General features: G+C 65.8%; 54 protein-coding genes (1 of these 54 running past the window's edge). 17 read left to right on the forward strand and 37 right to left on the reverse strand.

Annotated elements, in window-relative coordinates; genetic code table 11:
• Positions 1 to 106: 106 nt before the first annotated feature.
• The 12 genes from D9V29_RS03385 to D9V29_RS03435 form a co-directional block, all read right to left on the reverse strand.
• Positions 107 to 394, reverse strand: coding sequence for an HU family DNA-binding protein (locus tag D9V29_RS03385; RefSeq protein ID WP_121671915.1), 288 nt, complete (start codon positions 392 to 394; stop codon positions 107 to 109).
• Positions 395 to 699: 305 nt separating this feature from the next.
• Entirely contained in the window at positions 700 to 1005 is a 306-nt protein-coding gene (gene rpsN, locus D9V29_RS03390; RefSeq protein ID WP_090711643.1) for a 30S ribosomal protein S14, read from the reverse strand.
• Positions 1006 to 1008: 3 nt separating this feature from the next.
• A complete protein-coding gene (rpmG, locus tag D9V29_RS03395; RefSeq protein ID WP_091182394.1) occupies positions 1009 to 1176 on the reverse strand; it encodes a 50S ribosomal protein L33 in 168 nt (55 codons plus the stop codon).
• Positions 1176 to 1412, reverse strand: coding sequence for a 50S ribosomal protein L28 (gene rpmB, locus D9V29_RS03400; RefSeq protein ID WP_108392276.1), 237 nt, complete (start codon positions 1410 to 1412; stop codon positions 1176 to 1178). Before rpmB ends, rpmG begins: the two co-directional genes overlap by 1 nt.
• Positions 1413 to 1582: 170 nt before the next feature.
• Positions 1583 to 1981, reverse strand: a complete 399-nt coding sequence (locus D9V29_RS03405) for a Fur family transcriptional regulator (protein WP_121671916.1) — start codon at positions 1979 to 1981, stop codon at positions 1583 to 1585.
• Between the two features lie 21 nt (positions 1982 to 2002).
• Positions 2003 to 2884: a metal ABC transporter permease gene (locus D9V29_RS03410; protein WP_121671917.1), complete on the reverse strand. Its 882-nt coding sequence runs from the start codon at positions 2882 to 2884 to the stop codon at positions 2003 to 2005.
• Positions 2884 to 3720: a metal ABC transporter ATP-binding protein gene (locus tag D9V29_RS03415; RefSeq protein ID WP_121671918.1), complete on the reverse strand. Its 837-nt coding sequence runs from the start codon at positions 3718 to 3720 to the stop codon at positions 2884 to 2886. The genes D9V29_RS03410 and D9V29_RS03415 overlap by 1 nt, the downstream gene beginning before the upstream one ends.
• Complete coding sequence (locus D9V29_RS03420) at positions 3717 to 4700, reverse strand: metal ABC transporter solute-binding protein, Zn/Mn family (protein WP_121671919.1); 984 nt, start codon at positions 4698 to 4700, stop codon at positions 3717 to 3719. Before D9V29_RS03420 ends, D9V29_RS03415 begins: the two co-directional genes overlap by 4 nt.
• A gap of 123 nt (positions 4701 to 4823) precedes the next feature.
• Positions 4824 to 4952 (reverse strand): hypothetical protein, encoded by a 129-nt coding sequence (locus tag D9V29_RS15085; RefSeq protein WP_259462882.1) that lies wholly within the window; start codon positions 4950 to 4952, stop codon positions 4824 to 4826.
• 203 nt (positions 4953 to 5155) lie between these two features.
• Positions 5156 to 6052 carry a glycine betaine ABC transporter substrate-binding protein gene (locus D9V29_RS03425; protein ID WP_121671920.1) on the reverse strand — a complete coding sequence of 299 codons (897 nt, stop codon included), beginning with the start codon at positions 6050 to 6052 and terminating at the stop codon, positions 5156 to 5158.
• A 77-nt stretch (positions 6053 to 6129) separates the two neighbouring features.
• A complete protein-coding gene (locus D9V29_RS03430) occupies positions 6130 to 7044 on the reverse strand; it encodes an ABC transporter permease (protein ID WP_121671921.1) in 915 nt (304 codons plus the stop codon).
• Positions 7044 to 8387 (reverse strand): quaternary amine ABC transporter ATP-binding protein, encoded by a 1344-nt coding sequence (locus tag D9V29_RS03435; RefSeq protein ID WP_121671922.1) that lies wholly within the window; start codon positions 8385 to 8387, stop codon positions 7044 to 7046. Before D9V29_RS03435 ends, D9V29_RS03430 begins: the two co-directional genes overlap by 1 nt.
• Before the next feature lie 347 nt (positions 8388 to 8734).
• Here D9V29_RS03435 and D9V29_RS03440 point away from each other — a divergent pair, with 347 nt between their 5' ends.
• Positions 8735 to 9403 (forward strand): hypothetical protein, encoded by a 669-nt coding sequence (locus D9V29_RS03440; protein WP_229790431.1) that lies wholly within the window; start codon positions 8735 to 8737, stop codon positions 9401 to 9403.
• Between the two features lie 21 nt (positions 9404 to 9424).
• Here the strand turns inward: D9V29_RS03440 and D9V29_RS03445 are convergent, their stop codons facing one another.
• Genes D9V29_RS03445 through D9V29_RS03460 form a run of 4 tightly spaced genes read right to left on the reverse strand, consistent with a single transcriptional unit; the run spans position 9425 to position 14054 of the window.
• Positions 9425 to 10756 carry a dihydrolipoamide acetyltransferase family protein gene (locus D9V29_RS03445; protein ID WP_121671924.1) on the reverse strand — a complete coding sequence of 444 codons (1332 nt, stop codon included), beginning with the start codon at positions 10754 to 10756 and terminating at the stop codon, positions 9425 to 9427.
• A gap of 28 nt (positions 10757 to 10784) precedes the next feature.
• Positions 10785 to 11750: an alpha-ketoacid dehydrogenase subunit beta gene (locus D9V29_RS03450; protein ID WP_121672034.1), complete on the reverse strand. Its 966-nt coding sequence runs from the start codon at positions 11748 to 11750 to the stop codon at positions 10785 to 10787.
• A gap of 29 nt (positions 11751 to 11779) precedes the next feature.
• The gene (locus D9V29_RS03455; RefSeq protein WP_121671925.1) at positions 11780 to 12919 is read right to left on the reverse strand and encodes a thiamine pyrophosphate-dependent dehydrogenase E1 component subunit alpha; all 1140 of its coding nucleotides are present in this window, start codon (positions 12917 to 12919) and stop codon (positions 11780 to 11782) included.
• A 4-nt stretch (positions 12920 to 12923) separates the two neighbouring features.
• The gene (locus D9V29_RS03460) at positions 12924 to 14054 is read right to left on the reverse strand and encodes a histidinol-phosphate transaminase (RefSeq protein ID WP_121671926.1); all 1131 of its coding nucleotides are present in this window, start codon (positions 14052 to 14054) and stop codon (positions 12924 to 12926) included.
• Between the two features lie 117 nt (positions 14055 to 14171).
• Here D9V29_RS03460 and D9V29_RS03465 point away from each other — a divergent pair, with 117 nt between their 5' ends.
• Positions 14172 to 14582 (forward strand): phage holin family protein, encoded by a 411-nt coding sequence (locus D9V29_RS03465; protein ID WP_121671927.1) that lies wholly within the window; start codon positions 14172 to 14174, stop codon positions 14580 to 14582.
• 6 nt (positions 14583 to 14588) lie between these two features.
• On the opposite strand, the gene D9V29_RS03470 is transcribed toward D9V29_RS03465, so the two are convergent.
• Positions 14589 to 15995: a hypothetical protein gene (locus tag D9V29_RS03470; RefSeq protein WP_121671928.1), complete on the reverse strand. Its 1407-nt coding sequence runs from the start codon at positions 15993 to 15995 to the stop codon at positions 14589 to 14591.
• On the reverse strand, positions 15985 to 16356 hold the full coding sequence (locus D9V29_RS03475; protein WP_121671929.1) for a hypothetical protein: 372 nt from the start codon (positions 16354 to 16356) through the stop codon (positions 15985 to 15987). The genes D9V29_RS03470 and D9V29_RS03475 overlap by 11 nt, the downstream gene beginning before the upstream one ends.
• 188 nt (positions 16357 to 16544) lie before the next feature.
• On the opposite strand from D9V29_RS03475, the gene D9V29_RS03480 reads away from it, so the two are divergent.
• From D9V29_RS03480 to D9V29_RS03490, 3 genes are all read left to right on the forward strand, one after another.
• On the forward strand, positions 16545 to 17072 hold the full coding sequence (locus D9V29_RS03480; protein WP_121671930.1) for a low molecular weight protein-tyrosine-phosphatase: 528 nt from the start codon (positions 16545 to 16547) through the stop codon (positions 17070 to 17072).
• Complete coding sequence (purB, locus tag D9V29_RS03485) at positions 17069 to 18451, forward strand: adenylosuccinate lyase (protein ID WP_121671931.1); 1383 nt, start codon at positions 17069 to 17071, stop codon at positions 18449 to 18451. Before D9V29_RS03480 ends, purB begins: the two co-directional genes overlap by 4 nt.
• Before the next feature lie 83 nt (positions 18452 to 18534).
• A complete protein-coding gene (locus tag D9V29_RS03490) occupies positions 18535 to 18729 on the forward strand; it encodes a DUF1918 domain-containing protein (RefSeq protein WP_121671932.1) in 195 nt (64 codons plus the stop codon).
• A 12-nt stretch (positions 18730 to 18741) separates the two neighbouring features.
• Here D9V29_RS03490 and D9V29_RS03495 read toward each other — a convergent pair whose 3' ends face one another.
• From D9V29_RS03495 to rpsF, 7 genes are all read right to left on the reverse strand, one after another.
• A complete protein-coding gene (locus D9V29_RS03495) occupies positions 18742 to 18987 on the reverse strand; it encodes a hypothetical protein (protein WP_121671933.1) in 246 nt (81 codons plus the stop codon).
• Complete coding sequence (locus D9V29_RS03500; RefSeq protein WP_147436212.1) at positions 18984 to 19643, reverse strand: DUF308 domain-containing protein; 660 nt, start codon at positions 19641 to 19643, stop codon at positions 18984 to 18986. The genes D9V29_RS03495 and D9V29_RS03500 overlap by 4 nt, the downstream gene beginning before the upstream one ends.
• 107 nt (positions 19644 to 19750) lie before the next feature.
• Complete coding sequence (gene dnaB / locus D9V29_RS03505) at positions 19751 to 21133, reverse strand: replicative DNA helicase (RefSeq protein ID WP_121671935.1); 1383 nt, start codon at positions 21131 to 21133, stop codon at positions 19751 to 19753.
• Positions 21134 to 21632: 499 nt separating this feature from the next.
• Positions 21633 to 22085, reverse strand: a complete 453-nt coding sequence (rplI, locus tag D9V29_RS03510) for a 50S ribosomal protein L9 (RefSeq protein WP_121671936.1) — start codon at positions 22083 to 22085, stop codon at positions 21633 to 21635.
• 11 nt (positions 22086 to 22096) lie between these two features.
• Positions 22097 to 22360 (reverse strand): 30S ribosomal protein S18, encoded by a 264-nt coding sequence (gene rpsR / locus D9V29_RS03515; RefSeq protein WP_090711605.1) that lies wholly within the window; start codon positions 22358 to 22360, stop codon positions 22097 to 22099.
• Positions 22361 to 22422: 62 nt separating this feature from the next.
• Complete coding sequence (locus tag D9V29_RS03520) at positions 22423 to 22947, reverse strand: single-stranded DNA-binding protein (protein WP_121671937.1); 525 nt, start codon at positions 22945 to 22947, stop codon at positions 22423 to 22425.
• 5 nt (positions 22948 to 22952) lie between these two features.
• Positions 22953 to 23378 (reverse strand): 30S ribosomal protein S6, encoded by a 426-nt coding sequence (rpsF, locus tag D9V29_RS03525; RefSeq protein ID WP_373294806.1) that lies wholly within the window; start codon positions 23376 to 23378, stop codon positions 22953 to 22955.
• 534 nt (positions 23379 to 23912) lie between these two features.
• On the opposite strand from rpsF, the gene D9V29_RS03530 reads away from it, so the two are divergent.
• Positions 23913 to 24875, forward strand: coding sequence for a hypothetical protein (locus tag D9V29_RS03530; RefSeq protein ID WP_121671939.1), 963 nt, complete (start codon positions 23913 to 23915; stop codon positions 24873 to 24875).
• A gap of 242 nt (positions 24876 to 25117) precedes the next feature.
• Here D9V29_RS03530 and D9V29_RS03535 read toward each other — a convergent pair whose 3' ends face one another.
• The 7 genes from D9V29_RS03535 to D9V29_RS03565 form a co-directional block, all read right to left on the reverse strand.
• Positions 25118 to 26440: an ABC transporter substrate-binding protein gene (locus D9V29_RS03535; RefSeq protein ID WP_121671940.1), complete on the reverse strand. Its 1323-nt coding sequence runs from the start codon at positions 26438 to 26440 to the stop codon at positions 25118 to 25120.
• Between the two features lie 98 nt (positions 26441 to 26538).
• Positions 26539 to 26874, reverse strand: a complete 336-nt coding sequence (locus D9V29_RS03540) for a hypothetical protein (RefSeq protein WP_121671941.1) — start codon at positions 26872 to 26874, stop codon at positions 26539 to 26541.
• 140 nt (positions 26875 to 27014) lie between these two features.
• The gene (locus D9V29_RS03545; protein WP_121671942.1) at positions 27015 to 27332 is read right to left on the reverse strand and encodes a hypothetical protein; all 318 of its coding nucleotides are present in this window, start codon (positions 27330 to 27332) and stop codon (positions 27015 to 27017) included.
• Between the two features lie 145 nt (positions 27333 to 27477).
• Positions 27478 to 28701, reverse strand: coding sequence for a trans-sulfuration enzyme family protein (locus D9V29_RS03550; protein WP_121671943.1), 1224 nt, complete (start codon positions 28699 to 28701; stop codon positions 27478 to 27480).
• A gap of 109 nt (positions 28702 to 28810) precedes the next feature.
• Positions 28811 to 30259, reverse strand: coding sequence for a CCA tRNA nucleotidyltransferase (locus tag D9V29_RS03555; RefSeq protein ID WP_121671944.1), 1449 nt, complete (start codon positions 30257 to 30259; stop codon positions 28811 to 28813).
• A 252-nt stretch (positions 30260 to 30511) separates the two neighbouring features.
• The gene (locus D9V29_RS03560) at positions 30512 to 32989 is read right to left on the reverse strand and encodes a helix-turn-helix transcriptional regulator (protein ID WP_121671945.1); all 2478 of its coding nucleotides are present in this window, start codon (positions 32987 to 32989) and stop codon (positions 30512 to 30514) included.
• A gap of 92 nt (positions 32990 to 33081) precedes the next feature.
• Positions 33082 to 33396 (reverse strand): hypothetical protein, encoded by a 315-nt coding sequence (locus D9V29_RS03565; RefSeq protein ID WP_121671946.1) that lies wholly within the window; start codon positions 33394 to 33396, stop codon positions 33082 to 33084.
• Between the two features lie 53 nt (positions 33397 to 33449).
• Here D9V29_RS03565 and D9V29_RS03570 point away from each other — a divergent pair, with 53 nt between their 5' ends.
• Positions 33450 to 34955, forward strand: coding sequence for a SulP family inorganic anion transporter (locus tag D9V29_RS03570; RefSeq protein WP_121671947.1), 1506 nt, complete (start codon positions 33450 to 33452; stop codon positions 34953 to 34955).
• A 3-nt stretch (positions 34956 to 34958) separates the two neighbouring features.
• On the opposite strand, the gene D9V29_RS03575 is transcribed toward D9V29_RS03570, so the two are convergent.
• Positions 34959 to 35438, reverse strand: a complete 480-nt coding sequence (locus D9V29_RS03575) for a hypothetical protein (protein WP_147436213.1) — start codon at positions 35436 to 35438, stop codon at positions 34959 to 34961.
• A 139-nt stretch (positions 35439 to 35577) separates the two neighbouring features.
• Between D9V29_RS03575 and D9V29_RS03580 the strand changes: the two genes are divergently transcribed.
• Together D9V29_RS03580 and D9V29_RS03585 are read left to right on the forward strand one after the other, a co-directional pair.
• Positions 35578 to 35868: a hypothetical protein gene (locus D9V29_RS03580; RefSeq protein WP_121671949.1), complete on the forward strand. Its 291-nt coding sequence runs from the start codon at positions 35578 to 35580 to the stop codon at positions 35866 to 35868.
• A gap of 3 nt (positions 35869 to 35871) precedes the next feature.
• The gene (locus tag D9V29_RS03585; RefSeq protein ID WP_229790430.1) at positions 35872 to 36159 is read left to right on the forward strand and encodes an acylphosphatase; all 288 of its coding nucleotides are present in this window, start codon (positions 35872 to 35874) and stop codon (positions 36157 to 36159) included.
• 4 nt (positions 36160 to 36163) lie between these two features.
• On the opposite strand, the gene D9V29_RS03590 is transcribed toward D9V29_RS03585, so the two are convergent.
• Positions 36164 to 36640, reverse strand: a complete 477-nt coding sequence (locus D9V29_RS03590) for a hypothetical protein (protein WP_121671950.1) — start codon at positions 36638 to 36640, stop codon at positions 36164 to 36166.
• Between the two features lie 115 nt (positions 36641 to 36755).
• Here D9V29_RS03590 and D9V29_RS03595 point away from each other — a divergent pair, with 115 nt between their 5' ends.
• Complete coding sequence (locus tag D9V29_RS03595) at positions 36756 to 36959, forward strand: hypothetical protein (protein WP_147436214.1); 204 nt, start codon at positions 36756 to 36758, stop codon at positions 36957 to 36959.
• A 66-nt stretch (positions 36960 to 37025) separates the two neighbouring features.
• Entirely contained in the window at positions 37026 to 37505 is a 480-nt protein-coding gene (locus tag D9V29_RS03600; RefSeq protein ID WP_121671952.1) for a hypothetical protein, read from the forward strand.
• Between the two features lie 69 nt (positions 37506 to 37574).
• Here the strand turns inward: D9V29_RS03600 and D9V29_RS03605 are convergent, their stop codons facing one another.
• From D9V29_RS03605 to D9V29_RS03615, 3 genes are all read right to left on the reverse strand, one after another.
• Complete coding sequence (locus D9V29_RS03605; protein WP_121671953.1) at positions 37575 to 37757, reverse strand: PspC domain-containing protein; 183 nt, start codon at positions 37755 to 37757, stop codon at positions 37575 to 37577.
• A gap of 67 nt (positions 37758 to 37824) precedes the next feature.
• Positions 37825 to 40815, reverse strand: a complete 2991-nt coding sequence (locus tag D9V29_RS03610; RefSeq protein ID WP_121671954.1) for an AAA family ATPase — start codon at positions 40813 to 40815, stop codon at positions 37825 to 37827.
• Entirely contained in the window at positions 40812 to 42041 is a 1230-nt protein-coding gene (locus tag D9V29_RS03615; RefSeq protein WP_121671955.1) for an exonuclease SbcCD subunit D, read from the reverse strand. Before D9V29_RS03615 ends, D9V29_RS03610 begins: the two co-directional genes overlap by 4 nt.
• A 268-nt stretch (positions 42042 to 42309) precedes the next feature.
• On the opposite strand from D9V29_RS03615, the gene D9V29_RS03620 reads away from it, so the two are divergent.
• The 6 genes from D9V29_RS03620 to D9V29_RS03645 form a co-directional block, all read left to right on the forward strand.
• Positions 42310 to 45393: a DUF6603 domain-containing protein gene (locus tag D9V29_RS03620; RefSeq protein WP_121671956.1), complete on the forward strand. Its 3084-nt coding sequence runs from the start codon at positions 42310 to 42312 to the stop codon at positions 45391 to 45393.
• A 4-nt stretch (positions 45394 to 45397) separates the two neighbouring features.
• Positions 45398 to 48703, forward strand: a complete 3306-nt coding sequence (locus D9V29_RS03625; protein WP_121671957.1) for a hypothetical protein — start codon at positions 45398 to 45400, stop codon at positions 48701 to 48703.
• Positions 48704 to 48706: 3 nt separating this feature from the next.
• Positions 48707 to 53239 (forward strand): hypothetical protein, encoded by a 4533-nt coding sequence (locus tag D9V29_RS03630; protein ID WP_121671958.1) that lies wholly within the window; start codon positions 48707 to 48709, stop codon positions 53237 to 53239.
• Positions 53239 to 55068 carry a hypothetical protein gene (locus tag D9V29_RS03635; RefSeq protein ID WP_121671959.1) on the forward strand — a complete coding sequence of 610 codons (1830 nt, stop codon included), beginning with the start codon at positions 53239 to 53241 and terminating at the stop codon, positions 55066 to 55068. The genes D9V29_RS03630 and D9V29_RS03635 overlap by 1 nt, the downstream gene beginning before the upstream one ends.
• Positions 55069 to 55168: 100 nt before the next feature.
• The gene (locus D9V29_RS03640) at positions 55169 to 55909 is read left to right on the forward strand and encodes a histidine phosphatase family protein (RefSeq protein WP_121671960.1); all 741 of its coding nucleotides are present in this window, start codon (positions 55169 to 55171) and stop codon (positions 55907 to 55909) included.
• Positions 55893 to 56334 carry the 5' portion of an NAD(P)H-hydrate dehydratase gene (locus D9V29_RS03645; protein ID WP_121671961.1) on the forward strand. 428 nt of this gene lie beyond the right edge of the window, so only the first 442 of its 870 coding nucleotides appear in the window; it begins with the start codon at positions 55893 to 55895; the stop codon falls past the right edge of the window. The genes D9V29_RS03640 and D9V29_RS03645 overlap by 17 nt, the downstream gene beginning before the upstream one ends.

The following is a 56334-nucleotide window of genomic DNA, read 5'->3' on the forward strand; positions in this document are numbered from 1 at the left end:
ACGGTGCAGCATGCCCGCCAACCTCCGGGACCGCTGATGGTCGATGGAGCCGTTAACGACAGAAGGGGGATGCCACGCTATGCGCGGCATCCCCCGTCGAAGTCGACTACTTTGCGGCAGCCTTGAGCTTCGATCCAGCCGAAACCTTGACCGAGTGACCGGCAGGAATCTGGATCTCGGCGCCGGTCTGCGGGTTGCGACCGGTGCGGGCTGCGCGGGCGGTGCGCTCGACAGCGAGCCATCCCGGAATGGTGACCTTGACGTCGTTGCTGACGGAGTCAGCGAGAACGGCGAACAGCGAGTCGAGGACGCCGCCTACGGTCGCCTGGCTCTGGTTCGTCTCTGATGCGATCTTTGCAACGAGCTCGGTCTTGTTAAGCGACTTATCAGCCATTGAGTTGTCCTCCTCGGACTTTGCTTTCTACAGCCTGTTTCATTACGTGCCCGAGCCGATACTGCACACGAGCCGGTCTGTCTGACCGCCTCGAATGTACCAGAGTTCCGCATGATCTCGCGGAAATACGGGCCATGTGGCCGGTTTTTCTCCGGCGTGTCACAGCATCAGACGCTGTTTGCACCCATTTCGGGTCCAGAATCACGCCGAGAGCGAAATTCCGCGTCTTTTCGCGGAACTCGTTGTTTAACGACCAACGGGCGCCTGCCCGAAGGCAGACACCCGTTAGAACGGAGAATCTGGTGTTACCAGCTCGACTTGGTGATGCCGGGCAGTTCACCCTTGTGCGCCATGTCACGGAAGCGGACACGCGAGATGCCGAACTTCGAGAGGTGGCCGCGGGGGCGTCCGTCGACAGCGTCACGGTTGCGCAGGCGCACCGGTGATGCGTTGCGGGGAAGCTTCTGCAGGCCGAGGCGAGCGGCTTCGCGCGACTCGTCGGTGCCGTTCGGGTCCACGAGGGCCTTCTTCAGCTCGAGGCGCTTTGCCGCGTAACGCTCAACGATAACTTTGCGCTGGTTGTTCTTCGCGATCATGCTCTTCTTAGCCATGGCTTAGCGCTCCTCTCGGAATTCAACGTGCTTGCGCACTACGGGGTCGTACTTCTTGAGCACGAGACGGTCGGGGTTGTTGCGACGGTTCTTCTTGGTCACGTAGGTGTAACCGGTTCCTGCCGTCGAACGAAGCTTGATGATCGGACGTACGTCCTGTGCCTTAGCCATTAGATCTTCTCCCCACGCGCCAGGAGGTCCTTGACGACGGACTCGATTCCGCGAGCATCGATGACCTTGATGCCCTTGGCGCTCAGCGTGAGCGTGACGTTACGGCGAAGCGACGGTACGAAGTACGTCTTCTTCTGCACGTTCGGGTCGAAGCGACGCTTCGTGCGCCGGTGCGAGTGCGAAATGTTGTGTCCGAAGCCGGGAATGGCTCCGGTCACCTGGCAGGTTGCTGCCATGGTTCTCTCCTTCAGTACCGCAGGACTCTCGCCCTGCCCAAGATCTCTTGTCGGCACACGCAAACCACCCGCATTTCACTACAGGGGGGTTGTTTGTGCGATCCGAGTGGGAGGTGCCCACTCAGCCAAGGGTCTAGCGTACAGGAATATCGGCTCGCCCGCGAACGGGCTCAGGCGGATGCCGCGGTGCAGGCCGGGCAGAGACCGAAGATGTCGACGACATGACGGGCATCCGTGAAACCGTGATCGGAGGCGGTCTTCTTCGCCCAGACCTCGACTTCGGTGGCGGCGATCTCGACCGTGAGCCCGCAATTGCGGCAGATCAGGTGGTGATGGTGACCGGTCGACGCGCAGGCACGGTAGAGGCTCTCCCCCTCAGGGGACTGCAGGGAATCCGCTTCTCCGACATTCGCCAGGTCGGCGAGAGTGCGGTAGACGGTGGCAAGACCGATATGGGATCCGGCATCGCGAAGCCCCTGGTGCAGGCCCTGTGCACTGACGAAACCGTCGCGGGAATCGAGTGCCTCCCGCACAGCTTCACGCTGCCAGGTGTTTCTCTTCACTGTCATGCTCCACCGCCTCGCTCAGCTCTAGCGTAGCCCGGCACGGGGCCGGGTCCGGAGGCCGACGACTCGTGCGATGAGGTACAGCACGAACGAGATCGTCGTGATGTACGGGCTGATCGGCAAGGACCCGCCGATCGCCAGGAGGATGCCGCCGACGGCGGACACGAAACCGAAGAGCATCGCGATCACCGGCACGACGATCGGCGAGGCGGAGAGCCGGAGAGCGGCCGCAGCGGGCGTCACGACGAGGGCGAGAACGAGCAGGGCACCGATGATCTGGACGGAGACGGCAATGATCAGTCCGAGCAGCACCATGAAGGCGAGCGACACGAACCGGGTCGGAACGCCCCTGGCGGCAGCGACGTCCGCGTCGAGGCTGTCGAAGCTCAGGGGGCGCCAGATCAGCAGGAGTCCCACGAGCACGATGAGGCTGATGACACTCAGCCAGGTCAACTGGGGATCGTCGACGGAGATGATCTGGCCCGTGAGCAGGCCGAACTTGTTGGCGCTTCGACCCGGATACAGCGCGAGGAAGAGGATGCCGAGGCCGAGCCCGAACGGCATGAGCACGCCGATGATCGAATTCCGGTCCCGGGCTTTCGATCCGAGCAGGCCGATCGCTATGGACGCGGCGAGCGCTCCGGCCAAAGAGCCGGCGACGACATTGAAGCCGAAGAGGAGCGCGGCGGCGGCACCGGCGAACGACAGTTCGCTGATGCCGTGCACGGCGAACGCCATGTCCCGCTGCATGACGAAGACACCGATGAGGCCGCCGACGACACCGAGGATCGCTCCGGCGAGGATCGAGTTCTGCACGAGCCCGAGGAGTTCGCCGTAGTTCTCGAAGTTGAACAGGCGCGACCAGATTCCGTCGTCGACGGCGCTCGCGAGCTTCCAGGGCGGCATCAGTTCTCCCCGTGACCGTGGTGATGGTGGTGCGTCTCACTATCGGGGATCCCGACGACGACCACGCGACCGCCCGTGCGGAGAACATCGACGGGCGTGCCGTACAGCTCGGTGAGAACCTCGCTGCGCAACACCTCGTCCGGGGTGCCCTCCCGGAACTGGCCACCGGCGAGGTAGAGGATGCGGTCGACCATCCCGAGCACCGGGTTCACGTCGTGGGTGACGAAGACCACCGGAGTACCGTGATCGCGACGGCGGCGATCGATGAGTTCGGAGACACCGCGCTGGTGCTGAAGATCGAGACTGAGCAGCGGTTCGTCACAGAGCAGCATCCGGGGGTCGCCCGCGAGGGCCTGACCGACCCGCAACCGCTGTTGCTCACCACCGGAGAGGTTGCCGACGGGCTCGTCGGCGTAGCCGGATGCCCCGACGGATTCGAGCAGCGCGTCGACCTGGCGCCGTTCAGCGCCGCGGCTGACGGGCAGCCCGAACCGGTGCCCGTTCACGCCGAGGGCAACGAGGTCCCGACCGCGCATCGGAGTACCGCCCGGGATGAGCTTCTGCTGGGGGATGTAGCCGATCCGCCGGTCACCGCGGCGCACAGCGTGTCCGTCGAACCGGATTGAGCCGGTATCGAGGGCCTGCTGGCCGAGAATCGTCTTGAGGAGGCTTGTCTTGCCTGACCCGTTCGGGCCGAGAACGGCGAGGAATTCGCCAGCGCAGACGTCGAGTGTGAGGTTGTCCCAGAGCACGCGGTCCCCGAAGCCGAGCGCCGCATCCTTCAGGCTGAGAACGGGGTTGCTGGGGTGGCGGTGGCCGGTGGGGACCGCTGTCACGAGCGGAGGGCGTCCGCGATCGCGGCGATGTTCTTGGTCATCCAGCTCACATAGTCCTCACCGTCAGGAAGTGTCTCCGCAAAGGACACGACGGGGACGGCATCCTTCTCGGCGGCATCGCGGACCTGCTCGGTCTGCGGGCTGCTCGTCTGCTCATTGTAGGCGAGCAGGGCAATGTCACTGGCGTCGAACACCGCGAGGGCGTCGCGCAGGCTCGCCGGCGACACATCCGCCCCTTCTTCGATGGCGGAGCTGAACTCCTCGGGAATGACGTTGACCAGGCCGGATGCCTCGAGCAGGTACAGCGGGACGGGTTCGGTCACCGCGACGCTGGTTCCGTCGAACTCCGACTTGAGCTCGTCGGTTGAGGCGGTGAGGGCGGCGATCTCCTCGGAGAAGTTTGCGTAGTTCTCGGCGAACACGGTGGCGTTCTCCTCATCGAGATGCGAAAAGACGTGGGCGAGCGTGCTGGCGAGGGCGTCAGCCGCCGCGAGGTCGTACCAGACGTGCTCGTTGAGCCCGTCGATGTGCTCGTGCTCTTCGCCCTCTGCGTGTGCGTGGTCTTCGCCCTCTTCGTGTGCGTGATCCTCGTCACTGTGCGCGTCGACGGGCGCCTGGCCGGACAGGTCGACGACGTTCACCATCTCGACGTCGTCGGAGCCTGCAGCGTCGACGAGCGTGTCGATGAACGGGTCGTAACCCCCGCCGTTTTCGATCACGACATCCGCTTTCGAGACCGCGAGCTGGTCCTGCGCGCTCGCCTCGTAGCTGTGCGGATCACGGGCCCCCGAGTCGATGATGCTCGTCACGTCCACGTGTTCCCCGCCGATCGCGGAGGCGATGCTTCCGTACACGTTGGTCGAAGACACCACCCGGATGCCGGTCGGCTCGGCGGGTGCATCCGTCGCTGCGGTGGAGCATCCGCTCAAAACGAGGGCTGCGGCGGGCAGGAGCACGAGGGCGCGGAGTCGAGTGTTCACGGGTTCACGTTACCCGTAATGATAACGGTTATCAATCCGAGAGCGAGGAGGAACGCGAGTTGCACGCTCTCGCGGGTGCCGGGGCTGGATAACCCGCGAAGCCGGGCAACTCGCGAACGACGCTTAAGAGGTCAGTCCGTCGACGTAGTCCTGGTTGTCTTCGATCCACTTCTCGACGATCGGCGCGTAGTCGTCGCCGTCATAGTCGACGAAGAGCACCTTCTCGAGTGAGTACAGCGTGTCGAGGTCCATCTCGAAGTTCTCGATCCAGCCGGCGGCCGTCGGCGAGTTCTCGCTGAAGTCGTTCGCCGCGTAGGTGTGGTGCTGTTCTTGATGGTGTGCCTTTCGTCCGTCGCGGGGAAGCGACGCGGTGCGGGGCGAGTGCCCCCGGAAACAACAAACGCCGGGGTGAGAATTCTCACCCCGGCGTTCGCGGGTTCGTCGGGTTCGTCGGGTTAGGAGGTGAGTCCGTCGACGTAGTCCTGGTTGTCTTCGATCCACTGCTCGACGACGGGGGCGTAGTCGTCACCCTCGTAGTCGATGAACATCGCCTGGACGAGCGACATCAGGGTTTCACTGTCCATCTCGAAGTTTTCGAGGTAGCCGGCGGCCTTCGGGGAGGACTCGGCGAAGTCGGTGCTTCCGTAGCTGTAGAGGCTCTCGGTGGCGCCGAAGTGACCCTCGGGGTCTTCGAGGTTCTTGAGCGGGAACTGGGCGTAGGCGCGGTGCGGCTCCCAGAGGGTGACGACGACGTTCTCGCCCTTGTCCGTGGCGCTCTTGAGCTCGGTCAGCATCGCAGCGGTGGACGACGTGACGAAGTCCATGCCGTCGAGGCCGTAGCCGGGGATGACGTCGTTCTCCATCGCGGCGGTGAGGCCGGCGCCGGGCTCGATGCCGACGATCTGGTTGCCGAAGAGGTCGGCGTTGTCAGCGAGCTCCTCGATGGAGTCGATCGGTGCGTCTTCGTTCACGGCGAGCGTGAGCTTGGACTCGTCGTTCCACGCGCCGAGCTCGACGATGTCTTCGCCGTAGGTCTCGAGGTATGCCGCGTGGGTCTTGGGCATCCAGACGTCGGTGGTGAAGTCGTAGTCACCGGACTTCAGGCCTTCGAAGACGGGAGCGGGGTCGGCGTACTCGAGCTCGACCGAGTAGCCCTCGTCTTCAAGAATGGTCTTCCAGAGCCAGCTGGTGGCGACTCCTTCGTCCCAGCCGTTGAAGACGGCGAGGGTGAGGTCGGTCTTCTCTCCGCCGTCGGCAGAACCTGAGCCCGCCTCCGGGCTGGCGCAGCCGGCGAGACCGATCAGGCCTGCGGTTGCGAGTGCTGCGATTGCGATCTTGTTGTGCTTCTTCATGTGTTCCTCTCGTTGCTGTCGATTGGACTCAACGGCCGACGGGTTAGGGACCCGACGCCCGAAGTTTTTGGGGGGAATCAGGCGCTGGCGGCGACGAGCTGCTCGTCTTTCTGCGAAACGGATGTCTCGTCGGCGGCGGGCGCTGCGGCATCCGTCTTTCTGGTCCGCTTCCTGCGGACTCCGAGGGATGCGGTCAGGCGGTCGAGCACGATGGCCAGGATGACGACGGAGAGTCCGGCTTCGAAGCCGAGCCCGATGTCGAGGCGGTTGAGGCTTGCGACGACCTCGCCGCCGAGTCCGCCAGCGCCGACCATTCCGGCGATGACGACCATCGAGAGCGACAGCATGATGACCTGGTTGACACCGGCCATGATGCTCGGGAGAGCAAGGGGGAGCTGGATCTGGCGCAGAATGCGGAACGGCGATGAGCCGAAGGCGTGGCCCGCCTCGACAACTTCCTTGTCGACGCCGCGGATGCCGAGTTCGGTCAGGCGCACGCCGGGAGCCATGGCGAAGACGATCGTCGCGACGATGCCGGGGACAACGCCGACGCGGAACAGGATCAACGCGGGGATCAGGTAGACGAGAGCGGGCATCGTCTGCAAAAAGTCGAGGATCGGCTTGAGGATCCTCGAGGCCGTATCCGAGCCGGCCGCCAGAATGCCAAGGGGCACGCTGATGATGACGGCAATGAGACTGGCGACGAGAACGAGCGACAGGGTGTCCATCGCGTTCTCCCACTGGTTGACCACAAGGATCAGCGTGAACCCGAGAATGACGCCGACCGCGAGTTTCCAGCCCTTGGCGAGGAAGGCAAGGGCGGCGACCACGAGGATGATCACCCAGAACGGGGGCGACTGGAAGACGAGGTTGACGAGGTCGTACGCGCCGAGAAAGATGCTGCGAAGCACATCAAAAAAGGGCTGGGCCCAGCCGGTGAGCCAGTCGACGAAGTCCTCGACCCAGGTACCGAGCGGAATGCGGATGTCCATCAGTTGAAGCTTCCTTCTTTCGCGGTCTCGACATCGTCGGCGTACGCAGGGCGCGTCATCTCGACTTCGTCGGTCAGACCGGCGGTTTCGCGGAGGGTCTGGGTGATCACTTCGACGGCTACCGTCGCGGTGGATTCGATGATGTGGTTCTCACCGGTGGTGGTGGGAACGTTGGCGAGGGCTGCGAGGAGCGTCACGCGCGGAATGGCGCCAAGCAGGCGGCCCTTGTCGTCGACGACGGCAACGGGCAGGTGACTCTCCGCGGCGGGCTCGAACAGGTCGACGAGGTACTGCTCGGGTCCGACGGTCGCGGGGTCGTTGCGGACGACGGCCATGAGGTCGGGGTTTCCCGCTTTGACCTGTTTGAGCACGTCGACGTCGTGCACGACGCCGAGGAGCTTGCGGCCGTTTCCGACGACGAATGCCGAGGATGCCTGCGTGTCGCGCATCGTGCGGAGGGCGGCACGAGGTCCGGCAGATCCGGAGACGACGGACCGCGCCGGCTCCATCACGCCTGCTGCGGTGAGCACGCGTGCCCGGTCGACGTCCTGGACGAACTGGGCGACGTAATCGTTCGCCGGGTCGGTCAGGATCTCATCCGGAGTGCCGACCTGGACGATGCGACCGTCGCGCATGACAGCGATGCGGTCACCGAGGAACATGGCTTCGTTGAGGTCGTGGGTGATGAAGATGATGGTCTTGCCGAGCTCGTGCTGCAGGTCGACGAGCTGTTCCTGCATTTCACGGCGGATCAGGGGGTCGAGGGCGGAGAACGCCTCGTCCATCAGCAGGATGTCTGTGTCCGATGCGAGGGCGCGGGCCAGGCCGACGCGCTGCTGCATTCCGCCGGAGAGCTCGCTAGGCATCTTCTCTTCCCAGCCGGAGAGTCCGACGCGGTTGACGATGTTCTGCGCGCGCTCACGGCGCTCGGCGAGGGGAACACCCTGGACCTCGAGACCGTATGCGGCGTTGTCGAGGACCGTGCGGTGCGGGAGGAGTGCGAAATGCTGGAACACCATCGAGATCTTCTTGCGGCGCACGTCACGAAGTGCTTTCGCTGGGATGCCGCTGATCGCGGATCCTGAGATGGTCACGGTTCCTGCGGTCGGTTCCCACAGTCCGTTGAGCATGCGGATCAACGTGGATTTACCCGAGCCGCTGAGCCCCATGACGACGAAGATCTCGCCCTTTTTGACCTCGAACGAGGCGTCGATCACGGCGGCTGTTCCGAGGGCTGTGAGGTCGTTTCTGGCGGCGCCCGCCTTCAGCCGCTTGACGACGTCGCGCGGTTTCTTTCCGAATACCTTGTAGACGTTGCTTACCTCGAGGGCAGTGTCGGTCACGTTTTCTCCGTGCGCGCGCAGTGTCTCGCTGTCGTGTAAAACGACTGTCCCGGTGCAGGGGAACGATGTGCCACGCGGCATTCTCGTAGTTACGACCGGGTCAGGGACGAATGCACGAACCCGCACATCAAGCTGCGACGAAGACATCAGCAGCGAATCGGGGTTGTGCCGGCACAGCCATGGGGCCGTCTCCAACGTCACAGGACCATACGCCCGGGTGAGCGACATTGCTGTGTCACACCCGGTCGCGGACTAGTGTTTGGGCCGTCTTGGCCGTAACCGACCCTATCAGAGAGGGTTGGCGAAGCCGATTCGGGGGCTTGTTGCGGCCGGGGATCGCGTGGTCAGTGGCTGGCGCGCCGACGGCATCCGTTCGTAAACTGAACGTCCCGACCGCGCGACCTCTGGAGCAGATCATGGGCTTTTTCGACAGGCTATTCGGAACGCAGCAGCCCGAGCCTGAGCGCAGGCAGTATGTTCCGCAGCAGCAACGCAGTGACGACGAGATCGCCGTGGAACGCTACCGCTATCTGCTCCGCACGGCTCCGCCCGAAGCGATCGAGCAAGCGCACGAAGAGGCGTTCCAGCGACTGACGCCCGAGCAGCGGCGGTTGCTGTTCCAGCAGTTGAGTGCTGACGCTCCCGCCGGGGACGCACCGCGTGGCGATGACCCGCACTCGCTCGCGCAGGCCGCGACGCGGTCGGAGCTTCGTCAGCCGGGAACGATGGAGCGCACGATGGCCGGGCCGAGCTTCGGGAGCATGGTCGGCGGTTCACTGCTCGGCACCGTCGCCGGGTACTTCATCGCCACGTCACTCATGGGGGCGTTCATGCCCGGCATGTTCGGTGGCGAGACCGGCGGCGAAGCAGGAGCGGATGCCGGTGGCGACTACTCCGGCGACGCCGGGGGTTCCGATTTCGGCGGAAGCGGCGGAGACTTCGGCGGCGGCAGCGACTTCGGTGGAAGCGGCGGAGACTTCGGCGGCGGTGACTTCGGGGGCGGCTTCGACTTCTGATCGCCTGCGCCGTCGTCGCTCCTAGTCCAGGAGCAGTGCGGGCTCTTCGATGATCGACGCGACATCGGCGAGGAACCGGGACGCCACGTCACCGTCGACGACCCGGTGGTCGAACGACGCACCCAGGGTGGTGACGAAACGTGGGCGCACCTCACCGTCGACGACCCACGGCTTCTGCTTGATGGTGCCGAGTGCGACGATCGCGACCTCGCCCGGGTTGAGGATCGGGGTTCCGGTATCCATACCGAACACACCGATGTTGGTGACGGTGATCGTTCCGCCCTGCTGGTCGGCGGGTGGTGTCTTGCCGTCGCGAGCGGTGAGCGTCAGTTGCTCGAGCGATTGGGCCAGCTGGAGCAGGCTCATCGACTGCGCTTCCTTCACGTTCGGAACGATCAGTCCGCGCGGGGTTGCCGCTGCGACCCCGAAGTTGACGTAGTGCCGCACGATGATTTCGTCGTCGGTCCAGGTGGCGTTCACCGTGGGGTTGCGTCGCACCGCCCAGATCATGGCCTTGGCCATGATGAGGAGCGGCGACACCTTGACACCGGCGAAGTCCGTCGAGTTCTTGAGCCGTTTGATGAACTCCATGGTGCGGGTGGCGTCGACGTCGACGAAGAGCGACACGTGGGGCGCCTTGAAGGCAGACTCCACCATGGCGTTGGCGATCTGCTTGCGCACGCCCTTGACCGGGATCCGGTCCTCGCGGGTTTCGGCCCAGTCCGGTGTTTCGATGTTGCGGAACACGCTGGCCTGGCCGGCTTCGCGCACCACGTCGTCGCGGGTGACCTCTCCCCCGATGCCAGTGCCGGCGACGAGGCGCAGATCGACACCGAGGTCCTTCGCGAGCTTGCGGATGGGGGGTTTCGCGATGACCGGTCCGGACGGTGTCGGGGCGGATGCCGCCTGCGCGGCGGGCGGAGCGGCATCCGTTCGCGCGCGACGGCGGCGCGAGGTGACGGCTCCGGCATTGCCGTAGCCGACGAGCACTGCCCCTGACTTCTCTTCGTCGATCGAGCTGCGGGTGTCGGCGACAGCCTCAGCTGCTTCGGCGTCGACATCGCTCGGACCGACGGCAGCGGTGGCCGGAGCGCCGAGTTCAGTCTCGTCCGCTGCCGCACTGATGGTGATGATGGGAGTGCCGACGTCGACCGTCGTCCCCTCCTCGACGAGAATCGCGGAGACCGTGCCCTCGTACGGGGAGGGCAGCTCGACGAGCGACTTCGCCGTCTCGATCTCGAGGAGCACCTGGTTGAGCTCGACGGTGTCGCCTGGGGCGACGCGCCACGACACGACCTCGGCTTCGGTGAGTCCTTCACCCGCGTCCGGCATCAAAAACTGGAACTCGCTCATGGTTTCTCTCTTTCAGCGTACGGAGACGCTAGTAGGCAAGTGCCCGGTCGACCGCTTCGAGTACGCGGTCGGCGTCTGGCAGGAAGAGCTTCTCGAGTTTGGCTGGGGGGAACGGCACGTCGAACCCGGAGACCCGGAGGACAGGGGCTTCGAGCGAATAGAACGCGCGCTCGGCAACGGTCGCCGCGATTTCAGAACCGACCGAGACGTTCCCGGACGCTTCCTGCGCGACGATGAGACGGCCCGTTTTGCGGACACTTTCGAGCAGTGGCTCGTAGTCGATCGGTGAGATCGACCGGAGATCGACGACTTCGAGGCTGATGCCGTCGGCGGCGGCGAGTTCGGCGGCCTGGAGCAGAACGCTCACCATCGCTCCGTGGGCGACGAGCGTGGCATCCGTTCCCAGACGGACGATGCGGCTCGCGTGGAGGGGAGCCGCCGGCCCGGAGAGGTCGACCTCGCCCTTAGGCCAGTACCGGCTCTTCGGTTCGAAGAACATCACGGGATCGTTGGAGGCGATCGCTTCCTGGATCATCCAGTAGGCGTCGTTCGGGGTCGACGGACTCACGGACCGCAACCCGGCGGTGTGGGCGAAGTACGCTTCGGGGCTTTCCTGGTGGTGTTCGACGGCGCCGATGTGTCCGCCGTACGGCACCCGGATCACGACCGGCATCTGCAGCGAACCCTCGTTGCGGTTCGTGAGCTTCGCCAGTTGCGACGTGATCTGGTTGAAGCCGGGATAGATGAAGCCGTCGAACTGGATCTCGCACACGGGGCGGTAGCCACGCATCGCGAGGCCGACCGCCGTGCCGATGATCCCCGACTCGGCGAGAGGGGTGTCGAGCACCCGGTTCTCACCGAACTCGGCCTGGAGACCCTCGGTGATGCGGAACACCCCACCGAGTTTTCCGATGTCCTCACCCATGAGCAGGACTTTGGGATCGTTCGCCATCGCCTGGCGCATACCGGCGTTGAGAGCCTTCGCCATCGGCATGCTCTGGAGCGTCTTGTCGATGCTGTCGCTCACTCGGCACCACCGCCCAGTGCTGCTTCGTACTGCTCGAGCCACTGTTTCTGCTCGATCATGAGCGGGTGATCGTCGGAATAGACGCCGTCGAACATGAGCCCGATCTCGGGGTCTGCGATGGCGTGGGTGCGCTTGCGGACATCCGACGCGTAATCGCGGGCCTCTGCTGCGACGCTCTCGAAGAGCGCGTTAGCAGCACCCTGACCGCGCAGGAACGCTTCGAACCGGACGATCGGATCGCGCGCGATCCACGAGTCGGTCAGTTCCTGGGTGCGGTACTTGGTGGGGTCATCGCTCGTGGTGTGAGCGCCGATGCGGTAGGTGAGTGCCTCGATCAGCTGCGGGCCTCCCCCGGACCTGGCGTCGTCGAGGTGTTTGGCGGTGACCGCGTAACTGGCGAGAACATCGTTGCCGTCGATCTGAACGCTCGGGATGCCGAAGCCGCTTCCGCGCTGGAACAGCGGAGTTCGCGACTGCGTGGTGACCGGAACGCTGATCGCCCAGTGGTTGTTCTGCAGGAAGAAGACCTCGGGTGTCTGGTAGCTCGCGGCGAAGACCATCGCCTCGTTGACGTCACCCTGGCTCGTGGCACCATCGCCGAAGTAGACCATCACGGCCTGATCGGTCTCGGGGTTGCCCGTCGCCGTGTCTCCATCGAACTTCACGCCCATGGCGAAACCGGTCGCGTGCAGTGCCTGAGCTCCGATGACGAGGGTGTACGGGCGGAAATTCCCGTTCGACGGGTCGGACACGTCCCAGCCGGAGTGGGTGGTCCCACGCATGACCTCGATGATGCCCAGCAGGTCGACCCCGCGGACGAGACCGACCGCGTGCTCCCGGTAGGACGGAAAGATGTGGTCCTGGCTGCGGGCGGCGCGGCCGGATCCGACCTGGGCCCCTTCCTGCCCGTGGCACGGTGGCCACAGGGCGAGTTGGCCCTGGCGCTGGAGGTTTGCCGCTTCGGTGTCGAATGCCCGGGCGAGCACCATGTCTCGATAGAACTGCTCGTGATCGGCGTCTGTCAGACGGTTGAGGTACTCCAGGTACGGTTCAGCGGATGCCGTCGGCGCGACGGTTCCGTCTGTCGACAGTATCTGCACGGCAGTGGCCGGTGAGGTGTTCTCGGTTTCTGCCATTGCTCTAACCTAACCGCCTCGCGGGATGCCCCACTGGTAGCAGATCCACAATTCGTTGGGTGATCGGTAGGAGTTTCTCCACAGATTCTTCTTCACCGATGCTCACCCGGATCCCGGAGTTCGGGAACGCGCGGGCGACGATACCGCCGGCGAGGAGAGCGTCGTTGGCGGCATCCGTCGCGTCACCGGTGGCGAGCCAGACGAAGTTGCCCTGTGCCGCGGGGATGAACCAGCCCTGAGCGGTGAGCTCGGCGTGAAGCCGGTCGCGGCGGTCGGCGAGTTCGGCGACCCGGCGGAGGAGTTCATCCTCACGCTCGAGGGACGCCAGGGCGGCTGCCTGGGCCGGCTGGGTCACCGAGAGCGGGATGGCGGCGGCACGGGCGGCATCGAGGATCTCGACCGGCCCGATCGCCCAACCGACCCGGAGTCCTGCGAGGCCGTAGGCCTTGGAGAAGGTGCGGAGCACGACGAGGTTCGGGTACCGGCCGGTCAGCCGGAGCCCCTGGACCGCGTCAGCGTCCGTGACGAACTCGGCGTAGGCCTCGTCGAGGAGGACGAGCACGTCGGAGGGAACGCGAGCGAGGAATTCCTCGAACGCTGCGGCGCTGACGGTGGTGGACGTGGGGTTGTTCGGTGAGCACACGATCACGACACGGGTGGTGTCGTCGACAGCGGCGGCGAGTGCGTGGAGGTCGTGGGATCCGTCGGCGCGGTTCGGCACCTGCACGCTCGTCGCTCCCGCCACGGTGACGAGGCCGGGGTAAGCCTCGAAAGAGCGCCACGGGTAGACGACCGTGTCGCCAGGGCCTGCCGCTGCAGCGATGAACTGGCTGAGGAGCGCGACCGACCCGGATCCGACGTGGATGTTCTCGGGAGAGACGCCAGTGCGAGCGGCGAGGACCTCGCGCAAGGCGAGAGCCGAAGCATCCGGGTACCGGTTGAACGCGCCAGAGGCGACGACGGCGTCGATGACGCCGTCAAGCGGCGGGAACGGGTTTTCGTTGCTGGACAGCTTGAACGCATCCGCGGCCGCTGGTCTGCCCTGCCGGTAAGGCGGGCTGGCGAGAATTTCCGGGCGGAGCTTGACCGCGGGAACGACGGCGGGCTCGTCGGCACTTGCTGGGGTGAACGTCACGCACCGAGTCTAGACAGCACCGTTTTCCGGGACCGGCATGCTGGCGCAGTTGTCGGCACGCGCCGCCTGCCGGCCAGGGCCCTCGCGCCAGGCCGGAGCTGCTGCCATCATGGTGCGATGGCCAGATTCCTGCTCACCATCGTGCTCAACGCCGTCGCCATCTGGTTGACGACTCTCCTCGTCGCCGGCGTGAACGTGACCCCGTACCCACCGGGCGACATCCTCGCCGTCGTCCTGACCTACCTGCTCATCGCCTTCATCTTCGCGATCGTCAACGGGGTGATCGGAACCCTCATCCGGATCGTTGCTTTCCCGCTGTACATCCTCACCTTCGGCCTCATCTCGTTCATCGTGAACGGAATCCTCCTTCTGCTGGTGGAGTGGATCATGTCGCCGTTCGACTTCGGTCTCCAGACCGACGGGTTCTGGTGGGCCGTGCTCGGCGCTCTCGTGATCAGCATCCTCAACGCCATCCTCGCCTTGCTTCTCCGTCCGCAGCTCAAGGAGCGCCGCCGCCGCCGCCGGTGACCCGGGCTACGGGTCCCGGACACGTTCAGAGCGGTACAGGGCGGCGGTGCCACTCGCCCCGAAACCGGCGAGGGCATCTCGCAGCGGGTTGAGACGTGGGTCGGCGGAGTGATCGATGAGAACCGCTGTTTCGGCGTACCGCGCCATGTGGTGAGCACTCCCGAATGAAGCCCCGGGCGGAGGTCCGGACTCGTCGAACAGCGACCGGGTCACGACGACGCGTTCTCGGCCATCCGCCGGGGTTCCTCCGAGCGCCGGGGTGACGTCCTCCGCGTGCTCGACGGCGACATGGGCGATCGAGTCCGGCAGAGGGATCTGCCCGGTCGGTGAGCCGAACGTCACGACGCTCTCGGTGGAATACACCTCGGATGCCGCGATTCGCGCGGCCACGAGACCGCCCTGCGAGTGCCCGAAGAAGCTGACCGGGTCGCCGGGCTCGATACCCGCGTCTTCCATCGCTTCGACCGTCGCCTGCTGCGCGGCTGTGTCACCGCCGGCGATGCCCGCGAGGTTGCTCGACATGTCGAACGGTTCCTTCCCTCCGGTGGAGAAGTCGCTCGTCCCCGCGATGTACACCGCGTACGAAGGGTCGCCGTTCGAGGAGGGGTAGCGCTCCACCCTCACTTGCGGCTTGCCGGATCCGCTCACCGGAATCCGTGCGGCTGCGTCCGCGAGGGTGACCGGAGCAGCCACCGCACCCACTGTCGAGCGGCTCATCGACAGCGGAGTGTGCGTGTAGGCGTTGCGCCCGGCAAGGATCAGGAGCGATCCGGCCATCGAACTGAGACCCACGACACCGGCGCCCTCTTCGCCGAGGAACCGGGCTGTTTGCAGCGGCACCCCGGCGAGGCCGAGCGCAAAGTCGTCGGCGGACGAGACCAGTGTGCGCACGACCGCGACGAACTCGGGGGTGGCGAGCTCGTCGGCGTGTTCGGCGAGCGCCTCGACAACCGGTTGTCCCACGACGGCAGCGAGCCGCCTGACCTCCGGATGCTGCGACAGCAGCAGGGCGACAGCGACGGCCGGCGCCATCGGAAGGCTGCCCAGAATCAGGTTGCGGACATAAGCGCCCGCGAGGAAAGAACCGAGAGCGGCGAGGCCGGTCCAGGCATCCGTGAGGCGTCGCTCCCCTGCGGCGTAACGCTCAGCGATTCGTTCGATGAGGATCCCGAGCTCCTCGGACTCCGCTGCGACGTCCTGGAGGATGGCAGCGGCGCGTGCCAGGTCGGCTTCAGCGAAACCGAACGGAGCCGCCTCGACGGACCACTGGGTGACGCACCGGGCGATGGCCGCCTCATGGGACCAGGTGCGCGCATCGCCGGAGAAAGAGCCAAGCCTTACCGCCACGAGATACAGTTCGTCGGTCTCGACGCTAATCGCGGACCCGCTGCGAACGTCGATCTCATCGGACACGGTTGCGGTCCCCGGCGGGATATCCGACGTAATCCTTCTCGACACCGGCGGGCACGAGCGCGGACGAGACTGTGCGCGCATGGTCACGCGCCCGGTCGCATTCGGCAAGAGCCGCCTGAAGCGCGGCGGCCGCCTGTGCCAGTGCGCGTTGCAGGGCGGTGACGCGACGGTCGTACAGCAACCGAGACGGCGCCTTCCAGAGGAGCGAGGAGGCAGAATCCCGCAGAACGCGCTGGGCGTCTGTGGTCTGGTCGAGCAACTCGACAATGCGTCGGCGCTGCTCAGCGAGGAGCTCCAGTACCCGCGCAAGGGACACGTCACTCGACGTCACCCCGACGATCCCTCCTGTGTTCCCGTTCATCCGTACCTCCCGATGTCTGGAGCCGATTCCTGCGGCCCACATCCATGGTCCAGGCGTCCGACTTCCGCACAGTTCCGCGATTCTTTTCGGTGTGAACCCGGGTGCAGTCGATCGGGTGTGAGGGACTGGACCACAAGCGCGTTAACGGGGGGCTGCCGGGAGCGGACCCGGCAGTACAGAATGGGGGGATGATTTCCGACCCGGTCCCTACCGAGGTCCAGCCCTTCCGAGTGTGCTTCGTGTGCGCGGGCAACATCTGCAGATCCCCGATGGCAGAGGTTGTCTTCCAGACGATGGTGAGGAAGGCCGGCCTCTCGCGGTATGTGGAAACTTTGTCAGCCGGCACCGGTGACTGGCATGTCGGCGAACAGGCGGACTCCAGGACCCTCACCGCCCTCGCCCGAAGCGGATACGACGGCAGCAGGCACCGGGCGCGGCAGTTCAACCCGGACTGGTTCGACAGCCTCGACCTCGTCGTCGCCCTCGACAGCGGTCACGACCGCATCCTCCGGGCCTGGGCGCCCACCGAAACCGATCGCGGCAAGGTGACTCTCCTGCTCAGTTTCGACGATGAGCAAAGCTCCCTGGCCGACGTTCCCGACCCCTACTACTCGGACGATGAGATGTTTGACCGAGTATTGGGCATGATTGAGAGGGCGAGCCGTCAACTTTTTCGACAGCTTGAACCGGCAATTCGACAGGGAGCCATTCGATGACAGCACTACCCGCCCAGCCACTCAGTCCGCTCGACGGTCGTTACCAGTCTGCGGTCAGCGGTCTCGGCGAGTACCTCAGCGAGGCGGGCCTCAACCGGGCTCGAGTCCAGGTCGAGGTGGAATGGCTGCTGTACCTCACCTCCCACAGCATGTTCGGCTCGTCCCCGCTCACTGCCGAACAGACCCAATCGCTCCGCGGGTTGTACATCGACTTCGGCCAGGCCGACATCGACTGGCTCGCCGAGAAGGAGGCGGTGACCCGCCACGACGTCAAAGCCGTGGAGTATCTCGTGCGCGACCGGCTGGCATCCCTCGGCCTTGATGGGATCGCCGAACTCACCCACTTCGCGTGCACGAGCGAAGACATCAACAACCTCTCCTACGCGCTGACCGTCTCGGCGGCGGTTCGCGAAGTCTGGCTGCCGAAGCTGCGCGGCGTCATCGACGTTCTCGGGAACCTGGCCGTCGAGCACCGGGCGGATGCCATGCTGTCACGCACGCACGGACAGCCCGCCACCCCGACGACCATGGGCCGCGAACTCGCTGTCGTCGCCTGGCGACTCGAACGCATCCTCACCCAGGTCAAGGGCACCGAGTACCTCGGCAAGTTCTCCGGCGCCACCGGAACATTTGCCGCTCACGTCGTCGCAGACCCAACGGCCGACTGGACGAGCATCTCACGCGAATTCGTCGAATCGCTCGGACTGGTCTGGAACCCGCTGACCACCCAGATCGAGTCGCACGACTGGCAGGCGGAGCTGTACAACCGGGTGTCGCACGCGAACCGTGTGCTGCACAACCTCGCGACCGACGTCTGGACCTACATCTCGATGGGGTACTTCCGTCAGATTCCGCAGGCCGGAGCCACCGGCTCGTCGACGATGCCGCACAAGATCAACCCGATCCGGTTCGAGAATGCGGAGGCGAACCTCGAACTGTCGAGCGCCGTCCTCGATTCCCTCGCGGCCACGCTCGTCACCTCTCGTCTCCAGCGTGACCTCACCGACTCGACCACCCAGCGCAACATCGGTGTCGGTTTCGGCCACTCCCTCCTCGCCCTCGACAACCTCACCAGGGGGCTCGGCGAGATCGATCTCGACCGCGACGCCCTCGCCGCGGATCTGGACTCCAACTGGGAGATCCTCGGCGAGGCGATTCAGACCGTGATTCGTGCCGAGGTGGTGGCCGGCCGTTCGTCGATCTCCGACCCGTACGCGATGCTCAAGGAGCTCACCCGCGGCAAGCGGATCGGTCGCGACGACCTCGTCGCGTTCGTCGAGAAGCTCGACATCGGTGACGACGCGAAGAGCCGGTTGCTCGAGCTCACCCCCGCGAGCTACGTGGGTCTGTCAGACGAACTGGTGAACCGCCTGCCGTAACGTTTCGCTCTCTGCCGCGCGCGGCATCCGGGGTCTTTCTTCTCCAGGATGCCGCGCGTACCCTGTTTTTCAGGGAGGAGATCATGCGCACAACAGCAGGTGAGCGGATTGTTATCCGCGGGCAGAGCGTCGGCGCACCCGACCGTCACGGTCAGATTCTGGAGGTGCGGGGCGACGAGGGTCAACCGCCGTATCTCGTCAGGTTCGACGATGGCCACGAAAGCCTGGTCTACCCTGGACCGGATTGTGTGATCGAGCACTCGTCGACCGGCGGTTGAACCGCGCCGGTGTCAGTGCCCGTGGTCCTGTTCGTCGAGGTCTTTCTTCTCCAGGTCTCCGGGCTTCACACTGAGCGCGAACATCGCGATGCCGACGAGAGTGACGATGAACGCGATGCCGAAGAAAATCGCGGCGAGCACGATGTCGCGGGTCGACATGAGAACGATCAGACCGGTGAAGGTACCAGCGACGACCGCGAACACGAGCAGCTCGATCGGCTTCATGATGTCACGTCGGCTGGGTGGGGACTGGCTCATAACTGCGACTCCGTTTCAGGGGCCACTCGTCCACTCGAATCGGTGCCCCACTTGAGTGAGAACCCTCCGATCGCGAGCAGGACGGCGACGATGGCGGCGTAGGCGCCGAAGGTTCCGACCGAGACGATGGATGCCGTCAGGCTGCGTTCCACTCCGTCCGGGCCGGTGAAGTGCTGGTCAAGGCCCTGTGGCACGAGCAGGAAGGCAACGGCGAGGAGCACGGTGACGCCACCGATGGTCATCCAGTCGCGCGCAAGAGCGGAGCGCCCGCGCAGGTGGAACCCGCTGTACAGCTCGAGCGCACCGGTGAGCAGCGCCCAGAGCAGGACGATCGCGAAGAAGGCGGGCTGACCACCGATCGGGGCGAGAATGAGGGCGAGTACTCCGGCAGCAAGGCTCAGGATGCCCTGGGCGACGAAGCTGCGTCGTGTCACGGTGTCCGCGTCGAGCGTGCGGCTGCCGGCGAGATGCACGAGTGCCGTCAGTACGGCGAAACCACCGAAGACGGAGAGGCCGAGAGACGCCGAGTGGTCGGGCGAGAACGTGATCACCAGGCCCGCGACGGCGGCGACCAGCGCGCGGGCGACGGCAACGAGCCAGTACCGTGATCGCGACTGCGCAATGCCACCTGGCATGGCGGGGGCGGTTGTGGCCACGGGGAACGTCGCTTTCTGTGGAGGCGGTGGAACCTGTCCAGTCTACGCCGCGTAGAAGTCGCCCCGGCCCGGTGCCTCGACGTCGAGTGTCGGGGGCGTGTGATGGGTCAGGCAGGCGCCAGGTCGGCGAACCGCGAGTAGTGACCGTGGAAAGCAACGGTCACCGTGCGGGTGGGACCGTTACGGTGCTTCGCGACGATGAGGTCGGCTTCTCCCGCGCGAGGGTTGTCTTTCTCGTATGCGCTCTCACGGTGGAGCAGGATCACCATGTCGGCGTCCTGCTCGAGCGAGCCCGATTCTCGAAGGTCGCTGATCGCCGGCATCTTGTCTGCGCGCTGCTCCGGTCCACGGTTCAGCTGCGACAGCGCGATGACCGGAACCTGCAGCTCCTTCGCGAGAAGCTTGAGAGCACGGGAGAATTCCGACACTTCCTGCTGGCGGCTTTCGACGCGCTTGCCGGAGGTCATCAGCTGCAGGTAGTCGATCACGACGAGTTTGAGGCCGACGCGCTGCTTGAGCCTGCGGCACTTCGCCCGGATCTCGACGAGCGTCATGTTGGGGCTGTCGTCGATGTACAACGGTGCGTCGTTGATCCGTCCGCGTACGGCCGCGAGCTTGTTCCAGTCGCGCTGGTCGACCGTTCCCTTGCGCATGCTCTGCAGCGGGACGGATGCCTCGGCCGCGAGCAGACGCATGGCGATCTCACTTCGCCCCATCTCCAGGGAGAAGAAGATCGACGGCTGGTCATTACCGATGGATGCCGCACGAGCGAAGTCGAGCGCGAGGGTCGACTTACCGAGCGCGGGGCGGGCAGCGACGATGATGAGCTGTCCACCGTGGAATCCGTTGGTGAGGTCGTCCATCTCGGAGAAACCAGTCGGCACGCCGACCATCTTCCCGTCACTTCCGTTGGCCGCTTCGATCTCCTCGAATGCGGTTCCGACGGCTTCGTTCAGGGGAACGTAGTCTTCCGCCGTGGTCGAGCCTGTGACGCCGTAGATCTCGGCCTGTGCGGTGTTGACGAGGTCGAGAACCTCGCCCTCGCCGGCGTAGCCCATCTGCACGATGCGGGTGCCTGCTTCGACGAGACGACGCAGGAGTGCACGCTCGGCAACGATGGAGGCGTAGAAACCCGCATTCGCTGCGGTCGGCACCAGACGGGTCAGGGTGTGGAGATAATCGGCGCCCCCGGCACGGGACAGCTCGCCGGTCTTGATCAGCTCGTCTGTGACGGTGATGACGTCAGTGGGCTCACCGTGCGAGTACAGCGAGAGGATCGCGTCGAAGATGATCTCGTGTTTGGGGATGTAGAAGTCGACTCCGCGCACCGATTCGACGACGTCGGCGACAGCATCCTTTGACAGGAGCATTCCACCGAGAGCGGACTGCTCGGCGAGCATGTCGTGGGGCGGGGTGCGATCGGCCCGGTACTCGCCACGGTTTTCACCGGCGGGCGGCTGGTCTGAGAGACCAAGATGGGCGATCGACACGCGTTCCTCCTAGTGCGGCTGGGCCGGCGAATCCGGTCGGCGCATGGCCGTTGTGATGAGATCGAGCCAACACCCAACCACCGACATGGTGCCTTCGAATTTCGGCTGCGCACGCCGGTGGGAACCTGCGCTGCCCCACACTATGAGCCCGGTGCCCCATGTACAAATAGGCCTGTGGATAACTCTGTGTATAGATTGCATGAAACGCCGCACGCCGTGTGCACAACCTGTGGGAAACCCTGTGGAGAGAAAAGAATTTTCGCCGCGTTCTGGAGTCCTGACCGGCCTTTTTCTGATCCACACCCTGTGGGTATAAACCTGTTTAGACTCTGTGTTGAACGTTGCTTCACCCGCTGTTTGCCTGTGTACAAAAAACTTGACTCAGCGCTCGCAATGGGTGTACGAATCGGCCAACCGGGGCCAATGTTCGGTGGCGGCGGCGGCGCTTAACGACCTGTAGCGACGGGCCGAAGCCCGTCGCTACAGAGTGTGAAGATGCCTACTTGGCTGCAACCACCTGGAGGGTGATGACCGCGCTCAGGTCGTCACGGAGGCGAACACTCGCCTCGTGCTGACCGACCGACTTGATCGGAGTAGAGATTTCGATCTTGCGCTTGTCGATCTGTCCGAGACCGGCGGCAGCGACGGCATCCGCCACGTGCACCGTCTTGACCGAACCGAACAGGCGGCCTTCAGCACCAGCCTTGACGGCGAGCTTGACCTTGGTGCTCTCGAGAGCAGCCTTGAGCGCCTGAGCCTCTTCGAGCGTGGCAAGCTCGCGAGCTGCGCGCGCGGCCTTGATCTGCTCGACCTGCTTCTCAGCACCGCGGCTCCACGCAACGCCGAAGCCCTGCGGGATCAGGTAGTTACGTGCGTAACCGTTCTTGACCTCGATGATGTCGCCAGGTGCACCGAGACCGGTGACCTCATGGGTGAGGATGAGTTTTGACATATCGGAGTTCCTTACCTGCCGGAGCCGGCGTAGGGAAGCAGAGCCATCTCGCGTGCGTTCTTGACTGCACGTGCGATGAGGCGCTGCTCCTGAACCGAAACGCCGGTGATGCGGCGCGCGCGGATCTTTCCACGCTCGGAGATGAACTTGCGGAGGGTGGGGACATCCTTGTAGTCGATGACCCCAACGCGGATTGCCTTCGCGGGAGCGAGCGGCTTGCCGCCCTTACCACCGCGGACAGGCTTGCGGCTTGCGCCGCTAGACTTTCCAGCCATTTGAATTCCTTAGGTGTATTGCCGGGGAGGGAACCGAAGCTCCCGCCCTGGCGGAGAAGATGTTAGAAGGGAGTGTCGTCGCCGTAGGACCCGGGCGTGTTCCAGCTGTCGCCGGAACCCGATGCCATTGCGCCGCCGGCCGGAGCGGCCGTTGGAGCGCTGGCCGCCCATGGCTCGTCCTGCTGGACGGCTGCGGGGCCACGGCCGCCGCCTCCACCAGAGGACTGCGCACGGGTGACCTGTGCGGTGGCGTAACGAAGCGATGGACCGATCTCGTCAACTTCGAGTTCGATCGAGGTGCGCTTCTCGCCTTCCTTCGTTTCGTACGAACGCTGCTTCAGACGCCCGGTAGCGATGACACGGCTACCCTTGGTGAGCGATCCGGCGACATGCTCGGCGAATTCACGCCAAACGCTCGCGCGCAGGAACAGTGCTTCGCCATCTTTCCACTCACTTGTTGCGCGGTCGTAATTGCGCGGAGTGGAAGCGATGGTGAAGTTGGCAACGGCCAGTCCGTTCTGCGTGTAACGCAGTTCGGGGTCTGACGTGAGGTTGCCCACCACGGTGATGACGGTCTCGCCGGCCATGAGGACTAGGCGTCCTTTTCGGCGGCTTCGGCGGGAGCGGCGTCGGCAACTGCCTTCGTCTCAGCCGCTGCCGGCTTGGCGTCGACCTTTGCCTTGGTGGCAGCAGCCTTGCGGGCTGCCTTCTCTTCGGCGCGCTTGCCTTCGGACTCCACGAGAGCGATTGCTTCTTCGGCCCGCAGCACCTTGGTGCGCATGACGGCTTCCGACAGCTTCAGCTGGCGGTCGAGCTCGACCGTCGCTTCGCTCGTCGCGGTGAAGTCGACGACAGCGTAGATGCCTTCGGTCTTCTTGTTGATTTCGTAAGCCAGTCGACGACGGCCCCAGATGTCAACCTTGTCGATGGTTCCACCATCGTTGCGGATGACATTGAGGAACTTGTCGAGACTGGGAGCAACGGTGCGCTCGTCAATCTCGGGGTCGAGGATAACCATGAGTTCATACTGATGCGTCACTAACCCACCTCCTTCGGACTCGAACGGCCGCAGACGATCTGCGGCAGGAGGGTAATAGCATCGTTGCGTCGTGCGGGAGCAGAGTGCGCACACACGGGCAACCTGAGTAGCTTACCGGATGGTTGGCCGCGCTGGCTACCGAAGCCGGGGCATCCGTTCCTGGTGCGCCGGTGCGCCGCCGCAAATTCACTCACTGCGGACCAAAACACCCGGCGCACCGAGTGAAACGGACCGCACCGGGTGAAAACGCGACCAACAGCGAGCGGATGTCGCCCCCGCGACGATCACGGCAGCATCCGGTTCACGGATTGGACGCAGGCGCTGCACCCATCGCCCTGCACGGCGAATTCACTCATCGCGGACCAAAACACGCGGCGCACCGAGTGAACCCGACCGCACCGAGTGAAAACGCGACCGACGACGCCTCCTCCACAGAGCAGTAGCTCGCGCCGACCGCTCCCAGAAGCGGTCCTCTTCACGCACGGATGCTGCTCTCACGAAACGCTGGACACCATGAGCACCGATCTATTGCGGGATTCCGAGGCCGTGCACGTGTCCAGCGCCCGGACCCTTGTGGGCATCGACGGCCGAGCGCTGCGTCGCGGACACGCGACGGGAGAACTGATCAGCATTCGCCGCGGCGTATTCACCGACACTGCCCGCTGGGTGGGACTCACGGGAAGGGAGCGCCACCTGTTGCGGATGCGCGCTGTGCGCGATACGCGCAAAGGCGACGCTGCCTTCAGCCACCAATCGGCGGCTGCGCTCTGGGATCTGCCGATCATCGGGCCCTGGCCAGAAGCGGTGCATGTCTGCACGCCCGACGGCCGGCGGCGGAGTTCGAGCAGGGGCGTGCTGTGGCACAACACCACACTCGTCGACGGCGACATCGTCGAGGTCGACGGCGTACTGGTGACCAGCCGGCTCCGCACCCTGCTGGACCTCGCCCGGACAAACTCTTTTCTGTCAGCGGTTGCAACACTCGATGCCGCGCTGAGGCAGGAAGCACTCGCGGGCGGAGCGGATGCCGCCGCTCAAGCGCGCGAATTGCTGCAAGACCGCATCGCCGCGCTCGGCCGCGCTCCGGGATCGGGGCGTGCGCGATGTGCTCTCGACTTCGCGACCCACCTCGCCCACTCCCCCGGTGAATCGGTCAGCCGAGTGCAGATGCACGTGCTGCGTTTCCCGAAGCCCGAGCTGCAGTTCCCGGTTCTCGACCGTAACGGAACACTGTGGCACTCTGACTTCGGGTGGCCGGCATATCGTCAACTCGGCGAGTTCGACGGGTTCACGAAGTACACCCGCGCCGCCTACACAAAAGGGCAGCCGATCGAGGAGATCGTGTGGGCCGAGAAGCAACGGGAAGACCTGATGCGCGCCGTCGGCTACGGGATGTCTCGGTGGTTGTGGCCGGACGCACTCGCCGGTCGGCTACTCGCTCGGATCCTCGGCGACGCGGGCTTGCCGAACCGCTGAGGCGCGAATTCACTCGCTGCGGACCGCAACACCCGGGTATGCCGAGTGAACCCGACCGCACCGGGTGAAAACGCGACCGCCCCAGAGCGGATGCCGCCCCGCGGCGATCGCGACAGCATCCGGTTCACGGAGTGGACGCTGGCCCCGCACCCATCGCCCTGAGGCGCGAATTCACTCGCTGCGGACCAAAACACCCGGCATACCGAGTGAACCCGACCGCACCGGGTGAAAACGCGACCGCGTCAGCCGGCGATCGCCGCGTTCGCCGCGCCCTCGGCCTGTTTGAGCCCCACCGCGGGGTCGATGGTGCCGGAGAAGATGTCCTGGAAGATGGGGTCGAACTCCTCGAATGCCTTGCCGTAGTTCGCACCCTTGGGCGACGGGATAGGCTTCTCGCCATCGATGACGTCGAAGAACGGGGCGACAGAGACGCCCTCCTTCTTCCAGTAGTCGAAGTAGGACTTCTGGGCGTCGGTCACTGCGGGGACTGCCGCCCCTGACGCAGCAAGTGGCTTGACGCCCTCTTCGGAGCCGAGCCAGGTGAGCACCTTCTCGATGGCAGCCTGCTTCGTCGATTCGGCGTTTCCGGCGACCACGACACCGTTCGTGACAGAGACCCGGCCGGACGGTCCACTCGGCATGGGAGCGACGCCCCACTCGAACTCGGCGTCGTCCGCAACATTCTTGAGGTTGTACAGCCCGGACTGGAACATGGCCATCTTGCCCGCGAGGAACGCGTCGCGACTGAAGTCGCTGTTCGCGTTGGTTTCGGATGCCGCCGGTGCGACCTTCGCGGAATTGATCGCCGTCACGAGGTACTGGAATGCCTCGACCGACTTCGGATCGGTGAAGGCGAACTTCTCCCCCACCTGGAACTTCCCGCCGTTGGAGCCGATGAACGGGAGCATGATCGCCTGCGTGTCGTAGGCGAGGTTGGTTCCGAACTGCACCGGGGTTCCGTCGAAGTCGGCGGATGCCGCGGAGACGCCCGCCGCGTCCAGGGTGAGTCCCTTCGCCGCCGACAGGAACGTGTCTTTCTCGGCGTCCGGGGACCAGGTGAGGTTTTCGAGGTCCTCCGGCGCGAGCCCGGCCTTCTCGAGCAATTCGGCGTTGTAGTAGACGGCAACACCAGCGTCGTAGAGCTGAGGTACGCCCCAGAGCACATCGTCACGGGTGAACTGCCCGACGACGCTGCCCTCCCATTCGCTGGCGGCATCCTCACCGAAGACCTGGTCGATGTTCACGAGCTTGCCGGCGTCCGCGTACGCCCCGAAGTAGGAGTTGTTGAGCCAGAAAAGGTCGTCCATCGTCTTGCCGGCGACGTCGGTGCGCAATTCGGTCCAGTAGTCGCCCCACTCGACGACGTTGACCGTGACGTCGATGTCCGGGTTGTCCTTCTCGAAGGCATCGAATGACTTTTCGTACGCCTCGGCGACGGTTTCATCCCACAACCTGAACGACACGGTCGTCGGCTCCGTCGTCGTCGCCGGTTCGGGTGCGCATCCGGTGAGAACGAGGGCGGATGCCGCGACAAGCGTCGCTATTTTCGTCAGTCGCTGAGCCATTCGGGTCTTTCTGTCGCCTGGTGTACCGAGTTGGAGGCTAGCAGTTGTGACGTGAATGACCCTGATCCGACGCTGAAAAGTGGGCGGATGCCGCGAGCTCAGTCCTGGGGAATGGCGGAGTTGTTGCCGGGCGTCGCGTGCGGGATTTCCTCTTCGGCCTCGTGTTGGGGGGCAGTGATCGGGTTGCCGGGGGTGGTGTAGTCGACGTCGCCTTCGACATCGTCGGCACCGCTCAGCGGTACGCCCGTCGTGGCGTGCTGGCGGTCCTCTTCGGCGAGGTGCTGTGCGGAGTCGATCGGGTCGCCGGTGGTCGTGTAGTCGGCGTTGTTGTGGTCGTCACCACCGGTCGGGCGAACCACCGGTTCACGGGCGCCATGCTCGTCGGCGGGCAGGACGGGCTCGACGTAATCGTCGTTGTTCGTGTTGTTCGTCATGCCGCGACGCTACGCCGCGCACGCGAGGGCTTCAAGGCCTTGCGGTGGCCACCGGTTTCGGGCACGCATCACCAGCCAGGATGAGAGCCGACATGATCGGCGGATGCCGTGCCCCCGGTATCCGCCGACCATGACGTTCTTTAGGCGCGCTGCGCCAAACTCGGGTCGATGACCTCGACCGGGACCGTGTTGAGCAGGTCCCGGATGCTCTGGTCGAGGGTGAGCTTTTGCGACACCTCCACGGCACGGGCCAGGTCCGGCCCGCTGAGTGCCACATAGACCGGGTCGACGTGGTGGACGTAACCGATCTGTCGGCCGTTCACCACAACTCGTTCGACATCGTTTTTCAACTGGTCGAGTGACACCTCAACATCGGTGTCGACCTTGCCTGATTCGAAGTGCACGTGGAGGTTCCATGTCGCATCGATCTTCTTGGTGCGTCGATCTGACGTCTTCATCGGTTCCCCGCCTTCCTGCCACCGCTACGTGGCGCCCCAGACACCCAAACTAGGGTCAATAGGGACTTTGTGGCAGGGGGTTGACGGAACCCTCACCGGAAAATAGGGACGACGTCCGTCAGGTGGCTGAACGGTTCACCGAGTGTCAGGACGCGTCGAACGTGGCGTCGAGCGCAGCTTTCAGATCGGCCAGGATGTCGTCGGCATCTTCGAGCCCGATCGAGAAGCGGAGATGACCCAGGGTGCGGAACTCCTCCGGGTAGAAGGCCACGCGGGGACCGGCATCCGCTCCGCCTGCGACATGGACGATCAACGATTCGTCGTGGCCGAGGGACACGGCCGACGTGATCACGCGCAGGTGTGAAACGAACCGGTCCTGGGTCGCTGCGTCGCCGTTCACAGCGAACGCGAGCATCGCCCCGAAGCCCCGTCCGGCGAACTGGCGGGCGGCGACGGCGTGCTGCGGATGCTCCGCGAGACCCGGGTAGGCGACGAACGCGATCCTGTCGTCGCCGGCCAGGAAGTCTGCGACACGCTGGGCGGTCGCCTGGTGCTGGCGAAGGCGCAGCGGCAACGTGACCGAGCCACGCATGATCAGCCACGCGTTGAACGGGGAGATGACGCCGCCGACGTCGACCATGGCATCCGCTTTGATCCGGCGGATCAGCTCTCGGCTACCGATGACGGCACCACCCATCGCGTCGCCGTGCCCGTTGATGTACTTGGTGAGGGAGTGCACGACGAGGTCGGCGCCGTGCTCGAGCGGGCGGAACAACGGCGGGGGCGTGAACGTCGAGTCCACGCTGAGCAGCACGCCGGCTTCCTTCGTCAGGGAAGCGATGGCGGCAATGTCTGTGACCTTCGTCGTCGGGTTGCCGATGACCTCGACGTGGACAAGCGCCGTCTCCGGGCGGATCGCGGCCCGGACCGCCTCCGGGTCCGCCGCGTCGACGAAGGTGGCCGTGATGTTGTATTTCTCCGGCAGGAGCTCGGCGAACAGCCGGTAGATCGCTTCATAGGTGACATCCCCGACGACGACGTGGTCACCGGACTTCAGCACCGTGAAGAACACGGCGTGCAGGGCAGCGACCCCGCTGGCGAGAACGACGGCGTCTTCACCGTGCTCGAGCGCGGCGAGTTTGGCCTGGAGGCCTTGCTGGTTGGTGCCGGAGTTGCGGGTGTACAGCGGGACATCCGTTCCCGACCAGCTGATCGTCGAGGCGTCCTCCGGGAGCGCATACGAGTTGGCCATCACGATCGGTGTTCGGATCGGCCCGGAGCCCGCTTCGATCTCGTTGCCCGCGTGTACCGCCTGAGTGTCGAAGGACAGGGTGGCGGGATCGTGCTTGTTCGGACGGGGAGCTGTCATGCCCTCAGGCTATTGCCCTGTGAACAGCGTTCAGGGAATTGTGAACGAAACGCGCACCGCAGTGACGAGGGTCCTGCCACCGGCACACCGGGCCGAGGCAGGCGGCGGATCACGCGCCGGAGTTTCGCGCGGCCCACCAGGCGTGCAGACGGCGTTCCGCTTCGTCCTCACCGAGGGGACCTTCGTCGAGCCGCAGTTCGAGAAGCCACCGATAGGCCTCGCCGACCTCGCGACCGGGCTTGATCCCCAGCACCCGCTGGATGGCATTGCCGTCGAGGTCTGGCCGTACCGCCTCCATCTCCTCCTGCTCCCGCAGTTCGGCGATCCGCGCTTCGAGGTCGTCGTACGCGAAGCCCAGCCGGTCGGCTTTGCGCCGGTTGCGGGTCGTGACGTCGGCCCTCGTGAGCATGTGAAGCCGCTCGAGCAGGTGGCCGGCATCGCGCACGTACCGGCGGACGGCGGAATCCGTCCACGCGCCCTCGGTGTAACCGAAGAACCGCAAGTGCAGTTCGATCAGCCGGGAGACATCGCGGATGGTGTCGTTGTCGTACCGAAGCGCGGTCAGCCGCTTCTTCGCGAGCTTCGAGCCGACCATGTCGTGGTGGTAGAAGCTGACGGCCCCACCGGGTTCCAGTCGGCGGGTGGCCGGCTTGCCGATGTCGTGCAGCAGGGCAGCGAGGCGCAGGATGAGGTCGGGCGCCTCACCGGGGTGGCGGGACTTCTCGTAGCCGATCGCCTGTTCGAGCACGGTGAGCGAGTGCTGGTAGACGTCTTTGTGATGGTGGTGTTCGTCAATTTCGAGTCGCAGGGCGGGAACCTCAGGCAACACGATCTCTGCCAGGCCGGAGTCGACGAGCAGTTCGATCCCGACGCGCGGGTTGTCTGTCAGCAGAAGCTTCGAGAGCTCCCCCTGTGTGCGTTCCACGGAGACGATACGGATGCTGTCGGCCATCGCGGTCATGGCGGCTTGCGTCTCGTCGTCCACGACGAAACCGAGCTGGCTCGCGAACCGGGCCGCCCGCATCATCCGCAGCGGGTCGTCACCGAAGCTCACCGCGGGGCTGCTCGGAGTCCTGAGCGTCTGCGACAGCAGATCTTCGACCCCACCGAACGGGTCGACGAGCCGGACCTCGGGAATGCGCAACGCCATGGCATTGACGGTGAAGTCGCGTCTCTTGAGGTCGGGTTCGAGGCTGTCGCCGAACGCGACGACCGGTTTACGCGTGACGCCGTCGTAGGCATCCGCCCGATAGGTCGTGATCTCGACGGTGTCGGTGACCGTCCCCGCCCGTACCCGCGCTCCGATGGTGCCGAAGTCGCGCCCGATGTCCCACTGGGTCTCTGAGAGCGGAGTGACGATGCGCAGGATCTCATCGGGCGATGCGTTGGTGGTGAAGTCGAGGTCGCTCGTGTCCCGGCCGAGCATCGCGTCGCGCACCGGGCCGCCGACGAGCGCGAGCTCGAACCCGGCGTCGGCGAAAGCGGATGCCACCTTCGAGACGACCGGGGAGGCGGCGAGTTCCGACAGGCGCACCAACGACTCCGCCATGCTCACCATGGGGTCAATCGTAGCGGGGACCCCGCACACCGTTCGCCGCGATGGACGACGCAGCGAGTGACGAGTGGATATCCGGCACGCCGTGTCGACCGGTCGAGGAACGACGTGCCGGAAAATCCTCCTGTTGAGGGAAACAGGGTGTTGTGCGGGTCATGCGTCACCCTGCCCAAGCTGCCCCGCAAGGACAATGCGCAGCATGATCCGCACTCCAAGTTTGACTGCCGTACATCGGCAGTGCACTAGGGGTTCTCCCTAGTTCCCTTCGATCAGCCCGCGGATTCCCCGACGTGACGACAGGCCGAGCTTCGCCAGCACGTTCCCCATGTGATATTCAACGCCTTTGACTGACACGAAAAGCTTGTGCGCCACTTCTCGATTCGTGAGCCCCTGGGCAGCGAGGTGGGCGACCTCGCGTTCGCGGCTGCTCAGCACAGCAAGCGGATCCGGGGCATGTTCAGCGGCAGGGCCGAGCGCTTCCGTGAGGAGCATCTCCCACCAGGATTTCTCGATGTAACTGTGGACTCCCGAGGTGGCGAGTGCCCGTCGGGACAGGAACACTGCAGTGGCACCATGCCCTGAGGCCCTCGCGTCCACCGCCCTGACGAAGTCGGCGAGCAATCGATACCCGCTTGCGTGCTGCTTCTGCGGAACGGCATCTGCTTTGCTGAGCCACTCCTGTGCGCGGCTGTGGTCACCGCGTGCTGCGGGGACGAGACCGGCCACGGCGTACGCGGATGCTCTCGCCCACGAATGTTCGACGTCGTCGGCTATCGACGCGGCCGCTGCGGCAGCCGCCGCTGCGGCATCCCAGCGACCGTCACGGAACAACGCCAGGGACAGATTGATCCGTCCGAACGGTGACATGTCCGGGCGCGAAACATCGGCGAGCGCGATTCCGGCCTCGAGGTCGGCGATCGCCGCGGGGAGGTTTCCCTGTTGTCTCAGCATGAACCCGTGCACGAGCAGAAGAACGGTGTGTTGAGCCCTGAAACCGATCCGCCTGCCCTCCGCGATGAGTTCGGCGAGTCGCTCCTGCCCGGTGTCGGCCAGCCCCAACTGCCAGGAGGCGAGCGCTCGCCACGAGACGGCGTTGTACTCGAGTTCGTCGAGATCGACCGATACGGCCGACACCCGCGAGGCGTTGACGCGAAGGCCGGGGAGCTCCTCGAGGACCGCGGTCGCGGAATGAATCGTTGCGGGAAACTCATCGAGCAGCAGGGCGGTTGCCGCGAGTGTCTGGTGTGCCACGGCTTTCATCAGCCTCGCACGGGAGCTTCCATCCGGATCGGCCTGAGCGGCGAGAGACAGGTGTGTTCTGGCAACGTCGATATCACCGGTGGCAAGGGCGACGTTCCCGAGCAGAACGTCACGCGCCGGGCCCGAACTGAGATTCTCGAAGTCGGACCGGGCAGCCAGGAGAAGATCGTGTCGTCGGGCGGCGATCCCGTGCACACCCGCGTCGATGAGACGCTCCTCACGGACCGAAGGGTTGCTGCTGAGAAGTGCCGACCACCGGGCGTATCGGACGGCTCGGTCCGCCTGATGGGTCGCGGCGGCAAGCCGCGCTGCGACGTTCAGCTCGTCGGCGAGCGAGTCGTCATGGCCAGCGGCCGCGTTGGCGCGGTGGGCGAGTCCACGGTGACCGGCGATCACCTGGCCGGCGGCAGCGTTGATGGCCTGGCGGGTCTCGAGGGCAAGGTTCGAGACGACGACGGCCCGTACCCGTTCGTGCGGCATGACAACAGCGGACTCGTTCCCGGCGAATGTGACGAGTCCCGTTCCGACGGCGTCGTCGATGTCATTCCCGGTGATCGCGAAACCCGCGTACCTCTCGCCGACCGCTGCGATGTCCGTGATCGTGGCCGTGTCATGGAGAACAGCCACGATCTCAACGACCGCCCTGGCGACTTCCGACGCATCTCGCAGCGCGTCGAGGGTGAGCGCGCGGAACCCGGGCGCTGCCGGCGGCGTTCCCAGCAACATCCGATCGAGAGAACCGAGCGGATCACTCGACGAGACGACCTGATTGAGCAGCGTCTGCACGTGAAGGGCGTTGCCGTCCGTCGCGGCGACGAGCTTCGTCACGAGCCGGCGCGGTGCCTGGCGACCGGTCCGACGGGCGACGAGCTCGGCGATCGGATCGGCACCGAATCCGCCGACGGTCAACCGAACGCCGCGGTGTTCGTCGGCGACGAGCAATCGCACGCGCTCGAGGAATGCCGTGTCGTCCGGGCGCGCCGCGATGATGACGAGCAGCCGGTCGCGGAACGAGCGGCGCCCGGCGAACCAGAGCGCTTCGGCCGAACGCTGGTCGAGCCACTGTGCGTCGTCGATCGTGACGCACGTGGCCCCCTCACTGCTGTGGATAAGGTTCAGAAGTGCCGCCCCCGCGACGAGCGTCGGCACGTCGGGAGAGATGCCACCCTGGAGCACCGGGTCGAGGGCATCCTGCTCGTCGACCCTCCGAAGCAACTGGTTGAGCACTCCGTAGGCTAGATCGGTCTCGTTTTCGTCCGCTGTAGCTGATCGCACCGGCCAGTGCGGGACCGTGGCGACGGACGCCTCGAGCAGGGCAGTCTTGCCGAACCCCGCCTCCCCCTCGATGAGGACGAACTGCGCCCGCCCTTCGCGCACCCGGGCGACGGCGCGGGAAATGCCAGCGAGCTGCCTGTCACGGCCGAGCAGGGTCGGCGGGACGGCAGCATCCGGGGGCAGTCGGGGAGCTGTCATTTGAATACTCAGCGTAGGCAGCGGCCCCAGCAACCGCTATCCCTTTTACGGGGCTGTCCGCATGCACTATGCGTCCGTCGCGGTGGCGTCGCTTATGCCGGTGAATCCGGCCCAGGGGCGTGCACCGGGTACCACCGGCCACCGTCGCGCATCGTCACCGTCCAGGCGCCTGCGTCGGCGACCACGGCGAGCGCCTGGACAACGCTCGCGCCGACGAGCCAGCCCTGACCGACGTCGTCCGCTGTGTATCGAACGACGATGCGCGGAGCACCCCTCACGATGGCAAGGTCTGATGCCTCGACCACGGCGCTCCGTGCAGCGGCATCAGCCGCGAACGGCAAGACGGACTCCGGCGCAATACCTGGTCGCAGGGTCCCGATCGTCACCGTGACTCGAAAGGAAGGCATCCGTCAAGCGTAGGACCGGAGCGCTGGCTCCTCCCACCGTTTAGGGTTGCACGGTGTCATCTTCTCCCTCGAACCCGTCCCGCGCAGACACTCCCCTCGCCCCCACCGTGTTGCAGACGCTCCGCAACCCGAGAGCGTTCAGCGTCGAGGTGCTCGCCGGGGTCGTCACGACTCTCGCCCTGATCCCCGAGGTCATCTCGTTCTCGGTCATCGCCGGTGTGGATCCCAAGGTGAGCCTCGTCGCATCCGTCGTCCTGGCGATCTCCATGTCGATTCTGGGTGGCCGCCCCGCGATGATCACCGCAGCTGCCGGCGCGGTCGCCCTGGTTGTCGCTCCGCTCGTCAAGGAACAGGGTGTCGAGTACCTGCTGCCCGCCGTGATCCTCGCCGGGATCATCCAGGTCACCTTCGGAGTGACCGGCCTCGCCCGTCTGATGCGGTTCATTCCGCGGTCGGTGATGATCGGTTTCGTCAACGCGCTCGGAATTCTCATCTTCACCGCACAGGTGCCGCACCTCCTCGGTGTGCCGTGGCTGGTCTACCCGCTGTTCGTCCTGACGGTCCTGATCGTGCTGGTTCTGCCCCGGTTCACGACCGCGGTTCCGGCGCCGCTCGTCGCCATCGTCGTTGCGACGGCGATCACGATGATCGCCCATCTTTCCGTTCCCACCGTCGGCGACGAGGGAGACATCGCCGGTGGCCTGCCCGGAATCACTCCGCTGCTCGTCCCGCTCGACCTGGAAACGTTGCGGATCATTCTCCCGACCGCACTGAGCGTCGCGTTCGTCGGCCTGATGGAGACACTGCTCACAGCGAAGCTCGTCGATGACATCACCGACACCCGCTCGGCGAAGGGTCGCGAATCGTGGGCCCTGGGAATCGCGAACATCCTCGCCGGCTTCTACGGCGGCATCGCCGGGTGCGCCATGATCGGCCAGACCGTGGTCAACGTGAAACTCGGCAGGGCGCGCACCCGCATCTCGACGTTCGTCGCCGGCATCTTCCTTCTCCTGCTCGTCACCGTACTCAGCGACGTGATGGAGCAGATCCCGATGGTCGCCCTCGCCGCCGTCATGATGATCGTCGCGATCACAACGGTGAACTGGCACAGCGTCACCCCGTCGACGCTGAAACGGATGCCTGTGCCCGAGACGCTCGTCATGCTCACCACCGTGGCCGTGGTTGTGATCAGCCACAACCTCGCGGTCGGCGTCGCTGCCGGCGTCGTGCTCGCCATCGTCCTGTTCGCCCGCCGGGTGGCGCACGTCATCCGCGTGGATCGTATGCCCGCCGGGAACGGCTCCTCGGTCCGGTACACCGTCAGCGGCCCGCTCTTCTTCGGCTCGAGCAACGACCTCGTCGAGCAGTTCTCGTACGGTGCTGACCCGGATCGGGTGGTGGTGGACTTCAGTGCGTCACAGATCTGGGACGCGTCGACCGTGGCGGTCCTCGACTCGATCCAGTCGAAGTACGCCGCTCACGGGGCGACCGTCGAATTCGTGGGGCTCGATGAGCGCTCCACGGTTCTTCACGGTCGACTCACCGGCACGCTCGAATAGCCGCTACCCGCTGACGGTGAACGTCGCCGTGAGGCCGAACGACAGCCGAAACGGTGCAGTCGAGGCCAGCCACAGAGAACTGAGTTCCGCCGAGCCGAGGGTCTGCGCCCGCAATTGCACATTCATCGTCCTGTCGCCGATCCCGACGGTGAGCACCGGCGTCTGCTGCACCCGCGCGCGTGCCGTGCCGTAGGCGCGGTGACTGACGGCATCCGCATCCGACGTGTCGCCAGCACCCACGCTGACGAGATAGAACAGCTCAGCGATGTAGTGGTGGATGCCGGGCGGCTCGTTCCCGTCGCGATATCCAGTGAAGTCGTCTCGGTACAGGAACAGGTTCAGGGAAGGCCCCGACACATCGCTCCGTGCAGCGTCGAGCGTCCTGGCGGTCACCTGCAGGTTCGTGGGGGCAGCGGCGAGCAACTCCTGTACGGCAAGCGTGGTCGATGCGATCGCCTGCCCATATGTGTCGAGGCTGGGCATGTCGAGCTCCGTCGGTCCGTGGCGGGACAGATCCGCCTGTCGGTCGAACGCTACTCCGAACGGCGGCCCGGCGAAAGGTATCGCGGCGTTTCGGCCGGGCTGCGTATCGTCGGCAGTCAGGACGACGAAAGGGATTCGCATGGATCAGCAGCACCCCACAGAGAACGGCAACGAGACACTGCCCCCACTGCCCGACCAGGGTCAGCGCGACGGCAGCTACGAGGAGGCCAAGAACGAAGGCACGGCCGAACAGTCATCGCTCGAGGACGCGCCGGACGACGGAACAACGGCGACGTCGGGGCAGTCGAGTTCTGACGCCTCGGTCGATGGCTCAGACGACGAGGGTCGCACGGCCGCTTCCGGCCAGGCGGGAACATACAGCGACACAGGCACGGACGCCGTCGACACGACGGTTCCTGTCCAGGACTGAGCCGTGCTGGCCCACATCCGCAGGCACATTCTTGTGCGCGGTCGGGTTCAGGGAGTCGGATTCCGCTACTGGGCACGAGCTGCGGCCGAACGGGCCGGCCTCTCGGGCTGGATAAGGAATCGTTCGGACGGAAGCGTGGAGGCCGAGTTCGAGGGAACCGTCGCCGCGGTGGAGGGTATGATCGATGCCGTTCACCGCGGGCCCGCTGGCGGCGCGGTCGACTCGGTCGCGGTGTCCCACGCTGAACCGGAGGGGACCTCCGCATTCCGGGTGCTACCCGACGCCGGATGAGCCGTCAGCTGGCCGGGCTGTCGTCCGGAAACACCCGTTTGTATGAGCGCCCGTCTGCCAACTCGACCGTTTCGGCCCGGAGCTGCCCGCGAGTGATCCGCAGGTAGATCGCCTGAGAGCTGACACCGAATCGGGCGGCCGCCTCGCCCACGGAGAGTCCGGGGAGGTCAGTGGGAACATTGCTGGGCCGCGCCGCCCGCTTGCGGCCCGCCTCGTGCCGTTCAGCAATGTCAGCGTCGGTTCCTTGCCAGCGCCACTTCGCGGCCGCCGGTTTGAGACACGCCGCTTCGGCGATCGCCTCCCACCCGATGCCGTTGCCGATCGCCTCGCGGACCGCAGCCAGGGTGGCCGGGTCTTTCTGAAGCTCTTCGAGAAGCGAGCGGATGTCGCGGAGTCGCTCGAGAGCATCCGTCTCGTTTTCGGCGTCACCGGTGCGCACTCGCTCGAGGGCGGCACGCGAAGAATCCGACAGATACGGCACCGGCCCATGTTACTGCGGCCTCGTAATCGCCGGTGCGCGCTCCGCAACCCCCTGTGTCCGCACGACCAAGTGCGAAATGATGGGGTACGCCTCGACGGAAACGAAGGAGCACAAGATGGGCCGATTCCTGTTCATCGCCGCGATGGTGTCCGGCGCCTATGCGCTTGGCGCCCGCGCCCGCGACCGGCGTGAACGATACGACGAGAAAAAGAAGCGCGCGTCAGAGTTCTGGGCCGGACCACAGGTCAGAAAGGTGCGACGTCATTTCGCGCGACAGACGAGGCGAAGCGGCCGCTCCTTCCGCCGGGCGCATTCCTGAATCCGAGCACTTGCCCAACGACCGCCACGACTGTGTGGCGCACCATGAACGACCGGAAGGAACACGATGACTGATCCCAATGAGCGTGCCGATGAGAACATCTCCGCAGCGGCGGAGAACGCGCACGAAGCCGTGGACACGGCGCCCGGCGTGCCCGACGAGCTGAAGGACAAGGCGCATGACGCCATCGATGCCGGCGCCGGCGCGTCGGCGCCCCTCGCGGACAAGGCCGGTGACGTGGGTGACGCAGCCGCGAGCGTGAGCGCTCAGGTGGCCTCCCATGCGGCAGACGCGACGGAGAAACTGGAGAGCGCGACCGCCGGAGCGTCCGAGTCGGCCCGTGAATTCTCGACCCAGGCTTCCGACATCGCCGACAAGGCGTCCGCGGCGTCCCGGGACGCGATCGACGCCGCCAGGGAAGCGACAACTGCCGCGGTGTCAGACCTGCAGCACAAGTACGAAGAACGACCGGGAACGGTAATCGCGATCGCCGTTGTCGCCGTCGTCGCTGTGATCGGCCTCATCATCCGGATCGCCCGGCGCTGAGCCGCCGCGCCGATTGTCCGGCGGCGTCATCGTCCCGGGGAGCACGCTCCCCGGGACGCGTGTCGTTGATCAGCCCTTGTCACCCGGGATCAGAACCCACAGGACGATGTAGATGATGATCTGCGGCCCCGGCAGGATGCAACTGAGCACCGTCAGGACTCGGACAAGGGTCGGCGAGACGTTGAAGCGATTCGCGACGGCGAGGCAGACGCCGGCGAAGACCCTGCCGCGTCGTGGTCGGTATAGTTTCATGCCTTCACACTGACACCGGCCCGGCGCGGTCACAATCGGGGATTCCCCCCATTTCGTCTCTCGAGCGTCAGACCAGTTCGAGACTCGTGTCGACGCGACTGTGGCCGGCATCGGTCACGCTGATTCGCAGCTTTGCGGGAATCTGCTCCTTCATCGCCTCGACGTGACTGATGAGGCCGATGGTTCGTCCGCCGGAGCGCAGACCGTCGAGGGTCGCCATCGCTATATCGAGAGTCTCCCGGTCGAGTGAGCCGAAGCCTTCGTCGATGAACAGGGTGTCGAGGCTGATCCCGCCGGCCTGGTTGGTGACGACTTCGGCGAGGCCGAGGGCAAGGGCGAGCGAGGCGAGGAAGGTCTCCCCGCCGGAGAGCGAGTGCGTCGCGCGAGCCCGACCGGTGTGCTCATCGAGAATCGCGAGCCCGAGACCGGACTTGACGTTCCGGTACTGCACGCTGTCGTCATGCTGCAGCGTGTACCTCCCGCTCGTCATTGTGCGCAGACGGGCGTTCGCCGCGATCACGATCTCCTCGAGTTGCCCGGCAAGGACGTACGTTTCGAGTCGCATCCGCTTGGTGTTCGGTTCGTTTCCCTGAACCGCGTTCGCCAGCGCGCGTACCCGGTCGTATTCCTCACGCAGAAGCGCGGATGCGTCCTGCTCGGCGCGCACCCGCCGGACGATCGTCTCGAGCTGGCGTACCCGGTCACCGAGCAGACCAGACACCTGCAGTGCTGCGTCCCGTGCCGCCGCTGCGTCGGACAGAGCAGCCGAGGCAGCTTCCAAGTCAAGGAGATCGGCTGGGAGGTCAGCGAGTTCCGGTTCGGCAAGCGTCGAGCGGGCGGACGTCACGGACTGGTCATGTTCGCGGATCCGGGTATCGATCGCGGCGATCTCGGCCGAGCTTCGGCGTGACTCTTCGACCACGGTTTCGTCCTCGAACCCGTTTTCGGCCAGCTGGGTCTGGAGCACCGCACGGGCGGAGGCTAGAGCGTCATCCCGGACCCGCCGGTCGGCCATCGCCTCGTCGAGGGCTTTCGCCTTGTCGAGGCACGCCTGGATAACCGCCGCTCGGGCGCGAACCGAGTCAAATCCAGCTCGGGACTCCTCGACCCGCCGGCTGACGGCGTCGAGGGCATTCCTGGCGGTAGTGAGTTCGTCGGTTGCTGCGGAAAGGTCCGCGCGAAGCTGGTCGAGGTGCGTCGTGGCGTCGGCGAGGGACACCCGTAACCGTTCCTGCTCGACCTCGCCATCGGTCACGACGGTGACCGCAGCTTCGGCCTCCACCAACGTGGTCGTCGCATCGAGAAGTTCCGTCTCGATCTCATCGATCGACCGATTGCCGGCCGCTGCAGTCGCCTCCGCCAGTTCGGCGACGAGAGCGGAGGCAGCCGAGGTGGCGGCATCGAGGTCAGCCCGCCTGGCAGAGACGTTCTCTTTGGCCGTTTCGATATCTGCTTCGGAAACAGGCGCGCCATCGCTCACCGCGATCTTCGGATGGTCAACCGAGCCGCAGACCGCGCACGGAGTGTCGTCGGTGAGGTCACGAGCCAGTTCGGCCGCATAACCATCGAGTCGCCGGGCGAAAAGTTCATCCTGTGCCCGGGTGGCTTCGGCGAAGATCGCGCTGGCGTCCTTCTCGGCGAATCGCGCTTCGATGAGGCGGCGTTCCAGGGTCACGGCGCGCTTGGCGGCTGCGCGTGAAGCGTCGAGTCGCGCGACGCGATCCCTGGCCGATGCTGCACCAGCGGCGGTCACGCGCGCGGCGGTGAGAACGTCGGCCAGTTCGGCGAGCTGCTGCGGTAGCGCGACCACCAGTGCGCCGGCATCATCGACGGCAGCGGCGCAGTCGCCGCGGTGCTTTTCGCATGAACGCACCCGGGCGGCGAGGTCGGACAGCGTCTTCTCGTCGCGGAGGACGTCGTCAAGGGAACCGAGGCGGCGGGCCAGATCGTCGATGATCCGCTCAAGGGCCTCGGCTTCTGGCGCACTCGCGACCGAAAGCTCGACAGCAGCATCGACGGCATTCTCAGCGGCAGCTACGAACGCGACCCGTCGCTCCTCTTCGCGTTCTCCGGCTCGCGTACGGGCCTGCTCGGCGCCCCGGACAGCAGCGACGTGGGCCCAGACGGATGCTGCTTTCTGCGCCCGCTCCAGTGTGCGCCGGTCGGCATCGATCGCTCCGGCGTGCGCGTCGAACGTCTGGAGGATGTCGCGTGCGCTGTCGCGGCGCAACTGGTTCGTGCGGGTCCGCTGAAGCGCCCGATGCTCAGCATCCGCCGCGGCGTGTTCGGCATCGGCAACGGTAGCCCGCTGGTCGGCCTCGGCCTGGGCTTCGCCAAGCGCCGCGAGGATCTCGCCGAACCAGTCGAGGGTCGGCTCGGCCGGAACCTCACACTGGGCGAGGCCGGCGGCGTGCTCAGCTGAGGCACGCATGCTGCCCGCCGTCGACTCGAGTGATGCGCCGAGGGTCTTGCGGCGCTCGGTCAAAGCGAGTTCCACATGCTCGAACCGCGATGTGCCGAACAGGGTACGGAGTACAGCCTGCCGTTCGTCGTTCTTGGCGAGCAGGAACTCCTGGAAACGGTTCTGCGCAAGCAGGATCACCTGCAGGAACTGGTCCTTCGTGAGGCCAAGGATGCCGTCGAGTTCGCGCGCGACGTCGACTGGCCTGGCAGCGATGCCGTGCCACTCTCCGTCGGTATTGCGAAACAGTTCAGCCCGGGCCTTTTCGGGTGTGAGACCCGATCCGTTCTTCTTGGGCCGCTGGTACTCCGGGGTCCGGTGAACACGGTAGGCGACACCGTGGACGGTGAACTCGAGCTCGACGAAGGTGGGATCAGCGGGTTCACAATAGTCGCTGCGAAGTTTCGGCTGGGTCCCGTCGTATCGGGGGGCGCTGCCGTAGAGTGCGAAACAGATCGCGTCGAGCAGGCTCGACTTGCCCGCGCCGGTCTTGCCGGTGATGAGGAAGATGCCGTCGTCGTCGAAGCGCTCGAAGTCGATGATCTGCTCGTCTTTGTACGGCCCGAAGCCGGCGACTTTCAACCGCTGGATCTTCATGCGTCGACCCGATCACGCGCGGCAACCGCCGCTGAGTCCTCGGCCGGCTCGTCGTGGTCGGCGCGTTCGACCGCGCTGAGAACATCGGCGAGAATCGCCTGTTCCGCCTCCGTCGGGCCGACGCCGTTGCGAACGTGGGCGAGGAACCCGGCAACGATCTCAGTGTCGCTCTGCCCCCGGACGCGGTCGGAGTAACTGTGGGCGGATGCATCCGTCGTGATGGCCGGGCGGTGCTCGAGGGTGACGCAGTGCGGGAAGCGGGCCTGAAGCCGCCGCATGCCGTCGAGGGGGCGCACCGTGTCTGTCAGAACCACGGAGAGCCAGTGGTTCTCGAACGGGGCGAGCGTCGCATCCGTCAGCAGGTCGTCGAGCGAACCGGTGACGATCTTGAGAGCCCGCGGGATCGGCAGGTCGACCCAGTCAACCGACGTGAGACCCGTCGCGCCGAGCTCGACGAGCCACGCACCGCGGGGCTTCGACGCCTCGGAGAACGAGTAGTGCACAGGGGCGCCCGAATACCGCACCCGGTCGCTGAGCGCTGAGCGCCCGTGGATGTGCCCGAGAGCGACGTAGTCCGGGCCGTCGAAGACGGAGAGCGGCACGTAGTCGATGCCGCCCGCCGTGATGTCGCGCTCCACATCGCTCGCGCCGAGATCGGTCGCGTCGACACCGGCAGCAGCAACGTTCACCGCGAAGCAATGCGAAAGAACGACCGACCGGCCGCCGCGGCGGGCGATGTCGGCACGGACCCTGTCCATCACGAACGCGAGCACCTGTTCGTGGCTGCGCAACGTGGCGTCCGGGTAGTGGTGGCGGAGCATCGACGGCTCGAGGTAGGGGATGCCGTAGAAGTGCACGGGTCCGGATTCGTCGTCGAGGATGATCGGCTGGTCGTGGAGCTCCTGCCTGGTGACGACGTGTACCCCGGCGAGGCCCGAGAACTGGGACATGAAGCCGAGCCTGGTTGCTGAGTCGTGGTTCCCGCTCGTGAGGACAACGGATGCCCCGGCCTCGCGAATCGCGACGACCGCCTCTTCGAGCACGGTGTACGCCTCTGCAGCCGGGGTGGCTGAGTCGAAGATATCGCCGGCGACGACCACCACGTCGACCGCACGCTGCTGCACCTCGACCGCAAGCGCGGCAAGCACGGTACGCAGGTTCGCCAGGGTCGAATGACCGTGGAACGTGCGACCGATGTGCCAGTCGGAGGTGTGCAGGATTCTCATGTCTTCACGCTAACCCGGCCCACCGACATCCCTGCACGCGGCGTCCGACGTGTCGAAACTCACCCCCACTCGGGGGGCGGGGACGCCCTTGACGCTGTGAGAATCGTGTCGCTAACGTATGGCTCAGGTTCCGTCGCATCTCTTTCCGACGCCTCTCCGCATCCCATGGCGTTCCCTCTTCTGGCGCCTTTCGCCGGTTTCCTGTGCCGCGCGAGACCACCGGCCTTCGGCCGGGTATCACGAACGTCATCGCGACGACGGGGTCATCATGACCGATATCGCAACAGGGTTCCTGCAAGCCATCGAGGCATTCCTCAACACACGCCTCGGCGATATGACGGAGGGCGCCTGGAACGACACAGGACCGTTTCTCGAGGCGGTCGTCACCTTCGACGGTCCGGCCACCGAGGCATCCTTCAACGAGCTCAAAGCCAACATCACCGCGATGGAGCCGATCTTCAAGGAGATCGGCGAGAAGATCAAGAAACAGACCGACCTCATCAAGAAGATGGTGACCGAGTCGGCGACCGACATCGACAAAGACGACTTCGACATCGATGTGGCCGCCCGCGTCGCTATCCGGATCGGTATGGCGCTCGCAGCAGCAGACGAGGCATACAACATCATCGCGACCGAGCTCGCGAAGGATGCCACCGGCACGGTCAACGAGGCGACGAGGAACGGGCTTCTGGGGTTGTGGAACCCCTGGGCGCAGCCGTTCAAGGATCTGGGGGCCGGAGCGGGCAACCTCCTCAACAAGTTCGGCGAACTCATCGGCGTGACCGACCTCGTCGGCGAGCTGGGCAACGTCATCGAGTTCGACCGCGAGGGGGGCGGATTCAAGCTACTCGCGAAGATCGCCAAGTCCGGCCCGGTCACGCTCGGTGCCCTCACCCTCGACCAGGTCTCGTTCGAGGCGTTCCTTCAGTTCAGTGATCGGGAAGTGGCGAATCCCACCGACGCGGAGAAGACGTCTCTCGTCGAACGGGACGGAAAGTTCTACCGCGGCGACGTTGCCATCGTCGGCCTCCGCCTCCGCACGATTCTCCAGCCGGGACTGACGAGCGATCCACTCCTCGCCAAGATCATGCCGGGCTCGGCAGAACCGAAATCCACCACTCTCACCGCGATCTCGCTCGACAGCGCGCAGGGCTTCTACCTCGGAGACGGGCGGGGTAACGAGAAGGCGATTCTTCCCGTGCGGTTCGCGTTCCCGGGATTCGAACTACGCGAGATGGCTGTCGGCCTCGTCCGTAATCCAGCCAGGGAGGTCACCGCGTTCGAGATCACGACCTCGATCGCAGCGACGCTCGGAGACGCGGTCGGCCTCCAGGTCGTCGGTTCGGGGTTCGTCGTCACCCCGGAGGGCGTCGCGCAACATCAGGCGGTGTTCAATCTTCCGGTTTCACCGCGGTGGCCGGATGCCATCGGCCTGCGGGTCGCGGCAGGACCGATCACAGGCGGCGGCTTCATTCAACGCGTCGAGCGGACATACAAGGTGGACGGCGCCGACGTGAAACGGATCGAGTTCGGTGGAGTCATCCAACTGCAGATCCTGAACTTCGGCGTTTCGGCCATCGTCATCCTCTCGCCGGATCCGTTCTCGCTCGTGCTGGTCATCGGTGTCCGTTTCCCCACCGCCATCGACCTCGGAATGGGTTTCACACTCAATGGGATCGGAGGCATCCTCGCCATCGACCGAGGCCTCTCGCTCGAAGCCCTGCGGGCCGGTATGAAGGACCACATCCTCGAGAAGATGCTCTTCCCCGACAACCCCGTGGCCGAAGCGCCCAAACTCCTCGACAAGGTGGCGAACATCTTCCCGCCGCGAACAGGCGGCTTCGTCGTCGGCCCCATCGTCGAACTCGGCTGGGGGTCGCAGGCCAAGTTCGTCGAAATGAAGCTCGGCGTCGTGCTCGCTCTCCCCGACCCGATGGTCGTCATCCTCGGATCCCTGCGTGTTCGCGTTCCTACGAAAGAAGCCCCGATCACCGACATCAGGGCGGACGTCTTCATCGCCATCACCCCCGAGTACCTGCTTCTGTTTGCAAGCATGCGGGATTCGAAGGTGGCCGGTTTCAAGATCTCCGGAGATCTGGGACTGTACATCCAGTGGTCCGGCTCCGGGGCGTTCGAGTTCTCTATCGGTGGTTTCCACCCCGAATTCGAGAAACTTACCGGGGAGAAACCGAAGCTCGGTGAGATGGATCGGCTGAAAATCGATCTGTCGCCGTCGAAGTCGATCAGCTTCGTCATCACCGGATACTTCGCGATCACCGCAGGGTCGGTCCAATTGGGTGTCGACGGTCGGCTCAACGCCGATTTCGCCGTCATTGTGGTGAAAGCGTGGCTCACCCTCGACATGATCTTCATCTGGTCGCCCCGCTTCGCATTCAAGATCGCTCTCGAGCTGGGCGTCGAGGTCGAGGTGTTCGGCGTCAGCCTGTGCTCCATCACCTTCCGCGGGTCACTCGAGGGAACGCGTCCGTTCGCCCTCGCCGGTTACGTGAAGGTGGATGTGTGGTTCCTCCCGACCTTCGAGGAGGACCTCGGCCCCGTCACCTGGGGGGACGCAGAAGCATTGACAGCGCCGGCCGTCGACGCGCTCTCGGTCGCGGCCCAGGCGCTCAACGACGAAACGGCGTGGAAGGTGCCTTTGCCCGACCACGCCGCACAGCTCGTGACCCTCGCCGAGGTGGAGGACGTCGAAGGTCGAATCGCTCACCCTCTCGCCGGCCTCGAGGTCTCCCAGACGCACGTGCCACTCGGGGTCAGAATCTCCCACATCGGTTCGTCGCCGGTCATCGCCGACATGGTCACCATGGGAACTCCCGTCTCCAGTGCGGGTGAAGCCGCCGCAATCAGCGAGATGCGCGTGCCGTTCCCTCCCGGCCACTTCTTCGATCTCGAGGGCGAAGAACTCCTCGCCAGGTCCGGTTTCGAAGAGATGCAGGGCGGATGCCGCATCGCCGCCGCGACGACCCCGAAAGTAGGAGCGACGGCTCAGGAGAACGTCAGCTACCGCACCTACGTGCGCAATCCGGACGAGCGCCTGGTCGCTGTACCCCTCGACAGCAGCGTCACATTTGCACACTTCGGGGCCGCGTACGTTGCCGCGAGCGTTATCGGGCGGTCCACGAAAGCCTCCGGTAATCCGTACCTCGCCAGCACCGAAGCCGACGACTCCATCGCGATCGCCGCCCAGGGGTCGTCCGTCCTGTCGGATGCCGCCACCGGCGTCGCTCTGACATCCGGGCTGGGCATCCTCAACGCGACAGAAGCATCAGCCATCCTCGACGCCGCGACCGCCGCAGGCATCGACACGCTCACCCGCACCCATGTGAAGGGATGAACCGATGAGCTCACTGGACGAGATCGCAGCGCAGGTCTTCCAGCCGTTGGGCGTAAGCGCCCACAACGTCGTCAAGGACGCGTTCCGGCTGGTCGTGGCCGCCGACGAGAAGTTCGTCGAAAGCGCGGTGGCCATCGAGCAACTGGAGTTCGCCTCCTTCGCTGTCGGCGGCCTCTCCGCAGCCGCCGAGCAACCGGCCGCAGGTACTGTCCGCTCGGACTCCCGGGTGACGATCCCGCTCTCGGACAGCGCCGGCACTCCGGCGAGCGCTGGACTGACCGTCACACTGTTCGGCCCAGGGGATGTCAGGGGCATCGACCCTGCGCAGATCGTGCGCCGCTATCCCGCTCCGGGGACTCTCAGCGCCGAAGAGACCGTACTCGCGCACATCGAGTTCGACCGGCCGGAACTCCCCTGGTCGTTCAGCGCGGCTGCGCCCGTCGGGTCGCTCCGGCCATGGCTCACCCTCATCGTGGTCGAACAAGGCGTCGCTGAATGGGAGCCGTCGACCGGCCAGCTTCCGGTCCTCCGTGTTCCCCTCGCGGAGTTGCCTCCGCTGGCGCAGACCCATCTCCTGGCACACGCGCAGGCACCCCGAGCGACGAACACGTCGTCACTGGCCTTGCGGTTGTCGCCCGAGTACGCCGCGGTGAACCTTTCGCGGCTGTTGTCCTCGCGCGTACTCAAACAGGACACCGACTACATCGCCGCCGTCGTCCCGACAACGGATGTCGGCGTCCGGGGCGGCCTCGGAGTGACGGGCGGAACCCTCGACCCTGCGTGGCATCCGGCGTCGGACGATCCGGTCCGTCTTCCGGTTTACGATCGCTGGGAGTTCAGGACCGGTCCGGACGGCGACTTCGCGACCCTCGCTCTTCGACTGCACGGAGTCGTTGCACCGTACGAAGTCGGCCGCCGGTTCATCGATGTCTCGGAACCCGGCCAGCCGCTTCCGCCTCTCCCCGAAGACGCAACAGGGGCGAAACAGGTGCTGCGCTGCGCGTTGTTCTCCCCCACACCGGCGCCGACCCCGGAGAAGGCGATCGCCGAGAACGCCACCTGGCCGGATCCGATGATCGATACTCTCCGCGCAGAACTCGACCGTCCCGCAGAGATCGAGGGGACGCAGGAACGTACAGGGGACGTCCCCGATCTGCCGATACTCGGGCCACACATCTACGCCAAGCTCCACAGGGGCAGCGCGGTCATCACGGGCACAGACTGGTTCGCGCAACTGAATCTCTCCCCCGTCAACCGCATCATCGCCGGCCTCGGAACCCGCGTCGTCCAGCGGGACCAGGAACAACTCATGCAAGCCGCCTGGGCGCAGGTCGGTGAGGTGGAGAAAGCCAATCGAGCCATTCACCTCGCGCAACTGGCCGAGTTGCTCGCGACCCGGATTCACGTCCGGATCGCGAGCCTGCAACAGGGACGCCTGCTCCAGGTGGCAGGACCGCTCGCCACCCGCGTCTCGCTCACCGCCGGAACCACCCTTGCCGCGAACATCGCGGCGAGTGCGACACCGACCGCCGCCGTCTCCGGCGCTTTCCGGCGGGTCACCCGCCCCGATGGGCCAGTCCTCCGACGAGCGGATGCCGCGTCACGGCGACGCGCCGGATCTCTCGTCGGCACCGATCAGCTCATGCGAGACTTCACCAGGATCTACTCGAATCCCGACGGAATCGGGAGAATCAGCGCCGATGCGATCCGCATGCTGGACGCCGCCCTCGTGTCGAAGGCCATCGACGTACGTCCGGAGAAGGTCGGCACGACGCTGACAACAGCCAGCCGGGAGATGAAAGGCGGAATCGCCAGCTACCTGACGGAGCCGTCGGCATGGAAGCCTCCGCAAGCCGGATTCAGTGTCACCGATGTCATCGTTCGGCAATGGGGCGACCGGATTCTGCAGGACTCCGCGATCCCGGAACTCAAAGCCGTTCGCGCGCAACGCGTCGGCCCCCTCGCTGCCGAACTGGCGAAGGTGAAAGGAGTTCCGGGGGGAGACTTCCGGGACCGCCTCGAAGCAGAAGCCGTGAACCTCAACAACGTCATCGTCGGACTCCTCGCCACGGGGCAGGACACGAGCGTCGTCATCGATCCGGTACGGCGGGACTCGATTCTTCGTGGCACGCCGATCGGTACCGCTGTTGGCCGCGTCCCAGGAGGAGTGCGACTGCCTGCCGCCGGGACCGGACGAAAGGCCGCAGGCATCCGGGGTCTCACCGAGATTGACCCGTCGCTGCTCCAGCGTGTGACCACACGGAGCAGTCCGAAAACGCGGGACGCCGCACTCGGGAACCTCGCAAACCTCGCCAAGGTACGGATCAGCCCGGTACTCGACCGGCTCAATGAGTTGCCGATCGACGTGCTGCGTGCCGAAATGGTGACGCTGGTCGACCCCGGAAACCTGCTCAGCATTGACAAAGTTCCCCGTCGAAACACGCTCACCGTGAACAACCTGACGGCTCTGCTCCAGCCCGCCAGCACCATCCGGGCGGCGCTCAACGGCCGGCTTCATCTCACCGGGGAACGGGGGCGGGCGTGGTTCGCTCGGCCGTTCATCTCGCCGATCCTTGCCGCCCCGCGCTTCGACCGTCCGATGTATCAGGCCCTCAACGACTACAGCACCGACTGGCTCGTTCCCGGTCTCGGTCTTCTCCCGGATGACGACTTCGTCACCGTCCTCTCGACCAACAGCGAATTCATGGAGGCGTTCTTCGTCGGCCTCTCCGATGAGATGGGCCGCGAACTGCTCTGGCGGAACTATCCGACCGACCGGAGGGGCACGTACTTCCGCCGGTTCTGGGATGAGCACGACGACGAGCTCAGCCAGCAGATCCACGCTTTCACCCGTACCGAGCTGAAAAGCCACGTCACGGTCGGCGGAAGCGGCGGAAGCGGCCCCCGAGCCGTGATCGTCGTGAAGAGCGACCTGGTTCATCGCTACCCAGACCTCATCATCCAGGTGGCGAGGAATCAGGGCACCGTGGAGAATCCCGAGTTCGAAAAGGTGGGGTCTCCCCAGCAGACGGCGAAGCAGCTCTTTGCCGCCTACCTTGAACCGGACGTCGCCCTCATCGGTGTCGACCTCGGTCTTGACGAGATCGACCGGCCGGAGTGGTGGATCCTCATCGCCGAGCACCCCACCGCAACCCGGTTCGATCGACCCCGCGACGCGGACATGCCCCCTGGCGCGCAGTTCCTCACCGTCCCCGCCGCTGCAGACGCCGCCCGTTACGCCAGCGCGCGGCTGCACGATCCGGTGCGGGTCGCCTTCCAAGCCACAGATCTGGTCAAGAGAGAAGCCTGAGCCATGCCGGTCGAGACCCCCCAAACCCTTCTCGAAGCACGCGAACGTGTCGCCAGCCTCACTGAGCGCCGGTCCCGGCTCATCGCGACTCCTGCCGGCCGTGGCCGCTGGAAGGAGATCGCAAACATCGACGCGGATATCGCGGAGCTTCTGGGCGGTATCCGGAACCGGATCGACCCCTGCGATGCGTCGCCGGACGTCCCGCTCGTGTTACTGCCCGTGCGGGTGGAAGCCAAACTCACACCAGGCACGACGATACTGCGGGTGAGGATCACACCCGATGAGGTCCATATCGACGGCCTGTTGCGGTCCATGACTGAGGCCGAAGGAGCGGCGGGAAGGACCTACTGGAAAACACTCTGGGAAGACCGCGATGCCCTCCAAGCATGGTCAACGCTCGTCGCAGCGGTCGGTGCACGGCGCGCCGGCTGGATCACCCAGGCCACCACCCCCACGAACGTCGACGAACGCGGCACCGGTTCACCGGTGTTCCCTGAGACCCCGGCTGAGATCGCACACGGGACCGTCGCGCGCTGCCTGCCTGACCAGTTCATCGTGCGGGTCTTTCTCTCCGGCCAGAATCCGGTGACCGCGGTCGGCAAGCCCATCGCCAGGGATGTTCCGATCTCGCCGATCGCCCTCGGGGACACGGACGTTCTCGAGACGGACAGCCTCCTCGTCCCGGCGGGCTCCGAGTGGACGGTGAACTACGAGAAAGCCAGAGACGCCGGCCTCGGTGTCGACGTCTCTCTTCCCGCCGGCACCCGGGTGCTGGATCGTATCGTCGTCGTTGGTACGCGCCGCTCGGTTTCCGAGGAAGAGAACGCCGCTGACTTCAGCGAGTTGCTGACCAGTCATCGGTTCACCGACGGAGTGTCGCTGCTCCCGTCTGGAACACCCAGCAACAACGCCGAAGCAGAGCGCTCCCCGTACCGGCCCGACGCGACCGCGGGAGCGCCTCCGACGACGACGCCAGAACCCTCCGCTGACGCCCAGTCCCTGAGTGCATTGCTCGGGCTCGATCCGGTTGTTCTCGAAGGGCTCCTCGAAGCGGATGCTCCTCGGTCGTCGCTCGGATCGGCGCAGCGGGCGGCGAACACCGCCCTGTGGTTCGCCACCTGGGAGTACGTGCTCAACCTGGTCGATGAGACCGCCATCGAGGCGGTGACCCCGGCGACAATCGAATCCGCCAGACGGCTTCACCGGGACCACGTGCGCGGCGCCGGGCACGCACCGATCGTGCGCGTCGGCGCTCAGCCGTACGGGGTACTCCCCGTCGCCGACCTCGCGAACTGGGCACCGCTCAGAGGCGAGCTCACTTCCACTCTTGTGCCGCTCGTCCAGAGGACTCTGCGCCGATGGACCGAGCGGTCAGCATCGCTTCCCCACGTGTCGCCCGGCGACAGTGTGAGCGATGAGGCACTGCTCGACATGATGGGAACGAGTCCCGTCTCCACGGCAGTCCGCGCCCGGCCGGCCGTTGACGGCCCGAAGATCGAGACTCTGGGAGGAGCGACGGGCGCCGGGAAGGCCCAGATCTTCGCCGAACTGCAGGTGACCCGGGCGGTGCTCGCCCAGTACTCCATCGAGGCTGCGCAACGATTACTTCCGCCGTCGGTTCACGACGAGAGCCGCATGCTCGCGTTGCCGTACGTCTCCGACCGCGATGCCGAAGTGATCGAGGACATCCTCGCCGACCGGGCGCCACAGGTCGACAGTGTTCTCCAGGCGCTGCTCGACGTGGCATGGGACGAAGCCAAAGCGTCCGGGCGCCGGGCTGCCCCTGACCCCTTCGTGTCACCCTTGCTCGAGTTCCTCGCGATCGACCCGGACGTGTCGGCTCTCGTGAAGCTCGCTCAGACGGAACGGGCCGGAGCTGCGCAGGATCCGGAAAAGGTTTTCGCGGCGGCCGAAAAAGTACGGTCGACGATTCACTTCGACGGCCAGCCAACCGGACAGGTGAGTCTCTCGTCGATCGAACCCATCGCCGAAGCGCGAACCTCGCTCGCTCAGGTCGCCCTCGATCTCGGCGATACCGTCGAAGCGCGCTGGATCGGCCAGAACGCTCTCGCGGGGCTTCTTGACGCGTTCGCTGTGCGCGGGGAAGTGGGGCAGGCGATGAGGGAACTCGGGTCGGTTCCCATCGATGAGCGACGCATCGCTGTGGCATCCGCCCTCGACATCGCCTCCCACCGGGTCGACGCCTGGGCGACCGCTCTCGCCCACTCCAGGATGAGCGCGGGGACGGGGGCGATGTCCATCGGCGCCTTCGGTTACCTCGAAGGCGTGCGCCTGGGAGCCGCGGACCGGAAAGCGGAGGGGTGGCTCCACGCTCCGAGCAGCTCTCACGCCAGCGCGGCAGGCATCCTGTCGAGCGCGCACCGATCCAACATCGGCGCCAAAGCCGGCGCGCAGCCTTTCGCCATCGAGCTGACCAGCAGGCGCGGCACTGAGTTGCGCCGCGTGCTCGAAGGCGTTCATGCCGGCCAATCGATCGGCGCTCTCCTCGGCTACCAGATTGAACGGTCCCTGACCGGATCGTCTGCGCGATTCCAGCTGAGCCTGCGCGAACTCGCTCCCCTCACGACCGATGAACTCAACAACGACCTCGCCGAGGCCGACCGCAGTGCCCGCGTCGCCGCCGCAGATGTCGTCGACGGGGTCAGCCTGTTGAGGCAGTTCCCGCTCGAGACGCTCGGCAATGCCAACCCGCCGCTGAGAACCCGGCTGTCGACCCAGCCGAAGAATGCGTACATCGAGACCTGGGGTCCTGTCACCGACGCGGAGTGGGACGCCGTCGAAGCCGCCCTCCGCGGCGCCGCCGCAACACTCGACGCCGTGAGCGATGCGCTGCTCAGCGAATCGGTGCTCCAGTACGCGACCGGGAACGCCGCGCGTGCCTCGGCCGCCATGGATGCCATGGCGACGGGCGGTTCGGTGGACGCAGACCTCGGAGTACTCGGTGTCCGCCAGTCCGGCCAGAATCTCACCCACGGTCTCATCGCCGTGATACCCGACGGCGCCACCGGCTGGTCGAGCACCCGGCCACGAGCCATCGCGGAACCGCGTCTCGAAGCCTGGGCGGCACGGCGCCTGGGAGACCCGGCGAAAATCATCGTGACGGATGCCGGATCACGTCACACCCTCGCCGAATCCGGATTCGCTGCCCTCGACCTCGTCTTCGCCGACGACGTTGCCGGGCTCGACCGCGACCTGCGCTCGGCCATCCCGGCAATGGGAGATACTCCCCTCGCCGATGTGGCTGCGACGGACTGGCCGGAAGACGCGATTCCGATCGTTCTCGCGGCCACTCTCGCCGGCACGCTCCGGACGATTGCTGCCGGCGCGGCGCCGCTCGAACCGGATGCTCTCGTGAGGCCAGGGGAGCCGACACAGCGACTCGTCGACACCGACGAACTCCTCGGCAGGTGTGACGCCCTCCTCGACGCTCTCGACGACACCGTCCGATCCGGACACGATGTGATCACCGCGATCGACCCGGAATCCTTCACCGTCGAGGAGACCGACGTCGCTGCCGTCTCGGCCGCCGTCGCCGGACTCGCGGCGTTCGGCGTTCCGCTGGTCCCTGACCCGGCCATCCCCTCGAACGCCGGCTGGGCGTGGGGCGCATGGCATGCGGCATCCGCCCGCCTGGATTCTGCACGCGCCACGCTCGCTGACATCCGCGCCCCGCACACCCCGCCTCGCTCGACCGGTGAGATCCTCGATGCGGCAACCACCGTGGCCGAAGGCGTACTCGGTGACGGATTCCGCCTGATGCCACTGCTCACCCCGCCGACCGGCGCAGACGACTTCGCGGACGCCGAGGGAAACCCGCTCTTCGATCAGCCTCCCAGGTCAGCCGTGAACGCCTTCGTCAGGGACCACGCGACCGTGCGCGCCGGAGTCGCCCGCTTCGCGGAAGCGCAGCTCCTCGGCAGCGCGATCGGTCACCCCATTCCCCTCGCGGTGGTGCAGCTCACCGAACGGGAGGGTGGAACACCGGCCCCTGGCACCGAGCGATGGCTCGCCGGCGCTCTGCCTGAAGACGTGCCCTGGCCTGCCCACAGCGCCGCACACCTTGTGGTCGAACAGCTCGGCGACGATGTCAGTGGACCCGTCGCCGGGATCAGCATCGACGGCTGGATTGAAACTCTGCCGTTCCAACCGAATCCACGAGCTTTCGAGGAGGGAGCCGACCCCGCGAATCCGCTCCGCGGAGCGCGCGCGACCACCGGCCTCGCCGTGCACGCCAACCAGGCTTCGGCCCACGCACCGCAGGTGTTCCTCTCGGCGGTGTCCCCCGACGGCAAACGGTGGACGACCGACAAGGTCGTGAATGCCGTACTTGCCGCCGTCGATCTGGCGAAGGCACGGCTCGTGACCTACGAAAAGGTCCCCGGGGACGCAGCGATCCTGCCAGCGATCTACGTCAGCAGCCCGTGGTTGCAACCCCGCAAGGGTTTCTCATTCGAGGAGCTCGCGAAGGTCAAGTGGGACTCGGTGCCGTACCCGTTCCTGTCGGAGGTGAAATGATGGCGAAGATCGATCCTCTCGTTCTGACCTACACGGAGGTCAATCCGAAGCTCCAGGCGATTGCCGAGTTGTTGCAGGTGGCTGACCCTCCAGGGATGGTTCGGCTCGAACCGGACTCGACCACGGGCAATCCCGTTCCCGGTGCAGAAGCGCGTCTCGCAGATCCGGCCTGGATGCTCGGCAGACAGTGGCAATTCGGGGAACTGACCGGTGAGGATGCCGGCTCCGTCGTCGCCGTGACCGTGGCATCCCGGGCCTTGCCCATCACGGCATGGGCCCCGCTGGATGACGATACGGTGAGTCTCGCGGGAGTCGACTGGCGCCCCTGGCGCAACGGGGCACTTCTCGAGGAACTCGTGCAGGATGTCCCCCAGCTCGCTTTCGGCTCCGGGCTCAGGCAACGTGCCGAAGCAGGAGCGCAACTCGTCGACCTGCTGAGCGATGCGGGGGAAGGGAAGCTCGCCGGTACGCTCGCGAGCCGCTATCCCCTCGCACTCGAACCCGACCCGGAATCGCCGGAAGAACCGGTGCCGGGCGAGACCGACGAGGAGCGAGCGGCGCGCCTCGCCCGGGTGGCGGCGCGCGACGCGCTCGATCCGCAGGCACGCCGCCTGCTTCGCGTGCTCGGAGGCTCGGTCCCGGACGGAAAGGCGCTGCTCGCTGACGTCGGTTCGGGACAGCCGGCCTGGCTGGCGGATGCGACGGATACGGATGCCGCGTCGGCGGCGCTGTCTGCCTGGCGCGTCTGGCTCACGGGCGACGCCGATTCGGGCGGGGCGTGGTCGACCGAACGACTCGAGTACCGGTTCGCGCTGCGGTTCGGCGACGACGAGAACGCCGTTTTCGCGCGCGGAACGCAGTTCGGTTCGTCCGAAGTTCGATGGAGCGATCTCCAGTGGGTCGACCGGGCTCGAGGGGACCTGCCGGCCGGGGCACCGGCAGGAACACCGGTCCAGACGTCAGCAACAATGCTCGCGACGCCATTGCGGTACCCGGGCATGCCGGCAGACCGCTACTGGCAACTGGAGGATGGCGCGGTGGACCTCGGTGCGATCGAGGCGCAACCGACGGATCTGGCGCGACTCTGCCTCGCCGAGTTCGCGATGTCGTCGGGAGACGACTGGCTGAACGTTCCTGTGGACGGCCTGCTCGGCGCGATCAACCAGATCACGTCGGTGGAGTTGACCGACGATTTCGGCGACACGGTCGCGGTCGAGGAACTCGCCGACCCCGCATTCACCATGTTTCGCGTGTCAACGGCATCCGGTCGTCCGCTGCCGGGCATCGTGCTGCCACCGACGGCATCCGGGACCCTCGTCGGCGAGCCGGTCGAAGAGGTGCTCTTCCTTCGCGATGAGATGGCGAACATGGCGTGGGCGATCGAGATCACCGTGCAGGGCCGGAGCGGCGACGCTCGGTCGCGGTCAGGCGAACCGCAACCGGAGGCCGACCCCTGGCCGGAGGGCCTCAGCCCTGAGGAGCGGGTCTACCGGCTCCAGAGCGCCGTGCCCGCGCACTGGCTCCCGCTCGTTCCGATCTCCGCGCAGCCCGGACAGCTCGGCCTGAGGAAGGGCGCCTTGCTGCGTGACGGAGACCCGGTCCTCGCGCAGGGCGTCACGTTGAGCCCCACTCCCCTCACCTTCCCCGGCGAGGAACTCCCACGAGAGGGGGTGCACCTTCGGGCGGTTCCCGTCCTCGCGCGCCGGGCAGACGGCACCTATGTGAAGTGGGCCGCCTACCGGGTGCGGACGGGGCGAGGAGAAGCTGCGAGCAAGCTCGCCTGGGATGCCGCCTTGTCGGTCGCCGACATGCGGCCGGCGGAATCCTGATCGACCGTCCCTGGCCGCATCCGTTTCATTTCTGCGGTCGAGAAATCAAGCCCCCGACCGGAACCCGCGCCCGGCGGAAACGCTCCTTTAGCCTTGGCCCATGACTGCAACGGAACTTTGGCTGGTGAGGCACGGAGAGTCGACGGCGAACATCGCCGCGACCCAGGCGCAGGCGGCGGGGCTCGATGTCATCGCCGTCGAAGCGCGAGACGCCGACGTGCCGTTGTCACAGACAGGAGTCCTCCAGGCCGAGGCCCTCGGAGCGTGGCTCGCGGCGAACGCCGGCGGCAGCGTTCCCGCGGCGATCTGGAGTTCGCCGTATTTGCGAGCGCAGCAGACGATCGCGATCGCCCTGGAGACCAGCGGACTGGACCGGGCATTCCTCGTCGACGAACGGCTCCGGGACCGCGAACTCGGCGTCCTCGACACCCTGACGTCGACGGGGGTCGACCGGAGGTACCCGGATGAGGCCGCCCGCCGCCGCTGGCTCGGCAAGTTCTATTACCGCCCGCCGGGAGGGGAAGCATGGACGGATGTCGCGCTGCGCATCCGTTCCTTCCTTCGCGACATCGACTCGGGGGATGCCCCCGGCCCCGTTCTCGTCGCGGCACACGACGCCGTCGTTCTCGTCTTTCTCTATCTGTGCCTCGGCTGGTCTGAGCAGGAACTGCTCGCTTTCGCCTCAACCAACACGGTGCTCAACGCATCGGTCACCAGGCTGACCCGGGAACCAGGCGACCGGTTCTGGACGCTGGAAGTGTTCTCCCATGACGACCACCTCCAGGCGGTCGGCGCCCCGGTCACCGAACACGGAGGAGATACCGATGTCCAGCCTCACTGAGCACCAGGTCACGCCGAACGCCCTGCGGGACTGGCCCCTACCCGCTGCGGGCGATTCGAAATACGGCCGCGGACAGGTCCTCATCGTCGGTGGCGCCCAGCGATCCCCGGGCGCTGCCATGCTCTCCGGTCTCGCCGCGCTCCGGGTCGGCGCCGGCCGGCTGACCCTCGCCGTCGCCGCGTCAGTGGCGACGGCGGTCGCCGTCGCTGTCCCCGAGTGCGGTGTCGTTCCCCTCGATGAGACCCCAGCGGGCGCGGTGAGCGGTTCGGCTCTCGGGGCGGCCGAGCGCGATCTCTCGCGCTCGGATGCCGTGCTCATCGGCCCCGGCCTCGACGATCCGGACGAGCTGGAACGGATGCTGTCGGAAGCGATCGGGCTGATCGGCGCGGAGACGGTCGTGGTGCTCGACGCATTCGCGCTCGGAG

The sequence above is a fragment of the Mycetocola manganoxydans genome, assembly GCF_003667545.1.
Taxonomy (GTDB): Bacteria; Actinomycetota; Actinomycetes; order Actinomycetales; family Microbacteriaceae; genus Mycetocola_A; species Mycetocola_A manganoxydans.

Excerpts from the sequence above, each read along its gene's own strand:
- D9V29_RS03430 (WP_121671921.1), bottom strand. The coding sequence starts at position 7,044 with ATGGACATCCGCATTCCGCTCGGTACCTGGGTCGAGGACTTCGTCGAC.
- D9V29_RS03620 (WP_121671956.1), top strand. The coding sequence starts at position 42,310 with ATGACCGATATCGCAACAGGGTTCCTGCAAGCCATCGAGGCATTCCTC.
- rpsR (WP_090711605.1), bottom strand. The coding sequence starts at position 22,360 with ATGGCTGGAAAGTCTAGCGGCGCAAGCCGCAAGCCTGTCCGCGGTGGT.
- D9V29_RS03540 (WP_121671941.1), bottom strand. The coding sequence starts at position 26,874 with ATGACGAACAACACGAACAACGACGATTACGTCGAGCCCGTCCTGCCC.
- D9V29_RS03600 (WP_121671952.1), top strand. The coding sequence starts at position 37,026 with ATGACTGATCCCAATGAGCGTGCCGATGAGAACATCTCCGCAGCGGCG.
- D9V29_RS03545 (WP_121671942.1), bottom strand. The coding sequence starts at position 27,332 with ATGAAGACGTCAGATCGACGCACCAAGAAGATCGATGCGACATGGAAC.
- D9V29_RS03520 (WP_121671937.1), bottom strand. The coding sequence starts at position 22,947 with ATGGCCGGCGAGACCGTCATCACCGTGGTGGGCAACCTCACGTCAGAC.
- D9V29_RS03495 (WP_121671933.1), bottom strand. The coding sequence starts at position 18,987 with ATGAGCCAGTCCCCACCCAGCCGACGTGACATCATGAAGCCGATCGAG.
- D9V29_RS03560 (WP_121671945.1), bottom strand. The coding sequence starts at position 32,989 with ATGACAGCTCCCCGACTGCCCCCGGATGCTGCCGTCCCGCCGACCCTG.
- rpmB (WP_108392276.1), bottom strand. The coding sequence starts at position 1,412 with ATGGCAGCAACCTGCCAGGTGACCGGAGCCATTCCCGGCTTCGGACAC.
- D9V29_RS03475 (WP_121671929.1), bottom strand. The coding sequence starts at position 16,356 with ATGAACGGGAACACAGGAGGGATCGTCGGGGTGACGTCGAGTGACGTG.
- D9V29_RS03480 (WP_121671930.1), top strand. The coding sequence starts at position 16,545 with ATGATTTCCGACCCGGTCCCTACCGAGGTCCAGCCCTTCCGAGTGTGC.
- D9V29_RS03550 (WP_121671943.1), bottom strand. The coding sequence starts at position 28,701 with ATGACAGCTCCCCGTCCGAACAAGCACGATCCCGCCACCCTGTCCTTC.
- D9V29_RS03635 (WP_121671959.1), top strand. The coding sequence starts at position 53,239 with ATGGCGAAGATCGATCCTCTCGTTCTGACCTACACGGAGGTCAATCCG.
- rplI (WP_121671936.1), bottom strand. The coding sequence starts at position 22,085 with ATGTCAAAACTCATCCTCACCCATGAGGTCACCGGTCTCGGTGCACCT.
- rpmG (WP_091182394.1), bottom strand. The coding sequence starts at position 1,176 with ATGGCTAAGGCACAGGACGTACGTCCGATCATCAAGCTTCGTTCGACG.
- D9V29_RS03595 (WP_147436214.1), top strand. The coding sequence starts at position 36,756 with ATGGGCCGATTCCTGTTCATCGCCGCGATGGTGTCCGGCGCCTATGCG.
- D9V29_RS03385 (WP_121671915.1), bottom strand. The coding sequence starts at position 394 with ATGGCTGATAAGTCGCTTAACAAGACCGAGCTCGTTGCAAAGATCGCA.
- D9V29_RS15085 (WP_259462882.1), bottom strand. The coding sequence starts at position 4,952 with ATGGACCTCGACACGCTGTACTCACTCGAGAAGGTGCTCTTCGTCGAC.
- D9V29_RS03450 (WP_121672034.1), bottom strand. The coding sequence starts at position 11,750 with ATGCCGATGGCGAAGGCTCTCAACGCCGGTATGCGCCAGGCGATGGCG.
- D9V29_RS03425 (WP_121671920.1), bottom strand. The coding sequence starts at position 6,052 with ATGAAGAAGCACAACAAGATCGCAATCGCAGCACTCGCAACCGCAGGC.
- D9V29_RS03445 (WP_121671924.1), bottom strand. The coding sequence starts at position 10,756 with ATGAGCGAGTTCCAGTTTTTGATGCCGGACGCGGGTGAAGGACTCACC.
- D9V29_RS03410 (WP_121671917.1), bottom strand. The coding sequence starts at position 2,884 with ATGCCGCCCTGGAAGCTCGCGAGCGCCGTCGACGACGGAATCTGGTCG.
- D9V29_RS03630 (WP_121671958.1), top strand. The coding sequence starts at position 48,707 with ATGCCGGTCGAGACCCCCCAAACCCTTCTCGAAGCACGCGAACGTGTC.
- D9V29_RS03555 (WP_121671944.1), bottom strand. The coding sequence starts at position 30,259 with ATGGTGAGCATGGCGGAGTCGTTGGTGCGCCTGTCGGAACTCGCCGCC.
- D9V29_RS03605 (WP_121671953.1), bottom strand. The coding sequence starts at position 37,757 with ATGAAACTATACCGACCACGACGCGGCAGGGTCTTCGCCGGCGTCTGC.
- D9V29_RS03610 (WP_121671954.1), bottom strand. The coding sequence starts at position 40,815 with ATGAAGATCCAGCGGTTGAAAGTCGCCGGCTTCGGGCCGTACAAAGAC.
- D9V29_RS03530 (WP_121671939.1), top strand. The coding sequence starts at position 23,913 with ATGAGCACCGATCTATTGCGGGATTCCGAGGCCGTGCACGTGTCCAGC.
- D9V29_RS03535 (WP_121671940.1), bottom strand. The coding sequence starts at position 26,440 with ATGGCTCAGCGACTGACGAAAATAGCGACGCTTGTCGCGGCATCCGCC.
- purB (WP_121671931.1), top strand. The coding sequence starts at position 17,069 with ATGACAGCACTACCCGCCCAGCCACTCAGTCCGCTCGACGGTCGTTAC.
- D9V29_RS03580 (WP_121671949.1), top strand. The coding sequence starts at position 35,578 with ATGGATCAGCAGCACCCCACAGAGAACGGCAACGAGACACTGCCCCCA.
- D9V29_RS03490 (WP_121671932.1), top strand. The coding sequence starts at position 18,535 with ATGCGCACAACAGCAGGTGAGCGGATTGTTATCCGCGGGCAGAGCGTC.
- D9V29_RS03615 (WP_121671955.1), bottom strand. The coding sequence starts at position 42,041 with ATGAGAATCCTGCACACCTCCGACTGGCACATCGGTCGCACGTTCCAC.
- D9V29_RS03465 (WP_121671927.1), top strand. The coding sequence starts at position 14,172 with ATGGCCAGATTCCTGCTCACCATCGTGCTCAACGCCGTCGCCATCTGG.
- rpsN (WP_090711643.1), bottom strand. The coding sequence starts at position 1,005 with ATGGCTAAGAAGAGCATGATCGCGAAGAACAACCAGCGCAAAGTTATC.
- D9V29_RS03565 (WP_121671946.1), bottom strand. The coding sequence starts at position 33,396 with ATGCCTTCCTTTCGAGTCACGGTGACGATCGGGACCCTGCGACCAGGT.
- D9V29_RS03455 (WP_121671925.1), bottom strand. The coding sequence starts at position 12,919 with ATGGCAGAAACCGAGAACACCTCACCGGCCACTGCCGTGCAGATACTG.
- rpsF (WP_373294806.1), bottom strand. The coding sequence starts at position 23,378 with ATGGTTATCCTCGACCCCGAGATTGACGAGCGCACCGTTGCTCCCAGT.
- D9V29_RS03625 (WP_121671957.1), top strand. The coding sequence starts at position 45,398 with ATGAGCTCACTGGACGAGATCGCAGCGCAGGTCTTCCAGCCGTTGGGC.
- D9V29_RS03640 (WP_121671960.1), top strand. The coding sequence starts at position 55,169 with ATGACTGCAACGGAACTTTGGCTGGTGAGGCACGGAGAGTCGACGGCG.
- D9V29_RS03575 (WP_147436213.1), bottom strand. The coding sequence starts at position 35,438 with ATGCCCAGCCTCGACACATATGGGCAGGCGATCGCATCGACCACGCTT.
- D9V29_RS03405 (WP_121671916.1), bottom strand. The coding sequence starts at position 1,981 with ATGACAGTGAAGAGAAACACCTGGCAGCGTGAAGCTGTGCGGGAGGCA.